We start from the raw sequence: 56,375 nt of genomic DNA, 5'->3' as shown, positions 1-56,375 counted from the left end.
CGCTGGCGCGTGACGTGGCGTCCAGCGGCAAACAGGTCGTACTCAGCACGCTGGCGCTGCTGCAATCCCCTTCTGAGCTGAAAGAGCTGCAGCGCTATGTAGAAAACGGCGAGTTCCTGATTGAAGCCAATGATATCGGCACGGTCAATATGGCCGCTGAGCGTCATCTGCCTTTTGTCGCCGGTCCGACGCTGAATGTCTATAACGCCGACACGCTGCAGCTGCTGGTCAAAGAGGGCATGACGCGCTGGTGTATGCCGGTGGAGATGTCGCGTGACTGGCTGCTACAGCTGCTGGCACAGTGCGAAACGCGGGGTATCCGTCAGCAGTTTGAGGTGGAGGTGATGGGCTACGGTCATCTGCCGCTGGCATTGTCAGCGCGCTGCTTCACCGCCCGCTCGGAAAACCGCGCGAAAGATGACTGCGAAACCTGCTGCATCAACTATCCGACAGGCCGCCGCGTCAATTCTCAGGAGGGACAGCAGGTGTTCGTCCTCAATGGCATTCAGACCATGAGTGGCTACTGCTATAACCTGGGTAACGATCTGGCGGAAATGCGTGGCCAGGTCGATTGCGTGAGACTCTCGCCGCAGGATACGTCGACGCTGGCTGAGATTGACCGTTTCCGCGCCAATGAAAATGGCCAGGCCCCGCTTATGGTTGCGAAAGGCTGCGATTGTAACGGTTACTGGCGCAAACTGGCGGGTATGACGCTGGCATCCTGAGTAAAAGCACATACCGGCTATATTCCTGCTGAGGTTAGCAGTTTTAATATAAGGAATGATGCGTAATACTAAATGGTGCAGGTTTTTACGCCTGCGCCATACAACGGGAGTAGTCATGTCTGATAAAAAACCTCTTCGCCTGTCCGTGCTGGATCTTGCGCCGATTCCACAGGGCGCGACCGCACGGGATGCGTTCCATAATTCACTGGCGCTGGCGCGTCAGGCTGAAAAACTGGGCTTCGAACGCTACTGGCTGGCTGAACATCACAACATGACAGGGATTGCCAGCGCTGCGACGTCGGTGTTGATCGGCTATCTGGCGGCGAACACCGAGACCCTGAAGCTGGGTTCCGGCGGCATTATGCTGCCTAACCATGCGCCACTGGTCATCGCCGAGCAGTTTGGCACCCTGGCCTCTCTCTATCCTGGCCGTATCGACCTCGGCTTAGGCCGTGCGCCCGGTTCTGACCAGCGCACCATGATGGCGCTGCGCCGTCACCAGGCCAGCATGCACGCTGACACCTTTCCCGAAGATGTGGCTGAGCTGATTCACTGGTTTGATGCTGACCCGGATGCGCAACTGCCGGTCCAGCCAGTGCCGGGTCTGGGCCTGAAGATCCCGGTCTGGCTGCTCGGTTCCAGCCTCTACAGCGCGCAGCTGTCAGCGAAAATGGGCCTGCCGTTTGCCTTTGCCTCCCATTTCGCGCCTGACCAGCTCTTCCAGGCGCTGCACGTGTATCGTGAGAACTTCCAGCCTTCAGCGCGTCTCGACAAGCCGTATGCCACCGTCTGTATTAACGTGGTTGCCGCTGATAATGAACGTGATGCGCGCTTCCTGTTTACCTCGCAGCAGCAGCAGTTTATTAACCTGCGCCGCGGCAAACCTGGCCCGTTGCCGGCACCGGTTGAGAACATGGATAACCTCTGGTCGCCGTCAGAGCAGTATGGCGTGCAGCAGGCGCTGAGCATGTCGCTGGTAGGCGATACCGACAAGGTGCGTCATGGCCTGGCCTCGCTGATGCGTGAAACGCAGGCGGATGAAATTATGGTTAATGGCCAGATTTTTGACAGCGAGGCACGTCTGCGCTCCTTTGCCATTGCGATGGAAGCGGCAAACAGCCTGTAATCAGTTTTGCGGTGGGCGCAGGGTATCCGGGTTCACCGCCAGCTGACGACTGTCCCTGGCCGGGGATTGCCCATACAGGCGGCGATACTCCCGGCTGAACTGTGATGCGCTCTGATAGCCTACCCGATAGCCTGCCGTACCGGCATCCAGCTTTTCCACCATCATCAGACGTCGCGCCTCATTGAGCCGTAGCTGTTTCTGGTATTGCATCGGCGTCATGGCCGTGACGGCTTTGAAGTGATGATGCAGCGAAGAGATACTCATGCCGACACTGCTGGCGAGCTGGTCTATCTTCAGCGGCTGATGAAAATTCTCCCGCAACCAGCGGGCAGCCTGCGCCACCCGGTTACCCGGCCGCTCAGCCAGCGCCATGTTCAGGATGCGCGATCCCTCCGGTCCGGTCAGCAGCCGGTAGAAAATCTCCTGCTCGATGAGCGGGGCCAGCGCTTCAATATCTTCCGGATGGTCAAGCAGACGCACTAGCCGGATGACCGCATCCACCAGCAAAGGTGAAACCTTATGCACGGTGACACCACGTTCATTGCCTGCGGTCGACAGCGGCAGCGCTGGCGGAAACTGTTCAAGGTAGCGCATAAGCCGGGATTCATTAATAGCGATACCTATCCCGAGATTCGGCTTTTCCGGCGTGGCGACAGTAACGCAGGCGCGCACTGGCATATCCAGCGTCACCAGCAGCAGATCTCCCGGTCCATAGTGCAGCACCTCATCACCCATATGCAGTGCTTTGCTGCCCTGCGCCACCAGCGCAAAACTGGCCCATTGAGCAAAGTGCATCGGCTCAGTGGGTGCTGAAACCCGGCCAAAAAACAGGCAATCGATGGCGCTGGAATGCCGGCCATCCTCCGGCGCATGACGGGCAATTAACTGTGCCAGCGCCTGCCACTTGTCACTCTCTGTCACTGCGTTCTCTCCTTCCGCTCTCTGTGCCGATATTACCTGACGTCAGGTGAAATACCTGTCCTGCTGCCACACTTTTGCAGGATCGTGCAAGAAGCTTGCAGGATTGCGCTACCCGTTTTTCGTCACCAGCGCGCATAGTCTTTCGACGCAATCATTACGGCGGAGAATGACATAATGAAAGCACTGCAGAACAAAATCGCACTGGTGACAGGCGCCTCAAAAGGCATTGGTGCAGCGATTGCCATCGCGTTCGCCGCAGCGGGCGCCAGGGTCGTGGTCAACTATCGTCAGGACGAGGTGGGAGCGGCAGACGTGGTCAACGATATCGTCACGCTGGGCAGTGAAGCCGTAGCGGTACAGGCTGATATTTCTCATCTGCGGGACGTGGAACGGCTGTTTGCCACCACCGCAGAGTGTTTTGGCGCACCCGATATTGTGGTGAATAATGCGGGCAGTTTTCATCATGGCGAGTTTGCGGCGCTGACGCCGGAGGAGATGCAGCAGCAGATTAACGTTAACCTGCTCGGCACGCTGATAGTCTGTCAGCAGGCGATTCGTCACTTTCCCGCGCACGGTGGCAGCATTATTAATCTCAGCGCCCTGAACAGTAAAAACAGTACGCCAGGTTCCGTGCTCTGGGCGGCCACCAAAGGTGCAGTGGATACGCTGACTCAGGGGCTGGCGCGCGAGCTGGGCGCAAAAAATATCCGGGTTAACGCACTGGCACCTGGCATGATTCTGACCGAAGGATTGCTGGCCGCGAAAAGGATGAGCCCGCAGCTCAAGGCACAGCTGCTGGCGGCTACCCCGCTGGGGCGTTTTGGTCTGCCGGAGGATGTGGCGCAGGTCGCACTGTTTCTGGCCTCTGAAGAGTCCGCTTATGTCAGCGGCGAGCGCGTTATGATCAGCGGCGGTGCCTGACAGGCATAAAAAAAGGGAAGCCAGCGGCTTCCCTTTTCGTTACGACGTTAAGTCGTTATGCATCACGACGACGTGGAGCGGCAGCTGCGCCTTCTTCACGACGTGGACCACGGCTACCTTCACGGTTGAAAGTACGTCCACCGCCTTCACGACCACCTTCACGGCGTTCAGAAGAGAAGCGACGACCACCTTCACGGTTGGCTGCGCCAGGACCGCTGCGACGCTCACCGCCAGCACCGGCTGGACGACGATCGCCACGGCCTTCGTTTGGCTGTGCATCACCCAGCAGCTGCATATTCATCGGTTTGTTCAGAATACGCGTACGGGTGAAGTGCTGCAGCACATCGCCTGGCATGCCTTTCGGCAGCTCGATAGTCGAGTGGTTACCGAACAGCTTGATGTTACCGATGTAACGGCTGCTGATGTCGCCTTCGTTAGCGATAGCGCCAACGATGTGACGAACTTCAACACCATCATCACGGCCCACTTCGATGCGGTACAGCTGCATTTCGCCAACGTCACGACGTTCGCGACGTGGACGATCGCCATCACGGCTGTCACGGCTTTCACGTGGGCCACGATCGCTACGCGCTTCACGGCTGTCACGACGGCCATCACGCTCGTCACGATCGCGGTATTCGCGACGTGCAGGACGTGGTGCTTCTGGTGGCAGAATCAGAGGACGTTCGCCCTGTGCCATCTTCAGCAGTGCGGCTGCCAGCGTTTCCAGATCCAGTTCATCTTCCGGCTGCATTTTAGTCAGCAGAGCACGGTACTGATCCAGATCGCTGCTTTCCAGCTGCTGCTGAACTTTAGCGGCAAACTTAGCCAGACGACGCTCACCCAGCAGTTCTGCGTTAGGCAGCTCGACTTCAGGAATAGTCAGCTTCATGGTACGTTCGATGTTGCGCAGCAGACGACGCTCGCGGTTCTCAACGAACAGCAGCGCACGGCCAGCACGACCGGCACGACCGGTACGGCCGATACGGTGAACGTATGATTCTGCATCCATCGGGATGTCGTAGTTTACAACCAGGCTGATACGCTCAACGTCCAGGCCACGGGCCGCAACGTCGGTTGCAATCAGGATGTCCAGACGACCATCTTTCAGGCGCTCCAGCGTCTGCTCACGCAGTGCCTGGTTCATATCACCGTTCAGCGCGGCGCTGTTATAGCCACTACGCTCCAGCGCTTCTGCCACTTCCAGCGTTGCGTTTTTAGTACGCACGAAGATGATGGCAGCATCAAAGTCTTCTGCTTCCAGGAAGCGAACCAGTGCGTCTGTTTTACGACCGTAAGCGGTCCAGTAACTCTGGCTGATGTCAGGACGCGTTGTCATGCTTGACTGAATACGCACTTCCTGTGGATCTTTCATGAAGCGTTTGGTGATGCGACGAATCGCTTCCGGCATGGTTGCAGAGAACAGCGCAGTCTGATGACCGGCTGGAATCTGAGCCATGATGGTTTCAACGTCTTCGATGAAGCCCATACGCAGCATTTCATCAGCTTCATCCAGCACCAGGCCGCGCAGGTTAGAGAGTTCTAACGTGCCGCGTTTCAGGTGGTCAAGCAGACGACCAGGGGTACCCACAACAACCTGTGGTCCCTGACGCAGAGCGCGCAGCTGCACGTCATAACGCTGGCCGCCGTAAAGGGCAACCACGTTCAGGCCACGCATGTGCTTAGAGAATTCAGTGATTGCTTCAGCAACCTGTACCGCCAGTTCGCGGGTCGGTGCCAGCACCAGAATCTGTGGTGCTTTAACAGTCGGGTCGATGTTGTTTAACAGCGGCAGAGAGAACGCCGCAGTTTTACCACTCCCGGTCTGCGCCATGCCTAACACGTCACGGCCCGCCAGCAGGTGAGGAATACACTCAGCCTGGATTGGGGATGGCTTTACGTAGCCCATGCCATTCAGTGATTCAAGGATGTCGGCGTTCAGGCCAAGGTCAGCAAAAGTGGTTTGAATATCAGTCATGTAGTACACGTGCCTCTTAGATTGCGGCGGCCAGTCTACATAACTCGTCGTGAAAACTTTCAGTCATTTTCATCAAAAAGTGTGAACCGGCTCAAATTAGAAGTTTTGACGAACAGAAAAGCCTTCATCCCTTAAGATGATGACTTAACAGGTTTTACAGGCATATTAAGTTCGTCAGCTATTGCTGGTCAGATTCTGATAAATCGTCTTGTGCCTGGCCGAGTTGCGCCAGTTCCAACAATGCGTATCGGTGTTCAACAAAGTTGTTAACGTTGTTGGCCACCGCCAGTTTGAACAACGCTTTCGCGTCGTCCTTCTCCCCCAGACTTAGGTAGTACTTACCTAAATAGAAGTTGGTTTCACTGAGATGTTCAGCGAGCGAGGTGTTATCCGTTGCGTCCGCCTTGAGACTTTCCATCAACGTTTTCTCGTTGATATCTCCAAGGTAGAACTCGACAATATTCCATCCCCATTGGTCTCTGACCGCTTTGTCGTGACGCTGTTGAAGCGCGACTTTTGCCTTGTCGACATCCATCTCACGTTCAACGAGATAGAGCCACAGACTGCGGAAAGGATCGTTAGGATCGTCTTGATAAAACGCCAGCAGATCATCTTGCGCTAACTTGTATCGACCGCCGTAATAGAGGGCGATACCACGGTTTAAATGCGCATAGTTGTAAGTTGGATCAAGCTCAAGTACAGAATCAAACGCTTCATAGGCGGCATCAAAGTTGCCCGCCTGCGTTAAATATATGCCTAAGTAGTTAAACACTTCGGGCATATCTGGTCTTATAGACAGCGCTTGCGAAAAATCGTTCCGCGCTAATGCCCGCAGACCTAAACTATCATACAACACTCCGCGCTCATATAACAGCTGTGCGCGTTCATCATCGGTGAGAGCGCGACTGGCAAGAATTTGTTCCATGCGCGCCAGTATCACTTCCTGCTGCAGTGTGGGCTGTAAAGGCACTGCAAGAACTTCGTTCTTACGCCAATTGGAGTTGCTGCATCCTGCCAGCGTCAAAGCTGTCGCAACAAAACACCAGCGCAGAAAAGGCTTCATTTCCCACTCCCGAATACAAACATTGGGATAACCATCCTGTCATCCGCCTGCTGTGCACAAGGATTCCCGCCCTCGCGATGATACAAACGCCCCTCTCTGCCAGGCAAAGAGGGGCAAATCAGCAACGACTTATTCAGCGTCAGGCGTGGTCACCGCTGCAGCTTCTTCAGTCTGCGGCTTAGTTTCTGTCGCTTCTTTGATGCTCAGGCGTACGCGACCCTGGCGATCAACTTCCATCACCTTAACCGGCACTTCCTGACCCATCTGCAGATAGTCAGTCACTTTTTCAACGCGCTTATCAGCGATTTGTGAAATGTGAACCAGACCTTCTTTACCGCCGCCGATAGCAACGAAGGCACCGAAGTCAACGATACGGGTCACTTTACCACTGTAAATGCGGCCCACTTCGATTTCTGCAGTGATCTCTTCGATACGACGAATCGCTTCTTTCGCTTTCAGACCATCGGTCGCAGCGATTTTCACGGTGCCGTCATCTTCGATTTCAATCGTCGTGCCGGTCTCTTCGGTCAGTGCACGAATCACTGAGCCGCCTTTACCGATCACATCTTTGATCTTGTCAGAGCTGATTTTGATGGTGTAGATGCGTGGAGCGAATTCAGAAATCTCAGTACGCGGTGTGCTGATAGCCTGTTCCATCACGCCCAGAATGTGCAGACGCGCACCCTTGGCCTGGTTCAGGGCTTCCTGCATGATTTCACGCGTGATGCCTTCGATTTTGATGTCCATCTGCAGCGCGGTGATACCTTCACGGCTACCGGCTACTTTGAAGTCCATGTCGCCCAGGTGATCTTCGTCGCCCAGGATGTCTGACAGAACTACAAACTTCTCATCTTCTTTTACCAGACCCATTGCGATACCGGCAACGGCGGCTTTAATTGGCACACCTGCATCCATCAGCGCCAGTGAGGCACCGCAGACAGAGGCCATCGAAGAAGAGCCGTTAGATTCAGTGATTTCAGACACCACACGCACGGTGTAAGGGAAATCTTCCGCTTTAGGCATTACCGCTAACACACCGCGCTTCGCCAGACGACCGTGACCAATTTCACGACGCTTCGGCGAACCGACCATGCCGGTTTCACCGACAGAGTATGGAGGGAAGTTGTAATGGAACAGGAAGCTGTCGGTACGTTCGCCCATCAGCTCATCCAGGTTCTGCGCATCACGGGTAGTACCCAGCGTTGCCGTAACCAGTGCCTGCGTCTCACCACGGGTAAACAGTGATGAACCGTGAGTACGTGGCAATACGCCAGTACGCACGTCCAGACCGCGGATCATATCTTTTTCACGGCCATCGATACGTGGCTCGCCATTCAGGATGCGGGTACGAACGACGGTTTTTTCGAGGCTATGCACGATGTCGCCGATTTCTGAACCATCCAGCGTTTCATCTTCAGCCAGCAGCGCAGCAATGGTTTCGTCTTTGATGACGCCAACCTGCGCGTAACGCTCCTGCTTGTCAGTGATGCGGTAAGCATCGCTGATGCGCGCTTCTGCCAGGGCAGCAACACGAGAAATCAACGGGGTGTTAGCCGCTTCTGGCTGCCAGTCCCAGCGTGGTTTGCCTGCTTCAGCCACCAGGGCATTGATGTTTTCGATAACGATCTGCTGCTGGTCATGGCCAAAGACCACGGCGCCCAGCATCTGCTCTTCTGACAGGATCTCAGCTTCAGATTCAACCATCAGAACGGCATTCTGCGTACCGGCAACGACCAGATCCAGACGAGACTGTTTCAGCTCATCTGCGGTTGGGTTCAGAACATATTGATCGTTAATGTAACCGACACGCGCAGCACCAATCGGGCCATTAAACGGCAGACCAGAAAGCGCCAGTGCAGCAGAGGCACCAATCATTGCAACGATGTCCGGATGAACCTGTGGGTTAACAGACACCACGGTGGCAATAACCTGGACTTCGTTAACAAAACCTTCCGGGAACAGCGGACGAATCGGGCGGTCAATCAGACGCGAAATCAGGGTTTCGCCTTCGCTTGGACGGCCTTCACGACGGAAGAAGCTGCCTGGGATACGACCAGCAGCGTAAGTACGCTCCTGATAGTTCACGGTCAGTGGGAAGAAGTCCTGACCTGGTTTAGATTTTTTCTGACCTACGACAGTGACGAACACTGCAGTATCGTCCATGCTCACCATCACAGCGGCTGTCGCCTGGCGAGCCATCATGCCGGTTTCCAGCGTGACGGTATGTTGACCATATTGGAATTTGCGTACGATCGGATTCAGCAAAATCAAAGTCCTTAACTTCGGGGCTGGGCTATCTGTAGCCCGCCATTGATTACCAATCTTCAGCTGCATCCTCGCGACTAATGACAACCCTCGACCGCCCCTGCGGTAAAGCCTCTCATTAGCCGCGCGAAATTCTGCAAACTAAAGATCACACTAAGCAACAATACATCAGTTTGGCCCGGATTGCTGCCGATTGCTCGAAAAAAGGGGCCATAAAGGCCCCCTCTTCACGAAACTCGCACAAATCTGATCGTAAGCTGCACACAGTGCAAAAGCTCGCATAATGCCCCGACGATCAGATTCTTCAGACTTAGCGACGCAGACCGAGACTTTCGATCAGGCTGCTGTAGCGTGCAACGTCTTTACGCTTCAGGTAGTCCAGCAGCTTACGACGCTGAGATACCATGCGCAGCAGACCGCGGCGGCTGTGATGGTCTTTTTTGTGCTCAGAGAAGTGACCCTGCAGATGGGTAATCTGCGCGGTCAACAGGGCAACCTGAACTTCAGTTGAACCGCTGTCGTTAGCACCACGGCCATATTTAGCAACGATCTCTGCTTTAGCTTCTACGCTTAGAGACATAATAAACTCCAGTAATATATGAATGTATGGGTGCCGATCTCTAATTCAGCATCCCGCTTTAAAGCCGCGCTATTCTACTCTGCGCCCGATAGCAACGCAAATGCCCCATCAGCGAAAAGTGAACGCCTGGCTTAATCCTGATACTCAACCACCAAACGACGTGGCGCGAGGCGGCCATCATCGGCAATTTCTGCCATACCGATAAACTTACGCGCTTCACCTTCCGATACCCTGACCAGCCCGTGCGCAGGCGCATTGCTGGCCTGCACCGGCTGTCCCTGGCGGAAAAAATCTGCCACGGCGGGCGGGATATTCACTTCAGGGAAATCAGAGGCGGGGCTGTCCATCGGCAATAACAGCGGATCGAGCTGCGTTTCCAGTGGGATGCCCGCTTCTGTGGCTTCGGCCAGCAGGGTATTGAGCTGTTCCAGCGTCACCATCCGTTCATACGGATAACGGGCAACCTGTACACGTCGCAGCATGATGACATGCGCACCGCATCCCAGCTTTTCGCCCAGATCATCGATGATGGTACGGATATAGGTGCCTTTGGAGCAGTGAATTTCCAGCTCCAGCTCATTATCCTGCCAGCGAATAAACTGCAGCTCATAGACCGTGATCGGGCGCGGTTCACGCTCAATCACAATGCCCTGACGCGCATATTCATACAGCGGACGACCCTGATGCTTCAGCGCTGAAAACATTGATGGCACCTGCAGCGTGTCGCCGCGGAAGCTCTCAAGGGCGCTATCCAGATCGGCCTGACTGAAGCTGACCGGACGAGTCTGCACGATGTTGCCATCGGCGTCTGACGTGTCAGTGCGCTCGCCCAGTCGGGCAATCACACGGTAGCGTTTGTCGGAATCGAGCAGATACTGCGAAAACTTGGTCGCTTCACCCAGGCAGATTGGCAACATGCCGGTGGCCAGTGGATCAAGCGCGCCGGTATGGCCTGCGCGATTGGCGTTGAAGATACGCTTCACTTTCTGCAGGACATCATTCGACGAAACGCCTTGTGGCTTATCCAGCAACAACACGCCATGGACGTCGCGACCGCGACGACGCGGACGACTCATTACGCCTCCTCGTCATCGCCGGTGGCATCCGGACCACGGCGCTCTGCATCGTTCTTCACGACGCTGGTGACGAGGTTAGACATGCGCATCCCTTCGACTAACGAGTTGTCGTAGAAGAACGTCAGCTCAGGCACGATACGCAGGCGCATCGCTTTGCCGAGCAGAATGCGAATGTAACCTGAGGCTTCTTTCAGCGCTTTCAGGCCATGCTTAATCGCATCTTCATCTTTGTCGTTGAGGAACGTTACGAACACTTTTGCGTAAGCAAGATCGCGTGACACTTCAACGCCGGATACGGTGACCATCATGCCAAGGCGCGGATCTTTAATCTCACGCTGCAGGATCATCGCAATCTCTTTTTGCAGCTCTTGTGACACGCGCTGCGGGCGACCAAATTCTTTCGCCATCATTATTTCTCCCAAATAATTCGGGAGGCCAGAGGCCTCCCAAATTGCCACACATCAGCAGTCTATTACTCGATGGTGCGTTTAATTTCGATGATTTCAAACACTTCGATCATATCGCCAACGCGAACGTCGTTGTAGTTCTTCACGCCGATACCGCACTCCATGCCGTTACGCACTTCGTTGACGTCATCTTTAAAGCGACGCAGAGATTCCAGCTCGCCTTCGTAAATCACCACGTTGTCACGCAGGACACGGATTGGATTGTGACGTTTGATGTTACCTTCCGTCACCATACAACCGGCAATCGCGCCAAACTTCGGTGATTTGAACACGTCGCGCACTGCAGCCAGACCAATGATCTGCTGTTTGTACTCTGGTGCCAGCATGCCGCTCATCGCCGCTTTAACTTCGTCAATCAGGTTATAGATGACAGAGTAGTAGCGCAGATCCAGGCTTTCTGCGTCAATGACGCGACGCGCAGAGGCATCGGCACGAACGTTGAAGCCAAGGAGGATGGCGTTAGAAGCAGCCGCCAGGGTTGCATCGGTTTCGGTAATCCCGCCTACGCCTGAACCCACAATCTTCACCTTCACTTCGTCGGTGGAGAGTTTTTGCAGGGAATCAGAGATGGCTTCCACAGAACCCTGAACGTCAGCTTTCAGAACGATGTTCAGTTCAGACACTTCGCCTTCGGTCATGTTAGCAAACATGTTCTCGAGCTTAGATTTCTGCTGGCGAGCCAGTTTAACTTCGCGGAATTTGCCCTGACGATAGAGCGCAACTTCACGTGCTTTCTTCTCGTCACGAACCACGGTCGCTTCATCACCCGCAGCCGGCACGCCGGACAGGCCCAGAATCTCAACCGGGATAGAAGGACCCGCTTCCAGAACTTCGCGACCCAGTTCGTCACGCATTGCACGAACACGGCCATATTCGAAACCACAAAGAACGATGTCGCCTTTGTTGAGCGTACCTTCACGAACCAGCACGGTAGCAACCGGACCACGACCTTTGTCGAGGAACGATTCAATCACTACGCCGCTCGCCATACCTTCACGGATAGCGGTCAGTTCCAGCACTTCCGCCTGCAGCAGGATAGCGTTTAACAGGTCATCAATGCCGGTACCCGCTTTCGCAGAGACATTCACGAACATGTTTTCGCCGCCCCACTCTTCCGGAATAATTCCGTACTGAGTCAGTTCGTTTTTAACACGATCCGGATCCGCTTCTGGCTTATCGCACTTGTTCACGGCAACCACAACCGGCACTTTAGCGGCTTTGGCGTGCTGAATAGCTTCGACAGTCTGTGGCATCACGCCATCGTCCGCTGCGACAACCAGGATAACGATATCGGTCGCCTGTGCACCACGTGCACGCATCGCGGTAAACGCGGCGTGGCCCGGGGTATCCAGGAAGGTGACCATACCGTTGTCGGTTTCAACGTGGTAAGCACCAATGTGCTGTGTAATACCGCCCGCTTCGCCAGAGGCGATTTTAGTGGAGCGGATATAGTCCAGCAGAGAGGTTTTACCGTGGTCGACGTGGCCCATGATGGTCACAACCGGCGCACGAGACTCCTGTGCCGCATCGGTATCACGATCGTCCATTACCGCTTCTTCCAGCTCGTTCTCACGACGCAGGGTCACTTTGTGGCCCATCTCTTCGGCTACGAGCTGTGCAGTTTCCTGATCGATGACCTGGTTGATAGTCGCCATGGCGCCCATCTTCATCATCGCTTTGATGACCAGAGAACCTTTCACCGCCATTTTGTTCGCCAGTTCGGCTACGGTGATGGTTTCGCCAATCACAACATCGCGGTTAACGGCCTGCGCTGGCTTGTTGAAGCCCTGCTGCAGTGCGCTAGGTTTGCGATGCTTACCGCCTTTACCGCCACGAACCTGCGCACGCGCTTCTTCACGGTCAGTTTTGGCTTCAGAATGTTTGTTGCCTTTTTTCGCCGGACGCGCAGCTTTAGCAGTCGTACGCGCACGCGCACGGCCTGCTTCAACCTGACGGTCGTTTTCGTCTTCTGCCTGACGGGCGTGGGTCGAAGTGGTGACGTGATAGTCGCCTTTATCCTCTTCTTCCGGTTTTTCCCATTCAGCTGATTTCTCTTCAGCCAGACGGCGGGCTTCTTCGGCTACGAGGCGGGCAGCCTCTTCAAGCTTACGGCGGGCTTCTTCTTCAGCTTTACGCTTCAGTTCAGCAGCTTCAGCTTCGCGACGGGCTTTGTCTGATTGCGCAGCCCTGGTCACTTCGTCGGTAGGTTGATTTGTCACTTTGTCATTTTCCGCTGCTGCACGTTTGGCCTTATCAGCGGCTTCGCGCCTTGCTTTATCTTCGGCTTCACGTTGCGCTTTCTGTTCAGCTTCGCGACGGGCTTTTTCTTCAGCCTCGCGTTGCGCCTGCTCTTCCGCTTCACGCTGCGCCTGGGCTTCAGCTTCTGCCTGAGCTTGCTCAGACTCTGCATCACCTTTCACATAGGTACGCTTTTTGCGGACTTCAATTTGCACCGACTTACTTTTACCCCCGGTGCCTGGAATATTCAAGGTGCTGCGCGTTTTACGCTGCAGCGTCAGCTTAGCTGAACCGACCTGACCGTGTTCACGGTTCAGATGAGATAGTAAGGTTTCTTTCTCTTGCTGGGTCACCGCGTCATTTTCAGACTTAGGGATCCCCGCATCAGCAAATTGCTGTACCAGGCGATCGACCGGAGTCTGAATTTCTGCGGCCAGCGATTTTACGGTTACATCTGTCATGCTGTTCCTTCCTGTTATTACGCGTCATCGCCGAACCAGCAGATATTACGTGCGGCCATAATCAGCGCGCCGGCTTGTTCATCAGACATGCCTTCAATATCCGTCAGATCGTCAACACCTTGCTCAGCGAGATCTTCCAGCGTGCAAACGCCTTTTGACGCCAGGCGGAACGCCAGCGCACGATCGAGGCCTTCAAGATTCAGAAGATCCGCTGCGGGCTCCTGATTTCCAAGACTCTCTTCTTTCGCCAGTGCCAGGGTGGTTAACGCATTTTTTGCTCGTTCACGCAGGGCTTCAATGGTCTCTTCATCAAGGCCGTCGACTTCCAGCAGCTCGTTGATTGGCACGTATGCCAGCTCTTCCAGCGAGGAGAAGCCCTCTTCCACCAGTACGGTGGCGAACTCTTCGTCGATGTCGAGATGTTTAGTGAACATATCGATCGCTGCATGCGCTTCAGCCTGATGCTTAGCCTGCAGATCATCGACGGTCATCACGTTCAGCTCCCAGCCACTCAGCTGCGAAGCGAGACGCACGTTTTGGCCGTTACGGCCGATCGCCTGAGCCAGATTGCCAGCTTCTACGGCGATATCCATGGTGTGATTATCTTCATCAACCACGATTGACGCCACATCGGCCGGAGCCATGGCGTTAATAACAAACTGCGCCGGGTTATCGTCCCACAACACGATATCGATACGCTCGCCGCCGAGTTCACTGGAAACAGCCTGAACACGTGCGCCGCGCATGCCCACACAGGCACCCACCGGATCGATACGTTTATCGTTGGTTTTGACTGCAATTTTAGCGCGCGAACCCGGATCGCGGGCAGCGGCTTTAATTTCAATCAGTTCTTCGCCAATTTCTGGCACCTCAATGCGGAACAGTTCAATCAGCATTTCCGGTTTGGAACGCGTCACGAACAGCTGCGCGCCACGCGCTTCCGGACGTACAGAGTAGAGTACGCCACGAATACGGTCGCCTGGACGGAAGTTTTCACGCGGCAGCATATCTTCGCGCAGAATGACCGCTTCGGCATTGCTGCCAAGGTCGAGGGAAATGTTGTCGCGGTTAACTTTTTTCACCACACCGGTGATGATTTCGCCTTCCTGCTCACGGAACTGATCAACCACCATCGCGCGCTCAGCTTCGCGCACTTTTTGCACGATAACCTGCTTAGCGGTCTGGGTAGTGATACGGTCAAAGGTGACCGATTCAATCTGATCTTCGACATATTCGCCCAGATTGAATGCTTCATCTTCGAAGCGGGCCGCATCCAGCGTGATCTCGCGCGTCGGCTGTGTCACCTCTTCTACGATTTCCCAGCGGCGGAAAGTATCGAAATCGCCACTGCGGCGATCAATGCTGACGCGTACTTCAATTTCCTGCTCGTACTTTTTCTTGGTCGCAGTCGCCAGCGCGCTCTCCAGCGCTTCGAAGATTTTCTCACGCGGCAGGGCTTTTTCGTTAGAAACGGCTTCTACAACAGCTAAGATCTCTTTGTTCATCCTGGTTAGCCTCAATCCGGACTTTTAAAAGTGGGGGACCAGGTTCGCTTTCTGAATATTACTCAGCGCGAACACTTCATCGCTACCCTCAACGTGCACCGTGATCATCTCGCCATCAACTGACTTGATGGTTCCCTGCCATTTACGGCGGTTCTGAACGGCCATACGCAACACCAGACTCACTTCTTCACCCATAAAACGGGTGTAGTGTTCTGCGGTGAACAGAGGACGATCGAGTCCCGGTGAAGAGACTTCAAGGTTGTAAGGTACCGTAATCGGATCTTCAACATCCATTACCGCACTTACCTGGTGGCTGACATCGGCGCAATCATCGACATTGATGCCATCTTCACTATCAATATAGATGCGCAGGATAGATGTGCGACTACGAACGAATTCAATTCCAACCAGTTCGTAACCCAGCGCTTCTACGGGAGCCGATACCAACTCTGTCAATTTTTGCTCTAATGTGGACAAGCCCACCCCCAAGACATAAAAAAAGGGCCTATAGCCCAGTATTACGATTCGCTAATAACAAAAAACCCCGAATATTCGGGGCTTTTAGTCACTGGACCCTGTATGCCGCAATGCGGCCCGGACTCCATCCAAAGAATTTTCTTTCAAAAAATAGCCGTGAATGCGTCCGTCGATGCATACAGTATATTTGAAAAAGAACTCAAAGGGAAAATTGGTTGCGGGGGCCGGATTTGAACCGACGACCTTCGGGTTATGAGCCCGACGAGCTACCAGGCTGCTCCACCCCGCGTCCGAAAACGTGGCGAATAATACGCCAGACCTGCATAAAATGCAAGAGATACTGCTATTTGGTACCGAGGACGGGACTTGAACCCGTAAGCCCAATCGGGCACTACCACCTCAAGGTAGCGTGTCTACCAATTCCACCACCACGGCACTGCACTGACCACAACGATTCGTTGTGCTGACGACCTTACTTAGGAATATCGCTGCCCGGTGTAACCGGTTGAGCTGGCTTTTCAGTCTGTTGAGAAGACTGCGCCGGCGCAGAAAGATTTTCCCACTCGCTTCCTTTCGAGGCTTTATTGCTGTTCAGATTACCCAGAACCAGGCTGATGATGAAGAACAGTGCCGCTAAGATGCCAGTGGTACGGGTCATGAAATTACCTGAACCCGAAGAACCAAACACCGTACCGGATGCGCCTGCACCGAATGAGGCTCCCATATCAGCGCCTTTGCCTTGCTGCAGCATGATCATACCCACGAGGGCGATAGCTACAATAAGGAAAACAACTAAAAGAGCTTCGTACATATTCAACCTGTTCCTTGCACGATAATCGTACAGTTAAAGCTTCAACCAGTATTGATGGGGCATCTCGTCATCACCCATCAGAAGCGGGTGTGAATACTAACCAAAGGCGCATATCTCTGCAAGTGCAATTTCTCTTACGCAAACTGATTGCAGAAAAAAGCGCCATCCCGGTGATTTTACAGGCGGTTCAGTATTCTGAAGACCGCCTTTAAGACGGTTAAACCGCCTTAACCTGATCGGCAATACGATTAGCCAGTTCGGTGACCTGCGCCTCATTTTCGCCTTCGACCATCACACGAATCAGCGGCTCAGTGCCTGACTTACGCAACAGAACGCGTCCGCGACCCGCCAGCGCTTTCTCCACTTCGGCGGTAACCATTTTCACGGCGTCGCTTTGCAGCGGGTCATGCTCGCCCGCGAAGCGTACGTTGACCAGAACCTGCGGCAGCATCTTCATGCCACTGCAGAGATCGTGCAGGCTCATGTGGTTACGCACCATCGCAGTAAGCACTTGCAAACTTGCAACGATACCGTCTCCGGTGGTGGTTTTATCCAGCAGGATCACATGACCGGAGTTCTCCGCGCCGAGACGCCAGCCCTTCTCCTGCATCTTTTCCAGCACATAGCGGTCACCGACTTTGGCACGGGTAAACGGAATGCCGAGCTGTTTCAGCGCTAATTCCAGGCCCATGTTGCTCATCAGCGTACCCACTACACCGCCACGTAACTGTCCCTGACGAAGCGCTTCACGTGCAATGATGTAAAGGATCTGGTCGCCGTCCACTTTGTCACCCAGATGGTCAATCATCATGATGCGGTCGCCGTCGCCATCATAGGCCAGACCGATATCTGCCTTCTCTGCCAGTACGCGCTGCTGCAGCAGTTTAAGATCGGTCGCGCCGCACTCTTTGTTGATGTTCATGCCGTCTGGCTGCACACCGATTGCGATGACGGTTGCGCCCAGCTCGCGCAGGACATTCGGCGCAATGTGGTAAGTGGCGCCATTGGCACAGTCGACCACAATTTTCAGGGCATTCAGATTGAGCTCGCTGGGGAAAGTCCCCTTACTGAACTCAATGTAACGCCCCGCTGCATCGACGATGCGGCTGGCGCGCCCTAACTGCGCGGACTCCACGCAGGTAATTGGCTTTTCCATTTCCAGCTCAATCGCTTCTTCCACGTCATCAGGCAGTTTGGTGCCTTCGGACGAGAAGAATTTAATGCCGTTGTCGTCAAACGGATTGTGCGACGCTGAAATAACGATGCCCGCCTCAGCGCGGAAAGTGCGGGTCAAATAGGCGATGGCGGGGGTCGGCATCGGACCGGTAAACGCAGCGGTCAGGCCTGCGGCGGCGAGACCCGCTTCCAGCGCAGACTCCAGCATATAGCCAGAGATACGGGTATCTTTGCCGATGATGATCTTTTTGGAACCGTGGCGCGCCAGTACTTTACCCGCGGCCCAGCCCAGCTTCAGGACGAAATCTGGCGTGATAGGTGTTTCACCGACTTTGCCGCGAATGCCGTCTGTACCGAAATATTTACGATTACTCATGATGTTCCTTTTGCTCTTTGGGTCGCTTCGACCACGCGCATCGCTTCGGCCGTCTCTTTTACGTCATGGGCGCGAATAATCTGCGCGCCCTGCATGGCAGCAATCACCGCGCAGCTCAGGCTGCCGGTTAAACGCTGTGATGGGCCGACATTTAACAACTGGCCAATCATCGATTTACGCGACATCCCCACCAGCAGTGGCAGACCAAAGTGGTGAAAATCGCTGAGATGAGCCAGCAATTCATAATTGTGGCTGAGATTTTTACCGAAACCGAAGCCCGGGTCGAGTATCAGCTGCTCTTTTTTCATTCCCGCCGCTTCGCAACGCGCAATCTGCTGAGCGAAGTAAGTGTCCACTTCGCTTAAGATGTTTTCGTAAACCGGTGCCTGCTGCATGGTGCGCGGTTCGCCCTGCATATGCATTAAACAGACAGGCAGTCCGGTTGCGGCAGCAGCTTCCAGTGCCCCCGGTTCGGAGAGTGAGCGGACATCGTTAATGATGTGAGCACCCACTCGCGCGGCTTCCCGGATCACGTCCGCTTTAGAGGTGTCTACTGAAATCCAGACTTCGAAACGCTGGGCAATGGCATCGATCACCGGAATGACCCGCTCCAGCTCCTCCTCCACACTGACCTCATCAGCGCCAGGACGGGTTGATTCGCCGCCTACATCGATAATGGTTGCGCCGGCATTAACCATCTCATTGGTATGCGTCAGCGCATCGACCAGCGCGTTATGTTTACCACCATCTGAAAAGGAGTCCGGCGTGACATTCAGAATGCCCATCACATGTGGAAACGATAAATCGAGATGGGAATCACGGGCAAACAACTTCATGGTGAAAACTCCTTGCTGATCAATATCTGGATGTAAAAAACCCCGGACCAGCCGGGGTTTTGTCTGACGATGATGCGTCTTATTTGTTGTACTGCTCTGACATAGTATTGCCTGGATTCGGCGTACGCGGTTCATCAACCGGACGTGGCGCTTTTGGCGTACCGTTGCTGTCTGAGTTGCTGCCTGGATCTTCCCAGCCCGCTGGCGGACGCACTTCGCGGCGTGCCATCAGGTCGTCGATCTGTGGTGCATCAATGGTTTCATACTTCATCAGCGCATCTTTCATCGCGTGAAGAATGTCCATGTTCTCACCCAGAATGCGACGGGCACGCTGGTAGTTGCTGTCGATCAGGTGCTTAACTTCCTGGTCGATGATGCGGGCCGTTTCATCGGACATATGTTTCGCTTTCGCGACAGAACGTCCAAGGAACACTTCACCCTCTTCTTCTGCATACAGCAACGGACCCAGTTTTTCAGAGAAGCCCCACTGCGTCACCATGTTACGTGCCAGATTCGTCGCGACTTTGATGTCGTTGGACGCACCGGTAGAAACATGTTCCACACCGTAGATGATCTCTTCTGCCAGGCGACCGCCATACAGCGTTGAGATCTGGCTTTCCAGTTTCTGACGACTGGCGCTAATCGCGTCGCCTTCAGGCAGGAAGAAGGTCACACCCAGCGCACGGCCGCGCGGGATAATCGTGACTTTATGCACCGGATCATGCTCTGGCACCAGGCGGCCAATAATGGCGTGGCCCGCTTCGTGATAGGCAGTGGATTCTTTCTGCGATTCCGTCATCACCATGGAGCGACGTTCCGCACCCATCATGATTTTGTCTTTCGCTTTCTCGAACTCAACCATCGACACGACACGCTTGTTTGAACGAGCGGCGAACAGCGCTGCTTCGTTCACCAGGTTGGCCAGATCGGCACCGGAGAAGCCTGGCGTACCACGTGCAATGATCGCAGCATCAATGTCGGTTGCCAGTGGCACACGACGCATATGCACTTTCAGGATCTGCTCACGACCACGTACGTCTGGCAAACCGACCACAACCTGACGGTCAAAGCGGCCTGGACGCAGCAGGGCAGGGTCCAGTACGTCAGGACGGTTAGTCGCGGCGATAACGATAATTCCTTCGTTACCTTCGAAACCATCCATCTCAACCAGCATCTGGTTCAGCGTCTGCTCACGTTCATCATGACCACCGCCTAAACCGGCGCCACGCTGACGACCGACGGCGTCGATCTCATCGATGAAGATGATGCACGGTGCGGCTTTCTTGGCCTGTTCGAACATGTCGCGCACACGGGATGCACCGACACCGACAAACATTTCTACAAAGTCAGAACCGGAAATAGTGAAGAAAGGCACTTTGGCTTCACCGGCAATCGCTTTTGCCAGCAGGGTTTTACCGGTACCCGGCGGCCCCACCATCAGAACGCCTTTTGGAATTTTACCGCCCAGCTTCTGGAAACGGCTCGGCTCACGCAGATATTCCACCAGCTCAGCCACTTCATCTTTCGCTTCATCACAACCCGCAACGTCGGCGAAAGTGGTTTTAATCTGGTCTTCTGTCAACATGCGGGCTTTGCTTTTGCCGAAGGACATCGCGCCCTTACCGCCGCCGCCCTGCATCTGACGCATAAAGAAGATCCACACACCGATCAGCAGCAGCATCGGGAACCACGAAATGAAGATCGAAGCCAGCAGGCTCGGTTCTTCCGGCGGTTCGCCAACCACTTTGACGTTTTTGGTCAAGAGGTTATCGAGCAACTTAGGATCATTGACAGGAATGTAGGTGGTATATTTATTGCTGTCTTTTTTGACAACGTTAATTTCACGCCCGTTAATACGTGCCTCGCGGACCTGATCCTGGTTCACTTCCGACAGGAAGGTTGAATAATCAACCCGACGGCCATTCGACTCGCTGGGCCCAAAGCTCTGGAATACTGACATCAGCACGACCGCGATGACTAACCAGAGAATCAGGTTTTTCGCCATGTCACTCAAGGGATTAACCTCATATTACATCGGTGTTAACAGATAGCGTAGGGTACTATAGTTCCTGCATACATGGAATCGCAGCAAAGCTGCGGACTTCTCCAGCAATTTGGTTATAGTTTGCGCCCAGTCGCCACAATGTACACTTCACGTGAACGTGAACGTGAAGCGTCCGGCTTACGAATTTTTACTTTCGTAAACAGGGAGCGAATTTCCCGCAGGTATTCATCGAAGCCATCTCCCTGAAACACTTTCACTACAAAACTGCCGCCAGGTGCCAGGATATCCCGACACATCTCCAGCGCCAGTTCCACTAAATACATCGACCGGGGAATATCTACGGCAGGTGTACCACTCATATTCGGCGCCATATCGGACATGACAACCTGAACTTTCTGATCGCCAACGCGCTCAAGCAACGCATTGATCACCGATTCTTCACGAAAATCGCCCTGAAGGAAATCGACACCGACTATCGGATCCATTGGCAGGATATCACAGGCAATGATGCGCCCTTTATTCCCGATTTGCTGAACCACATACTGCGACCAGCCACCAGGTGCAGCACCCAGATCTACCACGGTCATGCCGGGTTTGAAAAGCTTGTCACCCTGTTGTATTTCATCAAGTTTAAACCAGGCGCGCGAACGCAACCCTTTTTTCTGCGCCTGAAGCACATATTTATCGCTAAAGTGTTCCTGAAGCCAGCGGCTGGAGCTGGCCGAACGCTTTTTACCCGTCATAATAATTCCAGTTAAATCGTCATCGTAGCGATAAACCTGCACGCAATGGGTTGCGTCGATTTGGTGATATACCCGAGATGGCGGTAGAATGAACCGTTTTCAATCCCTGAGTAAGTAAAAAACTACGATGAATCTAAGTACCAAACAAAAACAGCACCTCAAGGGCCTCGCCCATCCGCTCAAGCCAGTGGTTATGCTGGGTGGCAATGGCCTGACTGAAGGCGTGCTGGCCGAAATTGAGCAGGCTCTGTCGCATCACGAACTGATTAAGGTAAAAATCGCCTCTGAAGATCGTGAAACGAAACAGCTGATCGTCGAGGCTATCGTGCGTGAGACCGGTGCCAGCAACGTACAGGTGATCGGCAAAACGCTGGTGCTGTATCGCCCCTCTAAAGAGAGCAAAATTTCTCTGCCACGCTAAGTGGGCAAAGAAAGTGACATGCTCTTACCTCAGATAAAAGGCCGCAATGCGGCCTTTTTCCTTTCTTTACATTGTGCTTGAACGCTTTTCAAAGCGTAGCAACATCTTAAAGGTATTCCACCTTCAGGATCTCATACTCAACGTCGCCGCCCGGGGTTTTTACGATAGCCACATCATCGGCCTCTTTACCCACCAGGCCACGCGCCATTGGCGAATTGACCGAAATCAGATTTTGCTTAAAGTCCGCTTCGTCATCGCCCACGATGCGATACGTGGCTTCTTCGTCGGTCTCGACGTTCAGCACGGTCACCGTGGCACCAAAGATCACGCGGCCGGTTTTCGGCATCTGCGTGACATCGATAACCTGCGCATTGGAGAGTTTGGCTTCAATCTCCTGGATACGGCCTTCACAAAAGCCCTGCTCTTCACGCGCAGCGTGATATTCCGCGTTCTCTTTTAAATCGCCATGTTCGCGTGCATCAGCGATAGAGGCGATAATGCGCGGGCGCTTCACGGTTTTCAGCTCGTTCAGCTCTTCGCGCAATCTTTCAGCGCCTCTTAACGTCATCGGAATCTGATTCATTTAAGCTCCTCGCCCTCTTTCCTGTTTAACGATGTCATCCTGACCGGTGACCGCAGAAAAAAGCGCTCTGCGGCGCATTAGCCCGTTTTTGCAAATAAAAGAATCCTGACCCAGAGATGCCTCCAGGCCAGAAAAGAGTTTTGCAATTTGATACGTATTTTACCCCAGAGTTCCCTGCGGGTCATCGTTTACTTTGCACCGCCCAGCGACGTAGTATTGACGCCCTCACCTGCCAGTTACCGCGAGATTATGCGATTTTCACGACTTGTTACCGGATTAAGCTGCGCATTTATGCTGCAGGCACACGCAGCGCCAGTTGATGAATACATGCAGTACCTGCCAGATGGCGCCAATCTGGCGCTGATGGTTCAGAAAGTGGGTGCATCAACACCGATCATTGATTACCACGGCAAACAGATGGCCCTGCCCGCCAGTACCATGAAAGTGGTGACGGCGCTGGCGGCACTACTGGAACTGGGTGGCGACTTCCGTTTTCAGACCACGTTTGAGACCCGGGGTGCCATTATAGATGGCACCCTGAACGGCGATTTAGTCGCACGTTTCGGCGGTGATCCGACGTTAAGCCGTCAGGATCTGCGCAACATGGTCGCGGCGATAAAGAAGCAGGGCATTAACCATATCAAAGGCAACCTGGTTATCGACACCTCGGTTTTTGCCAGTCATGACATGGCACCGGGCTGGCCGTGGAACGATATGACCCAGTGCTTCAGCGCCCCGCCGGGTGCCGCGATTGTGGATAAAAACTGCTTCTCGGTGTCGCTCTACAGCGCTAATACGCCGGGTGAAAATGCGTTTGTGCGCATCGCTTCCTATTATCCGGCGCATATGTACAGCCAGGTCCGCACCATCGGCCGTAACAGCGGTGAAGGGCAATATTGTGAACTGGATGTGGTTCCGGGTGAGCTGAACCGCTACACCCTGACAGGCTGTATGCGCCAGCGTGCCGAACCGCTGCCGCTGGCCTTTGCGGTGCAGGATGGCGCGGCGTGGGCGGGTGAAATCCTGAAGGCAGAGCTGCGGTCATCAGAGATTGACTACAGTGGTCATCTGGTACGCCAGACGCAGGTTACGGAGCCAGGTACCGTACTGGCATCGACCCAGTCTGCCCCGCTGCATACGCTGCTGCACACCATGCTGAAGAAGTCAGACAACATGATAGCCGACACGGTCTTCCGCACCATAGGTCATCACTACTTTAACGTGCCAGGTACCTTCCGCGCCGGACAGGATGCCGTTCGTCGTATTCTGAAAGCGAAAGCCAATGTGGATATGGGCAACAGCATTCAGGTCGATGGTTCCGGTCTGTCGCGCCACGATCTGATTTCGCCGCAAACCATGATGCAGGTGTTGCAGTTCATTGCGAAGAATGACAACACGCTGGATTATATTTCGATGCTGCCGCTGGCGGGCTATGACGGCACGCTACAGTATCGCGGCGGGCTGCATGAGGCGGGACTGGATGGTAAGGTCTCGGCGAAAACCGGTTCACTGCAGGGCGTCTATAATCTGGCGGGCTTTATTACCACCTCCAGTGGTGCCCGTGTCGCCTTTGTTCAGTTCCTTTCCGGTTATGCAGTGCCGCCGGAAGATCAACGTACCCGCCGTATTCCACTGGTACGTTTTGAGAGCCGGCTCTACCGCGATATCAATCAGAACAACTGATAAAGCAGAGATAAAAAACGCAGCGGGTGATCACCCTGCTGCGTTTTTTTATGGCTGAACCGATCAGAAGCGGGTGTTCACGCTCATATAAAATGTGCGGCCCGATTCGTTAAAGGTATTGGCTCCCGCGCCGTAGAGGTAAGCGCCGGTGGTGGCATTGCCGGTAGTCTGCGCATTGCCCTGACGGAAATGACGCTTGTCGAACAGGTTGTCGATACCGACCGTGACGCTGGCATACTGATTAACATCATAGGTGCCGCTCATCCCCACCACCGAATAGGGGCTGACCTGATCGGTCGCGCTGCCGGTGACGGCGTTACCCTTATAGTCATACTTCTTCGGCACCTGTTTACCGTACCAGGTCAGGGTGGTCTGGAGGGAGAGATCCTGCGTCGCCTGCCAGCTCAGCGTCGAATTGAGCGTATACGCCGGAATAATTGACAGGCGATCGCCGGTCTCTTTATTTTTGCTTTGCAGCATATACGTGAAGTTATTGTTCCACGTTACGCTGTCGGAGAACGGGACGTTAACCGTACCTTCCAGCCCCTCAACCACCGCTTTTGGCACATTTTCCCATTTGTAGATGTCGGTTTTGCCGTTAGACGCCGTGCCGGTGGGAGCCGTGCCTGCCTCAATCTTATTCCGGTAGTCGTTGCGGAACCAGGTCAGACCCGCCTGATAGCCGTCGCGCTTCCATTCAAGTCCAATCTCTTTATTGATGCTATTTTCCGCTTTCAGGTCATCATTACCCATCAGATAACAGGCACCGGCACTGGCCGCGCAGCCCTGACCATTGCTGTAAAGCAGATAGTTCGGGTTGGTCTGGTAGAGGCTCGGCGCTTTATAAGCGCGTGCAATGCCCATTTTCAGGGTGACCTCATCGCCTAATCCCTGTGAGAGGTTGAGCGATGGGCTCCAGTTATCGCCGACAATCGAATGGTGATCGAAGCGCAGGCCGGGCGTCAGCATGGTGCTGTCGGTCAGCTCAATATTGTCTTCCGCAAACAGTGAGAAAATCTCCGCCTGCGAATAGGGAGAGCGTCCAGTGGTGGCGATACCGGGAATCGAACCGTAGCTGGCGGCCTGCGTCGTCGAGGACGGATCCTTCATCCGCTGCTGATTCCATTCCGTGCCAAAGGTTGCGGTCTGATTCACCAGCCACTCAAACGGCACGCTGATCTCGCTGTGCAGCAACACATCATCCAGCTGGATAGTGTTGAAGTTGCTGTTGGAAAAGATACCTTCAGTGCCGCCCGCCAGCCCTTCATTCAGGCGCGAGTTGCGGGTGTTTTCATACTGCGCATAGGTATTGGTGCTGATGCCATTATCCCAGGCGCCGGTCCACTTAACCGAAAAGTTCTGCCGATAGAGCCGGTTGGTCTCGTCACCATATTTGCTTTTCACAAGCGCGTTGGTATTGGTGTTCTGGGTGTCGCCAGCATAGAGGTTGCCCTGACGGCTGTAACCGGCCCCCACTTCCAGCGCCTGCATTGGTGCAAACGCCCAGCGCAGCAGGCCATGAATATCTTTATTGACTGAACCTTCCCGGCCCGCCGGATAGGATCCTGCATAACTGCCGGTGCGGTCAGCGGCGTGACCTTCATTGATGTCGTAAGCGTCGGCCTGCGTTTTTGCCAGACCGCCATAGAGCCGGAAACTGACATCATCGCCCAGCGGTCCTTCAAGACTGAAGTTGCTACGCCGCGTCGCGCCCTCCTCCTTGTGTTGCGGCACGTTGTAATAGGCGCTCCACGAGCCGTGCCACTGATTATCCATCTCTTTTTTGGTGATGATATTCACCACGCCACCCGCCGCGCCATTGCCGTAACGGGCCGCTGCCGGACCACGGATGACGTCAATGCGGTCAATGATCTCTGGCGGTACCCAGTTCGTGTCGCCGCGTGTGTCGCGCTCACCGCGCCAGCCAAGCCGCACGGAATTACGGCTGGTTACCGGCAGCCCATCGATCAGGATCAGGGTATTTTCCGGGCCCATGCCACGGATATCGATCTGACGGTTGTTTCCACGCTGGCCGCTGGTGGAATTACCGGTCAGGTTGACACCGGGCATGGTGCGGATGATTTCGGCGACGTCGCGCGCAGGCGGATGTTTTTTGATTTCGCCGGCGGTAATCGTCGACACGCCTGGCGCCTGCAGCGTCTGCTCAGCGGCGGTGACCATCATGGTGTCGTCGTGGATCGTGTCTGACGTGTTGTTGATCGCCGGGTCGCTGTGGGCTTCGGCAGCCACTGCGCCAGCAGAAATGAGAGAGGCAGTAAAACCCAGTTCAATCATAATGGCTAACGAAAGCCGGGATAACTTTTTCATTTTTCTGTTCCTGGAGTGCCAGCGAGCGTGCCACTGCCGGCGTACCGGTAAAAAGGTCATAACCTTGCCTGCAACGCATTAACCCTCCCGCCACACCTGCTTCAGAACCGCGTTACTTACGTCTGAAATCCGATGCGACAGAGAGAATGCGCGCGCTCCCTGTCGAGCGGAAACACCCTATTGCAAATGCAAATAATTATCAATACTATTATCTGTAACATGCATGACCTTAAGCAAGTGTGATTGAATCATGGCGCGAATGGCGTGGTTAAACGAAGAGACCGGCAGCGAACGCTGGTGGCTGCAGCTGCAGCAACAGGGTATTCCCCTGATTGAACCTGGCGAAAAGGGCACCTGTCAGGTCACTTTTTTCTGGCGTGATCCGCAGGGTGACCCGCTGCACTCTGATACCCGGCGCGTCTGGATCAACATTACCGGTGTAACCGATCATCATCACACAGCTTCACCTTCCTCCTTAACACCTGTTCCTGATACCGATGTCTGGTGGTGGCAAACCACCCTGCCCGCTGACTGGCGCGGCAGCTACTGCCTGATCCCTGACAACCAGACAGAGACGTTTACCGGGCAGGCTGATATGCAGGCGCTGCGCCAGTGGTGGAGTCAGAAATTCCGGCAGGCACAAAGCGATCTGCTCAATCCGCTGCGGAGCTGGTCGGCCGGGCGCGGCATGAGCGTCTCACCGCTGCATCTGCCGCTTGCGCCTGAGCAGCAGGTCTGGCGTGCAGTTGATGAAGATCGCGCCGCCAGGATTCCGCTGCAGCAGCATCTGTGGCGCAGCCAGCGGCTGGGCAATCAGCGTCAGGTCTGGCTTTATGTCACCGGCGAGGCAGACGCTGCCGATCGTCCGCTGGCGCTGCTGCTGGATGGTCAGTTCTGGGCGCACAGCATGCCGGTTGCCGGTCCGCTTCAGCAACTCACTGAGGCAGGCGAACTGCCTCCTGCGGTCTATGTCATGATCGACATCATTGACCGCGAACACCGCACGCGTGAGCTCACCTGTAATCCCGATTTCTGGCTGGCGATTCAGCATGAGCTGTTACCACAAATTCAGCAGTGGGCACCGTTCCGGGCCGACAGTACGCTGGTGGCCGGACAGAGTTTTGGCGGCCTTTCTGCCGCTTACGCCACCCTGACCTGGCCGGAAACCTTTGCGGGTGCCGTCAGTCTTTCCGGTTCGTTCTGGTGGCCCGCGCGCGGCGACCCGAATGGCTGGCTGCCGCAGCAGTTACAGCAGGGTTTGCTGCAGGCGCCCTCTCGCCGCTTTTATCTGGAGGCGGGACGGCGCGAACGACTGATTCTGGCGGCAAACGAGCAGTTTCAGCGCGATCTGACTGTGGCAGGACATCAGGTCAGCTATCACCCGGTTGAAGGGGGTCACGATGCGCTGTGCTGGCGCGGCGGGCTGCTGGCGGGCCTTAAAGCTATGTGGCAATCGTCATAACCCGCTGAACTCCCGCCGCCCATGCGCCATTAAAAGAAAAAGGATACGCAGGAGAGCGGCGTTAACGCGCCCGACGACTTCGGACAGGAGACCAACATGCAACAACGCAATCCTTTCGACGATCCCCAGCAGGATTGTCAGGTGCTGAAAAACGATCAGCAGCAATACAGCTTATGGCCCGCCTTTTGTGCGGTTCCGCCAGGATGGCAGCCTGTTTATGGGCCCGAACCACAGGTTCGCTGCCTGAGCTGGCTGAATGAAAATTGGCACGATGTCCGTCCGGTTATGACGCAGGATAGTGGGAGCCGCAATGTCTGAGACCATTCTGAACCCGCTGACAGAGCAAAACACATTGCCGCTGGTGGCCGCTCAGCCCGGTATCTGGATCGCTGACCAATTATCTCCCTATTCCAATGCCTACGCCGTGGCGCATTTCGTTGAACTGCGTGGTGCGCTGAACAGCGTGCTGCTGTCTCGCGCCATCGTTGCCGGCATGCAGGAAGCGGACACGCTGAATATGGCTTTTGGCGAGCAGGAGGGTGAACCGCTGCAGTGGCCTGCCCCCCAGCATTTTCGCGAGCCTGAAATAATCGATCTGCGCGATGCCGCCGATCCGGCGGCGGCCGCACGGGCGCTGATTCAGCAGGATATGTCCGGCGATCTGCGGGTGCTGAGCGGTGCGCCGCTCTATCATCACAGCCTGCTACGGCTGGGCGAGGATCACTGGTACTGGTATCAGCGCTACCATCATCTGGTGGTCGATGGTTTCAGCTTCACCGCCCTGACCCGCCGCATCGCCCATCTCTACAGCGCCTGGCAGCACGGCGACACGCCGGAGCCGAGCCCCTTTGTCCCGTTCAGCGAGGTCGTCGACGAGTATCAGCGCTATCAGCACTCTTCGACCTGGCAGCGCGATCGTCAGTTCTGGCTGGAAAAAGGGGCGCATTTACCTGCGCCCGCCTCGTTATCCACGCTGCCGCTGGCGGGGCAAAGTGCCAGCACCAACCTGCTGCGACACACATTTGCCGTGGAGCGACACATCTTTCAGGCGTTGCTGGCGCATACTCAGCAGCAGAATCTCAGCGCGGCGGACACCGCCTTTGCGCTGGTGGCGCTGTGGCTGGCTCGCCTCACCGGTCAGAACGACTTTGCCGCCGGTTTCATCTTTATGCGCCGCATCGGCTCGGCCGCGCTCTGCGCCACCGGTCCGGTGATCAACGTATTGCCTATGGCGATCCATTACGATCCGGCACAGCCGCTGACGGCACTGGCCGCGCAGCTGGCGGGCGAGGTCAGAAAAATGCGCCGTCATCAGCGTTACGACGCTGAGCAGGTGCAGCGCGATCTGGGGCGATTGGGTGACAGTGCTCCGCTCTATGGGCCGGTAATTAACCTGAAGATGTTCGACTATCAGCTCGATTTCGCCGGCATTGAAGGCATCACTCATCAGCTGGCATCAGGCCCGGTTCGCGATCTGGAGATTGCTATCTACCTCAGCGAACAGGGCGACCTGACGCTGGAACTACTGGCTAATGCAGCGCGCTACAGCGAAACCGTGCTGAAGCAACATGCCAGCCGCTTTGGTCTGCTGCTTCAGCAGCTTGCCGTCCGGCCAGCGTGCGCCTGTGGCGAGCTGGATATGCTGATGCCGGAAGAACATCAGCAGCTGGCAGCGATCAATCAGACCGCCGTGATGCTGCCTGCAGAGACGCTAAGCAGCCTGCTGCTGCTGCAGGCGCAGCGTACGCCGCACGCCGTGGCGCTGGCGGATGAGGCGCATCAGCTTAATTATCAGCAGATGCAGCAGCAGGTCGCCGCGCTGGGACAACAGCTGATTGCGCAGGGTGTGACACGGGGTGACATCGTCGCCGTGGCGCTGCCGCGCTCGGTCTTTTTATCGCTGGCGCTGCAGGCGATTGTCAGCACAGGCGCAACCTGGCTGCCGCTTGATACCGGCTACCCGGACGATCGGCTGAAGATGATGCTGGAAGATGCCGCGCCGAAAACGCTGATCACCTGCCGCGAACTGGCAGACCGGCTGGCGGCTCTCTCACCGGTTGCGCCGCTGTTTTACGACGCGCTGTTAACCCCGGTTGATCGCGTGCTGACACAGGCTCCGCGTCCGCATGATGGCGCTTACCTTATCTATACCTCTGGTTCGACCGGTCGGCCAAAAGGCGTGCTGGTCAGTCATGAGGCAATCGTCAACCGGCTGCTGTGGATGCAGGATCGTTATCCGCTCGGCGGTGATGATGTGGTGCTGCAGAAAACGCCGAGCAGCTTTGATGTCTCGGTGTGGGAGTTCTTCTGGCCCTTGATCGCTGGCGCACAGCTGGTGATGGCACCGCCTGATACCCACCGCGACCCGGAAGCCCTGCAGCAGCTGTTTGCCCGCTACCGCGTGACCACCACCCATTTTGTTCCCTCGATGCTGGCGGCCTTTGTTGCCTCGCTGCAGGATGACAACGCGATAGCAAGGTGTACCACCCTGCGGCAGGTGTTCTGCAGTGGCGAAGCGCTGCCCGCTGAGCTGTCGCGCCAGTGGCAGACGCTGACCCGGGTACCCTTGCATAACCTGTATGGCCCGACCGAAGCGGCAGTGGATGTCAGCTTCTACCCGGCTTTCGGACCTGAGCTGGCGGCCGTCGACGGTGCCAGCGTGCCGATTGGCTTCCCGGTCTGGAACACCGGCTTACGGATTCTGGATGCGCGCCTGCAGCCGGTGCCGCCTGGCGTGGCGGGCGATCTCTGGCTGACCGGCGTGCAGCTGGCACAGGGTTATCTGGATCGTCCCGACCTCACGGCCAGCCGGTTTGTGGCAGATCCATGGGGCCACGGCTCCCGAATGTACCGCACCGGCGATGTGGCGCGCTGGCTGCTGAATGGTGCGGTGGAGTATCTGGGTCGCAGCGACGATCAGCTTAAAATCCGCGGACAGCGCATCGAGCTGAATGAGATCGATCATGCCATGGCTGCGCTGCCTGGCATTGTGCAGGCCGTGACGCATGCGGTCGTGCTGGGCAGCAGCAGCGACCAGCAGGGTGATGCCCGCCAGCTGGTCGGCTATGTAGTGGCAGATGGCCCGATTGATGCCGACATCATGCGCCAGACGCTGGCGACACAGTTGCCCGCGCATATGGTACCAGTGGCGATTGTTCAGCTGGCGGCATTACCGCTCAGCAGCAACGGCAAGCTGGATCGTAAAGCGCTGCCGCTGCCACAGACCCGGACAGCTGCTGCCGGTCGTGCGCCGCACCCTGGTCTGGAAACCACGCTGGCGCAGGCGTTCGCCACGCTGCTGGAACGTGAGTCCATCAGCGCACAGGATGATTTTTTTGCGCTGGGTGGCCATTCGCTGCTAGCGATGCGGCTGGCGGCGCAGCTGCGGCGGACGCTGAATCAGCCGGTGTCAGTGGGCCAGATTATGGTGGCAGCTACGGCAGAAAAGCTGGCCGCCCTGCTCAGTAGCGAATCCGCGGAGACAGCCCGCACCGGATTTGAGGCGGTCTTGCCGCTGCGGCGCAGTAACGGCCCGACCCTGTTCTGCTTCCATCCCGCCTCCGGTTTTGCCTGGCAGTTCAGCGTGTTGCAGCGCTATCTGGATGCCCGCTGGTCGCTGCTCGGTATTCAGTCACCCGACATTACCAGCCCGCTGAATCAGGCGCAGCACCTTGATGCGGTGTGTGACGCACATCTGGCGACGGTGCGCCAGCAGCAGCCAGAGGGGCCCTACTATTTCCTGGGCTATTCACTGGGCGGCACGCTGGCACAGGGTATCGCCGCGCGGCTGGAAGCGGAGGGTGAAACGGTCGCCTTCCTCGGGCTGCTGGATACCTGGCCGCCAGAGACGCAGAATTGGGATGAACGGCGCGGCGAGAACGTGCTGGACCCGGCGGTGCTGGCAGAGGTGAATCGTGAGCGCGAGCAGTTTATCGCAGCACAGCGCGAGCAGGCCGGTGAAGGGATGGCGGCGCTGTTCACCACCATTGAAGCCAACTACGCCAGTTCGGTGCGCCTGCTGGCGACGGCACGCAGTGCCCGCTTCGGGGGACACGCCACGCTATTCCTGGCGCAACAGACGCAGCAGCCCGGTCAGGATGTGCGTCGCGCCTGGGCGCCCTGGGTCGGTGAACTGACCGTCTGGCCGCTGGACTGTGCGCACGTCGAAATCATCTCACCGCGCATGTTCGAGCAGATTGGCCCACGACTGCAGCAGTTTCTGGCGGCGCTGATTCCCTGAGCCATCCTGACCTCGCGCTTTCTTCACAGGAGAAGGCGCGGGTCAGCCACTGCCCAGCGGCACAATCATTGGCGTACCGGCCACCGGATCGTTAATGATGATGCAGCGCAGGCCGTAGATCGCTTCTATCAGTTCCGGCGTCACAATCTCCGCCGGTTTCCCTTCGGCAATGATTTTCCCGTCGCGCATCGCTATCAGGTGGCTGGCGTAGCGGCACGCCTGATTAAGATCGTGCAGCACCACCACCAGCGTTCGTCCATGCTGCTGATTGAGATCCTGCATTAATTCCAGCAGTTCAATCTGATGGGCGATATCCAGCCAGGTGGTCGGTTCATCCAGCAGCAATAGCGGTGTCTGCTGAGCCAGCACCATCGCAATCCACACCCGCTGTCGCTGACCGCCAGAGAGCGTATCAACCTGCTGCTGCGCTAAATCGGCCACGCCGGTGGCCTGCATGGCCTGCTGCACCGCTGCCTCATCTTCCTGTCGCCAGCGTCCGAACAGCGACTGGTGCGGATAACGCCCGCGCGCCACCAGTTCGCTGACGCTGATACCCGCAGGCGCGTTCGAGCTTTGCGGCAGCAGCCCCAGCCGGCGTGCCACCTCTTTGGTAGCGTAGTGAGCAATCGTATTGCCATCCAGCAGCACCTCGCCCTGCAGCGGCGAAACCAGACGGCTTAAGGTACGCAGCAGCGTCGATTTTCCGCAGGCGTTGGGACCGATGATCACGGTCAGCTCACCGTCAGGAATCGCTACAGAGAGATTCTCCGCCACGATTTTTTTGTCATAGCCCAGCGTCAGCGCGTCGCCCTGCAAACGTGTTGTCACTTTCATTGACGTCGTGCCTCCCGCACCAGTAGCGCAATCAGATAGAGTCCGCCCAGGCTGACCGTGATTACGCCAACCGGCAGCTGATAAGGCAGGAAAAAGTGCTGCGCGGCGTAATCTGCGGCGATTAACAGCAGCGCGCCACACAAGGCCGCCAGCGGCAGCGCGCCTTTAGTACCACCACTGAGACGTCGCGCAATCTGCGGTGCCAGCAGCGCAATAAAGGAGATCGGACCGACCAGCGCCGTCGAGGCGGCGGTGAGGATAACACCCGTCAGCATCAGCATGACGCGGCTGCGCTCAACCGGGACGCCCAGCGCGCAGGCCGTGTCGTCACCCATCTCCAGCAGTCGCATGCGGCGGGCCAGCATGCCTGTTGCCAGCAGCGCCAGCAGCAGCACGGCGATCACCGCCGTGGTTTTCGCCCAGGTAATGCCGTTAAGTGAACCGGCGCTCCAGAGCCCGGCGCTCAGTGCCGCCTCCAGTGAAGCACTGATAATCAGCCAGCTGTTCAGCGCCATCAGCAGTGCCCGCACGCTGATGCCCACAATAATCAGCCGGAAGGTCTCCACGCCGTTGCGCCAGCTGAACAGCCAGACCACACCCGCCGTAAGCAGCCCGCCTGCCAGCGCCGCCAGCGTCATCCCTTCCATGTTTTGCTGGAACAGCACCAGCGCCACCAGCACACCGCTGTAAGCGCCAGTGTTAAAACCCAGAATATCGGGACTGCCCAGCGGGTTGCGCAGCAGCGACTGGAAAATCGCCCCGCTGACGCCGAGCGCCGCACCAATCAGCAGCGCCATCATGACGCGCGGCAGACGCCACTCCAGTACAATCAGCTGAACATTGCGCGCTGCCTCGCCGTTGAGAAGTGCCCATAACTGGCTGGCGGAGATCGGTAAGGTGCCGCGCGTGACGCCCAGAAAAGCCAGCGCCCCGCAGGCCATCAGCAGCAGTAGCGCATTGATCATCGTCCGTGTCATATCTGCCCTCTTCCCAGCTTACGGCGTACCAGCACAATCAGCATCGGCGCACCGAGAATGGCCGTGACAATTGACACGCGCAGTTCACCCGGCACCAGCAGCCGTCCCAGAATATCAGCCGCCAGCAGCAGACAGGGAGTGATCACCAGGGTTCCCGGCAGCATCCAGCGATGATCGTTGCCCAGCAGCCAGCGGGCCAGATGCGGTGTCATTAATCCGACAAAGGCGATGGGGCCGACTGCCGCCGTCGCCGCACCGCTCAGCAGTGCAATCGCCAGCAATCCCACCAGTTGAGTACGCATCACACGGGTGCCCAGCGCGGTTGCCATATCTCCGCCCATACTCAGGCTGTTGAGCGAACGTGCCAGCAGCAACGCCAGCAGGCTCCCGGCTACGACCGCCGGAAAGACAGTGCGCAGAATGGCGAAATTGCGGATATCCAGCGAACCGCTGTGCCAGAAACGCAGATGATCGTAAATATCGGGATTAAGCAGCGACAGGCCAGACGTTAAGCCCTCCAGCACCGCACCCAGCGCCACACCTGCCAGCGTCAGACGCAGCGGATTGACGCGGCCGCCGCCGATCGCACCCGTCATGGCCACCAGCAGCGACGCCAGCAGTGCACCCGTAAAAGCAAAACCCAGCCATTCCGCAGGAGAATCGGCGCCAGAGAGGGCGATGCCGAGCACCACCGCAAAACCCGCTCCGGCATTCACACCAAGAATGCCTGGGTCAGCCAGTGGATTGCGCGTCAGGCTCTGCATCAGTGCGCCCGCCAGACCTAAACTGATCCCGGCCAGCAGTCCCGCCAGGGTTCGCGGCAGCCGGGCATCGCGCACGATCACGCAATCAATGCGGCTGCAGTCGGAGAGTAAGGCATGTGTGACATCATGAAAGGGGACAGGTCTGGCACCCAGCATCAGGCTGAGCGCGATAAGCAACAATAGCAGCATCCCTGAACCGGCTATTGCACGGAGTTGACGCATAACGTTTAAACCTTCACGAATTCAACATGGCCCGCAATTGCGAGTGTTTATGATAATGATACTTGTTATCGTTATTAACTATTTTTTGTATGTTACCATGACTCCCGGAATGAATGATGAGGAAAATGGGTGCAAAAAAGCGACGTTATGAACAAACCTTCCCATTTTATCGATCTCACTCTGCTGAGAACCCATCCCGCCTTTCGCGCCCTGTTTATCGCCCGCTTTATCTCGATTGTCGCTCTCGGCATGCTGGCGGTGGCGGTCCCGGTTCAGATTCAGCAGCTGACGCAATCACCATTGCTGGTAGGACTGGCGGTAACGCTGGCCGGAGCCGGTATGTTTATCGGCCTGCTGACCGGCGGCGTGCTGGCCGATCGCTATGCACGTCGTCGCCTGATCCTGTTTGCCCGCTCCACCTGTGGTCTGGGTTTTGCCGCGTTGTGCATTAATGCCCTGCTCCCTTCGCCGTCGGTCATCGCCGTCTTTGTGCTGGGTCTCTGGGATGGCTTTTTCGGCGCGATAGGCGTCACGGCGCTGCTGGCAGCCACTCCGGCGCTGGTCGGGCGTGAGAATCTGATGAAGGCGGGTGCCATCACTATGCTGACGGTGCGCTTTGGCGCGATTCTGTCACCCGCGATTGCGGGTATGGTGATTGCTCAGGGCGGTGTGGCGTGGAACTACGGGCTGGCCGCGTTCGGCACGCTGCTGACGGTGTTAACCCTGTTGCGGTTGCCGCCGCTTGCGCCACCGCCGCAGCCGCGTGAACATCCCATAAAGGCACTAAGCAGCGGCGTCCGCTTCCTGTTCGATACGCCGATTGTAGGTATGGCGGCGCTGACTGGCGCGCTGGTGACGTTAGCCAGCGCGGTGCGCGTGCTCTATCCGGCGCTGGCCCCTCACTGGCAGGTCGGTCTGACGGAGCTGGGGCTGATGTACGCCGCCGTGCCGTTGGGTGCTGCGACAGGCGCGCTGACCAGCGGACGGCTGGCGCAGTCGCCACAGCCGGGCCGCCTGATTCTGGTCAGTGCCATCGCGGCATTCGTCGCACTGGCTCTGTTCAGCCTGATGCCGTGGTTCAGCCTGAGTCTGATCTGCCTCGTAGCCTTTGGTTATTTCAGTGCCATCAGCAGCCTGGTGCAGTACGCGCTAATTCAGACACTGACGCCCGATGCGCTGCTTGGCAGGATCAACAGCCTCTGGACAGCGCAGAATGTCACCGGCGATGCGATAGGTGCAGCAATAATTGGCGCGATAGGTTCACTGCTGTTGCCGCAGCAGGCAGCCGCCCTCTGTGGCCTGGCAGCCACCGTGCTGGGTCTCATCATGTGGCTGCTGATGGCCCGCCTGCGACGCTATCAACGGCCTGCCCCCGACGAAGCCACATCATGATTCCACGAACAGCGCTTCCAGCCGCGTCAGTAAATGACTGGCACTGTAGTAGTCGAGACGAAAGCTATCCAGCCCCAGCGCATAGACCGCTTTAGCGCGCACCGCTGGGGTCTGCGCCAGGAAAGCATTGCTCATTACCTGCTCAGCAGTGTTATCTTCGGCGGCAAATAGCAGATAAGTCTGTCCATTCAGGCATTCCGCCAGATTTTCGCCTGACAGCTGAAGAATATCTTTACGCTGTCCCATGCTGTGAGCGGACTGAAGCGTCGACGGTGGCGTTGCCAGCGTGAAGCCCAGCGCCTGCAGTAACTTCCCCTGTGCCGATGCCTCCGTCCAGAGATTCACAGCCCGGCCATCTCCGTTCCATACCATTGCAGAAACCGGCTGCGGAGGCAGGGTCAGCTTTGCCTTCAGCGCCTTTTCACGCGCGTCGAACTCGCTTATCCGCGCAGCAGCATCCGCCTCATGCCCGGTCGCCTCACCCAGCAGTGTCACCAGCTGCTGCCAGCTTTTATCGTCATAGTTAACGACCAGTACCGGCGCAATCGCCGAGAGCTGATCGGCCAGTTTGATCGCTGAATCATTACCGGTGGCGCTGACCACAATCAGGTCTGGCGCTTCCGCAGCGATCGCTTCCGCATTGGGTTCACCAATATAGAGCCGCTTTACGCCACGCTGTTTCGCCACACGCCCCCACTGCCGGAAGAATCCCTGCTCATCAGCCAGCCGGCTGCCGGGTGCGGTTGCGCCACTGGCAATTACCGGTGCATCGATCGCCAGCAGCGATCCGGTCAGGGTGACACTGGTCGAAACAATGCGAGTCGGTGCCTGAGCCAGGGTGACCTGACCTTTTGCCCCGGCGAGGGTTCGTGGCCAGCCGGTCTGTGCAATAGCGGTCACGCTGAACAGAGTGATACTCAGGAAAAACAGCGCTAACGCCGACCTTACTGCCTGTTTAGTCATTTGTTTCCATCCTTTATCTCCCAGGTAATCCGGACGACAACTTGTGCTGATTTAACCAACAAAACCAGCTGGATCACCGCGTATTTATTGACACCTTCGGCTATTCGACGTAGGTTACTGCAACATAATACAAATGATAATCATTATTAGTTATCTTATCATTTATAGGTGAAATTATGGTGGAATCGCTGGCATTTGAACATCCCCTGCTGCAGGATTTTCCGGCACTCTGCCGTGGCTTCCTGTTTACTTCTCCCTGGCGAAGCCTGACGACTCAGGGCTGTTTTACGACACTCACTGCTCCGGTAAACCAGGGCGAGCAGCTGACCGGAGAGTTTCAACAACAACTGCAGCATCATTTTGCCTCGGCCAGAAAACAGGGCATAGCCCATCCCATTCTGGTGGGTGCGATCCCGTTCGATGTGGATCAGCCCGCTGCACTGTTTATCCCTGAGTCGTATCAGACCTTTCAACGAGACGATCTGAAAGCCCACGCCTCATCGGCTGAAAGCGATTTGCCAAAAGTTCGTCGCCGTATGGCGCTGCCGGATCATGACACCTTCACTGATATGGTTGCGCAGGCCGTGGCGGCCACGCAGCGCGGCGATCCGGATAAAGTGGTGCTGTCGCGGCTGATGGAGATCGTGGCGGAACAGCCGGTCGATACGGCCGCCCTGATGCAGCGCATCCTGGCGCAGAACCCTGACAGCTATCACTTTCATCTGCCGCTGCCCGATGGCGGCGCGCTGGTGGGTGCCAGCCCTGAACTGATGATCCGTAAGCAGGGCCGCCAGTTCAACTCCTGTCCGCTGGCCGGTTCAGCGCCGCGCAACAGCGATCCACAGCGTGACCAGGCCTCAGGTGACAGCCTGATGCGGTCAGCCAAAGACCGGCATGAACATAAACTGGTGACGGATGCGATGCGCACAACGCTGCAGCCGCGCAGTCGCCTGCTGTCAGTCCCGGAAATCCCTTCCCTGCTGACCACCCCGACACTGTGGCACCTCGCCACGCAGATTCGGGGCGAAGTGCTGGACGACCGCGAAAATGCGCTGTCACTGGCCTGCCTGCTGCATCCGACACCGGCGCTCAGCGGCTTTCCGCATCAGCGTGCTCAGGCGCTGATTCAGCAGCTTGAACCGTTTGAGCGTCAGCTGTTTGGCGGCATCGTCGGCTGGTGTGACGATCAGGGCAACGGCGAATGGGTCGTCACCATCCGCTGCGGCACGGTGAATGGTCCGCGGGTCCGGCTGTTTGCTGGCGCGGGCATCGTGGCGGACTCACAACCTGAATCCGAGTGGCGCGAAACCGGCGTCAAGCTCGACACCATGCTTCGCGCTTTTGGATTGCACTAAAGGAACCTGTATGACGATTTCTTACAGCCGCTGGCCGGACGATCTGGCCGCACGTTACCGTGCAAAAGGGTACTGGCTGGATCTGCCGATGACCGACATCCTGGAACGTCACCGCGACAGCGAATGCGTGGCGGTGATTGATGGCGACCGGCAGTTTACCTATCGCCAGCTGGCCTTACTGAGCGACAATCTGGCAGCGGCCCTGCAGCGTCGTGGCCTGAAACCCGGTGATACGGCGCTGGTACAGCTTGGCAACGTGGCGGAATTTTACCTGACGCTGTTTGCGCTGTTCAAAATCGGCGTCGCCCCGGTTAACGCCCTGTTCAGCCATCAGCGTACCGAACTGGCTGCCTATGCCAGTCAGATCGCGCCGCGCCTGTTAATTGCCGATCGCAGCCATCTCCTGTTCGCCGATGACGCCTTTATCACGCAGCTTCGCCGGGAACAGCATTCACTGCAGCAGGTGATCCTGCGTAATGACGCTCATGCGGAAAACAGTCTCGACGCCCTGCTGGCAGAACCCGCAGGTGACTTCAGGGCAACCCCGACCGCAGGCGATGACGTCGCTTTTTTCCAGCTGTCGGGCGGCAGTACCGGCACCCCGAAACTGATCCCGCGTACCCACAATGATTACTACTACAGCATCCGGGAAAGTGACGTGATCTGCGGGGTCAACGCAGATACCCGTTACCTGATTGCTCTGCCCGCTGCGCATAATTTCCCGATGAGTTCTCCGGGCGCGCTGGGCGTCTTTTACGCGGGCGGACAGGTAATTTTAGCCGCCGATCCCAGCGCGACCCTCTGTTTCCCGCTGATTGAAAAACATCAGGTTACTGATACCGGCCTGGTTCCACCCGCGGCCAGTCTCTGGCTCCAGGCGATTCAGGAATGGGGCAGCAATGCCGCGCTGGCCTCACTGCAACGCATTCAGGTCGGTGGCGCAAAGCTGGGTGAAACGCTGGCTGCGCGCATCCAGAACGAGATGGGCTGTACCCTTCAGCAGGTGTTTGGGATGGCGGAAGGTCTGGTGAACTACACCCGGCTGGATGACGATGAACAGACCATTCTCACCACGCAGGGACGCCCTATTTCTCCAGATGACGAGGTGTGGGTTGCAGACGAACAGGGGCAACCGCTGCCGGTCGGTGCCATTGGGCGCCTGATGACGCGCGGTCCTTATACGTTCCGTGGCTACTACAACAGCCCGGGACATAACGCCGCCAGCTTTGATGACCAGGGCTTTTACTGCTCTGGCGATCTGGTTGAGATCACCCCTGCTGGCAACATCATTGTGCAGGGTCGTGAGAAAGATCAGATCAACCGGGGCGGCGAAAAGATCGCAGCTGAAGAGATTGAAAACCTGCTGCAGCGCCATGCGGATGTGATCCACGCGGCGCTGGTCTCTATGAGCGACGAACTGATGGGTGAAAAGAGCTGTGCGTTTATTGTCACCCGTCAGCCGGTGAAACCGGTGGCGCTGCGTCGTCACCTGCGTGAACTGGGCGTCGCCGAATTTAAGCTGCCCGACCGTATTACCTGCGTAGATGCCCTGCCGCTGACCGCGGTCGGCAAGGTGGACAAAAAACGTCTGCGCCAACAACTTGCCGATCAGCGTGCGCAAGCCTGATCTGTCCGGAGAATTTTAATGGCTATTCCACAACTGACCTCTTATCCGCTACCTGACGCCACTGAGTTGCCGAACAACAAGGTGAAATGGACGCTGGAGCCTTGCCGTGCTGCCCTGCTGATCCACGATATGCAGCGCTACTTCCTTAACTTCTGGGGCGATAACAGCCCGCTGGTTGAGCAGGTCGTTGACAATATTGTCCGCCTGCGACGCTACTGCAAAGCGCAGGGCATTCCGGTGTTTTACACCGCTCAGCCTAACGCGCAGAGCGATGAAGATCGTGCGCTGCTCAACGATATGTGGGGACCCGGCCTGAATAAACATCCCGATCAGCAGAAGATCGTGGAGGCGCTGGCACCGGATGAGCACGATCAGGTCCTGACTAAGTGGCGCTACAGTGCGTTTCACCGCTCGCCGCTGGAGGCGATCCTGCAGGAGATGGGCCGCGATCAGCTGATTATCACTGGCGTCTATGCCCATATCGGCTGCCTGACCACCGCCACGGATGCGTTTATGCGTAATATCCAGCCGTTTATGGTGGCCGATGCGCTGGCTGACTTCAGCCGTGAGGAACATATGATGGCGCTGACCTACACCGCGGGTCGCAGCGGAAAAGTGGTGATGATCGCCGATCTGATGCCTGTACCGCTCAGCAAAGATGAACTACGCGCGCTGATCCTGCCGCTGCTGGAAGATGATGAGGTACCGGACGATGATGAAAACCTGATCGACTACGGGCTGGATTCGGTCCGCGTGATGGCGCTGGCGGCACGCTGGCGTCAGTTACATCGTGATATCGATTTTGTCAGCCTGGCCAAAAACCCGAGCATCGACGGCTGGTGGGCGCTGCTGTCGCGGGAGCCCGCTGAATGAGCCATGTATCCGATTTCAGCGGTAAAATCGTCTGGGTGACCGGTGCCGGTCAGGGCATTGGCTACCACATAGCGCTGGCCTTTCACCAGGCGGGCGCGCAGGTAGAGGCCTTTGATCTGCGGTTCCAGGGTCATGACTATCCGTTTACCTGTCACATCATGGATGTAGCCGATCCGGCGCAGGTAAAATCAGTGTGTCAGCGGGTGCTGGCCGCCCAGCCGCGCATCGATGTGCTGGTCAACGCAGCCGGTATTCTGCGTACTGGTACCACCGATGCGCTCTCATTTGCTGACTGGCAGGCCTGTCTTAACGTCAATGCGGGTGGTGCGTTTAATCTGTTCCAGCAGACGCTGCCGCGCTTTCGTGAACAGCGCGCCGGTGCCATCGTTACTGTCGCATCGAATTCAGCGCATGCACCGCGTATTGGTATGTCCGCTTATGGTGCGTCAAAAGCCGCGCTGCGCAGCCTCTGTCTGACTGTAGGTCTGGAAATGGCGCCTTACGGTGTGCGCTGTAATATTGTTTCGCCTGGTTCCACTGACACCGCTATGCAGCGCAGCCTGTGGCACACACCGACCGGCGAGCAGGAGATGATTGCGGGCTTCCCGGATCAGTTCAAGCTGGGTATTCCGCTGGGCAAGATCGCGCAGCCGCAGGAAATTGCGGCCACCGTTCTGTTTCTCGCGTCGGATCTTGCCAGCCATGTGACGCTGCAGGATATTGTGGTCGATGGTGGCGCAACCCTGGGAGCCTGATGATGACAGCAATCTGGAAACGATCCCTTGATCTTCCTGCACTGAACGCGCTGGGTGAGCACTCACTGGTGGCGCATCTGGGGATCGTTTTTACCGCGATAGGTGACGATTATCTGGAGGCGACGATGCCGGTCGATGCCCGGACGCACCAGCCGTTCGGGTTGCTGCATGGCGGCGCCTCCGTGGTGCTGGCGGAGTCGATGGGTTCAATTGCCGGGTATATGGCGGTTGAAGAAGGCAGCAGCGTGGTCGGTGTTGAAGTTAACGCCAGCCATCATCGCGCGGTGTCAGCGGGACGGGTACGGGGCACCTGCCGTCCATTGCATCTGGGTAAACGCAGTCAGAGCTGGCAGATTGAGATTCGGAACAGTCGGGATCAGCTGTGCTGCAGTGCGCGACTGAGCGTAGCGGTCATGAGCTAGCGGCAGAAAGAACGATGCCCCCTTTCATACTGAAAGAGGGCATCACATATTACGCTGTAGCAGGCGTTCTGTTAACGCTGATAGATAATTTCAACGCCTTCGTCGTCTTCATCATCCCAGTCGTCATCCCACTCTTCATCTTCCACTTCGACCGTGTTTTCAATGGTTTCTTTGTGGTAATCATCCCACATGAACTCCACTTTCTCCGGCTGCTTCTCTTCAAGCTCCGCTTCTTTCGGGTTAGCGTTGATGAAGCTCATCACGTCCCAGCAGAGTTCTTTGACGCCGGTCTGGCTTGCGGCAGAGATCAGGTAATACTTATCTTTCCAGCCCAGCGCTTCAGCAACCGCTTTCGCCCGTGACTGCGCTTCTTCTTCACCGATCAGATCAATTTTGTTGAAGACCAGCCAGCGTGGTTTGTTGAACAGCTTCTCGCTGTATTTTTCCAGTTCGCCGAGGATGATACGGGCATTTTCAACTGGATCGCTTTCATCAATAGGGTCGATGTCGATCAGATGAAGCAGCACGCGGCAGCGTTCCAGATGCTTCAGGAAGCGAATGCCAAGGCCTGCGCCCTCTGCTGCGCCTTCAATCAGACCCGGGATATCGGCCACGACGAAGCTCTGCTCACTGTCCATACGCACCACGCCCAGGCTTGGCACCAGGGTGGTAAACGGATAGTCCGCTACTTTAGGTTTGGCTGCCGAGACCGCACGAATAAAGGTCGATTTACCGGCATTCGGTAAGCCCAGCATCCCGACGTCCGCCAGCAGCATCAGCTCCAGCTGCAGGTCACGCTTTTCACCTGGGGTACCCATGGTTTTCTGGCGCGGACTGCGGTTCACTGACGATTTGAAACGGGTGTTGCCCAGGCCATGCCAGCCGCCTTTACCGACCATCAGTTTCTGACCGTGGCGCGTCATGTCGCCGAGCGTCTCACCGGTACCCTGGTCGATTACCCGGGTGCCGACCGGCACTTTAACTTCGATATCCTTACCGCGTTTACCGGTACAGTCGCGGCTCTGGCCGTTCTGCCCACGTTCGGCGCGGAAAGATTTTTCGAAACGATAATCGATAAGGGTATTGAGGTTTTCATCAGCGATCAGATAAACGTCACCGCCGTCACCACCATCACCCCCATCAGGGCCGCCTCTCGGGATATATTTTTCGCGGCGGAAGCTGACGCAACCATTACCGCCATCACCGGCGACGACCAGAATTGTCGCTTCATCAACAAACTTCATTTTTAAATCTCCGTCACACAATCGCCTGCAGCACTCTGCAGACGGGTCCGCCAGGGTCTTCTGCGCTGACCAGCGGCGGATAAATCAGGATTGGCTTTCGCCAGTGCGTACACAAAGTGTACAGCAAACTTTTGTGATGCGTCGCTTTTACCGCGACAGACCGCAGAATGTAAAAAGCCCCGCAGGAGCTGCGGGGCCTTCAATTCGTGCGTTCAGACGTCAGACGTCTGCGTCACGACAACCTTACTCAGCAACGATGCTGATGTATTTACGGTTGTTCGGACCTTTAACTTCGAACTGTACTTTACCGTCTGCGGTAGCAAACAGGGTGTGGTCACGACCACAACCTACATTGGTACCGGCGTGGAATTTGGTGCCACGCTGACGAACGATGATGCTACCTGCCAGAACAGATTCGCCACCGAAACGTTTTACACCCAGACGTTTTGCATTGGAGTCACGACCATTTCGAGTCGAACCACCAGCCTTTTTATGTGCCATTTGTCAGATCTCCTCTTACGCCGTGATACCAGTGATTTTCACATCAGTGAACCACTGGCGATGGCCTGCTTGCTTACGGTAGTGCTTACGACGACGAAACTTAACAATCTTAATTTTCTCGCCACGACCGTGAGCAACAACTTCTGCCTTGATCATTCCGCCTGAAACCAGTGGCGCGCCGATTTTCACGTCTTCGCCATTAGCAATCATCAGAACCTGGTCAAACTCAATCGTTTCACCGGTTGCGATGTCCAGCTTTTCCAGGCGAACGGTCTGACCTTCGCTTACTCGGTGTTGTTTACCACCACTTTGGAAAACCGCGTACATATAAAACTCCGCTTCTGCGCTTGCCTTTTAGTTCATCAGGCGGCGCGCTAAATATTCACAATAGGGCGCGAATTCTACGCAAAACTCCAGAAGAAGACAAGAGCACTTTGCACACTCTTGCAGAAAAAAAACACAGGCTGAATGCAACCGTTTCTCAGGCACAAAATTCAAGTACAATCAGTAACAGATTACCTGAACGCTGGCTGGGTAAACCACTTACCATGGCAGAGATAACGAGTCATAGCTGAAAAGACGAATGAACTTAGAACAGATTAATGAATTAACCGCACAGGATATGGCTGCCGTTAACCAGACCATCCTCGACCAGCTGAATTCGGATGTCTCGCTCATCAACCAGTTGGGCTACTACATCATCAGTGGCGGGGGCAAGCGTATCCGTCCCATGATTGCCGTGCTATCCGCACGTGCCATGGGCTACAAGGGCGACCTGCACGTGACCAATGCGGCGCTGATCGAATTTATCCACACCGCCACGCTGCTGCATGACGATGTCGTGGATGAATCCGATATGCGTCGTGGCAAAGCGACCGCGAATGCGGCGTTTGGCAATGCGGCAAGCGTACTGGTCGGTGATTTTATTTACACCCGCGCCTTCCAGATGATGACCAGCATGGGGTCGCTGCGTATCCTGGCGCTGATGTCAGAGGCGGTAAACGTGATTGCTGAGGGCGAAGTCCTGCAGCTGATGAACGTCAACGACCCGGACATCACCGAAGAGAGCTACATGCGCGTGATTTACAGTAAGACCGCGCGCCTGTTTGAAGCGGCCTCACAGGCCTCGGCGATACTGGCTGAAGCGACGCCTGAAGAGGAAAAAGCGCTGCAGGATTATGGGCGCTATCTGGGTACCGCTTTCCAGTTAATTGACGATTTGCTGGATTACAGTGCTGACGGCGAGACGCTGGGTAAAAATACCGGCGATGACCTGAGCGAAGGCAAACCGACGCTGCCGCTGCTGCATGCCATGCAGCACGGCTCGCCTGAACAGGCGAAGATGATCCGTGAAGCCATCGAGCAGGGAAATGGCCGCCATCTGCTGGAGCCGGTGCTGGAAGCGATGAATCAGTGTGGTTCGCTGGAATGGACGCGCAGCCGCGCGGAACAGGAAGCGGATAAAGCGATTGAAGCCTTGCGGATTCTGCCTGAATCCCCCTGGCGCAGCGCGCTGGAGTCGCTGGCACACATGTCAGTTCAGCGCGACTTCTGATCCCTCACGGAGCCTGCCGGGCTCCGTTTTTACGACCCTGCTCTCACTTCTTTTTGTTCCCTCTTAGCTATTGCACTCCTGTTGCGTGCCACCACACAGACCAGACGCGGGATCCAAATATTACTGGAAATTAACAGGAAACATTTGCTATAAAATTCTGACTATTTCCAGATAATGGTAAAAGGAAAGCCAGCGTCTCGCTGGATGATGCAATGACAAGGAAAAGGAGAACAGGTTATGCAAAAAATAAAGGAAGACTGGCACCCGGCTGACATTATCGCGGCGCTGCATAAGCGTGGTATGACGCTGGCAGCGCTGTCACGCTCAGCAGGCCTGAGTTCATCCACGCTGGCGAATGCACTGACGCGTCCATGGCCCAAAGGTGAATGGCTGATCGCCGACGCGATTAAGGTTCATCCCAGTGAGATCTGGCCCAGCCGCTATTACGATCCCGATACAAACTGCCTGCTGGATCGCAGAAAACGTATCCGGACGCCTGGCGATCAGACGGATAACGCCTGAGATCTCTGGCGATCCTCAGGCGAAAAAAAACCAGCCCCCGCGGGGGCTGGCTATTTCAGCGCATCTGCAGGATTACTCTTCGCTGACGCGCTCGATGTTCGCGCCCATCGCTTTCAGCTTATCTTCGATGTGCTCATAGCCACGATCGATGTGATAAATGCGATCAACGAGCGTCGTTCCTTCCGCAATGCAACCTGCCAGAACCAGACTGGCAGACGCACGCAAATCCGTCGCCATCACCTGCGCACCTGACAGGGTTTCAACCCCGTGACAGATCGCCGTGTTGCTCTCAATCTCAGCATGTCCGCCCATACGAATCAGTTCCGGGATATGCATGAAACGGTTTTCAAAGATGGTTTCGGTAATCACGCCCGTGCCTTCCGCAACCATGTTTAACAGAGTGAACTGCGCCTGCATATCGGTCGGGAAACCCGGATGTGGTGCGGTGCGCACGTTAACCGCTTTTGGCCGCTTGCCGTGCATATCCAGACTGATCCAGTCTTCACCGGTTTCGATATCGGCACCCGCATCACGCAGCTTTGCCAGCACAGCGTCCAGCGTATCGGGCTGAGTTTTATGACACATCACTTTGCCGCCCGAAATCGCGGCAGCCACCAGGAAGGTACCGGTTTCGATACGATCGGGCAGGACGGTATAGACACCGCCACCCAGACGCTCTACGCCTTCGATGGTGATTTTGTCGCTGCCTGCGCCACTGATTTTAGCGCCCAGGGTGTTAAGGAAGTTGGCGGTATCCACAATTTCCGGCTCGCGGGCCGCATTTTCAATCACGGTAGTACCGGTCGCCAGCGTCGCAGCACTCATGATGGTCACGGTTGCGCCAACGCTGATTTTGTCCATGACAATCAGCGCGCCTTTCAGGCGACCATTAACTGAGGCTTTCACGTAGCCCTCTTCCAGCTTGATCTCGGCACCCAGCTGTTCCAGACCGGTAATGTGCAGGTCAACCGGACGCGCGCCAATCGCGCAGCCACCCGGCAGCGAAACCTGACCCTGACCAAAACGTGCCACCAGCGGGCCCAGCGCCCAGATTGAGGCACGCATGGTTTTAACCAGATCGTAAGGCGCACAAAAGACATCTACCGCGCTGGCATCGACATGCACAGAACCGTTGCGTTCCACCTTCGCACCCAGCTGGCTCAGCAGCTTCATGGTGGTATCAATGTCGCGTAGCTTTGGCACATTCTGGATCTCTACCGGCTCTTCAGCCAGCAGGGCAGCAAACAGAATAGGAAGTGCGGCGTTCTTCGCCCCGGAAATGGTGACTTCACCACTTAAGCGGGTGGGGCCTTGCACACGAAATTTTTCCATTAACACGGCTCTCAATTAACTAGCTAAAATTGGACTCGCCCACGGCGAGTTCACTACGCTGCGGGATCAGAAACCGTTGAGTTTACGGTCACGCGCCCATTCAGCGGGAGTATAGGTTTTGATAGAGACAGCATGCATGCGGTTATCCGCGATGAATTCCATCAGCGGCGCGTAGACAGCCTGCTGTTTTTTGACACGGCTCAGTTCGCCAAACAGTTCGCCTACGGCGATCACCTGAAAATGGCTGCCATCGTTGCTCATCACATGAACTTCGTCTAAAGGCAATGCGGCCATCAGCACGGCCTGAATTTCACTGTTTTCCATTGGGCTTAACTTCACTTAATAATAATAAGGCTGACATAGTAGAGGAAAGCGGCTGACTCTTAAATACGCAAAAGCCCCTGTTGAAAACAGGGGCTTAGGATAACAACCGGAAATCAGGCGCTTTTATCCGCAGAAACAATAATCTGTTGCAGATTGTAAAGCGTAATCAGCGAGTGCAGTTTGTCGCTGATACCCGTAAAGCGTGGCGTAATGCCCTGTGCCCGGGCGATTTCCCGCAGGTGCACCAGCAGGGCGAGACCGGAAGAATCAACACGCTCCAGCGCTGCAACGTCGATGGTATCGACATCTTTAATCAGCGTTTCACGTTGCTGCCACAGGCTCATTAACGTGTCGCGATCCAGTTCGCCTTTCAACAATAGCGTGCTGGCTTCCCGCTCCCAGCGTAACGATTCGTGCATTATTTTTGTTTATCCAGCGTAATTGGCTGTGCCGCAGAGGATTTCAGTTGCGCTGTCAGACCGTCAATACCTTTAGTACGTAACAGATCGCTCCACTCATTTTGTTTGGTGGTGATCATGCTGACGCCTTCGGCGATCATGTCATAAGCCTGCCAGTTACCGGTCTGGCTGTTTTTACGCCACTGGAAGTCGAGACGAACCGGTGGACGGCCATTAGGATCGACGATGGAGACCCGAATAGCGACAATCTGAGCATCGCCCAACGGCTGCTCAGGCTGAATCTGGTAGCTCTGCCCGTTATAGAGTGCCAGTGCCTGACCATAAGCCTGTGCCAGATAGTCACCAAAGGCGCTGAAGTAAGCTTCACGCTGCGCCGGGGTCGAATCACGATAGTAGCGGCCCAGCACTAACGCGCCCGCGTATTTGATCTGTACATAGGGCAGCAGCTCCTGACGCACAATCTGACGAAGGTAGTTTGGGTCCTGCTTGATTTTCGGCTGCTCATTTTTAAGACGGGTAAACGTCTTTTCCGCCGCTTCATTCATCAGCTTGTAGGGATTGCTCTGATCGGCTGCTGTCGCCGTCAGCGGTACGGCAACCACCAGCATGGCAATCATCAGTAAACGTTTAAACATGGTATACCCTCTTCTTTAAGGTTGAGCCGGTGCCGCAGGCGCAGCACTGTCGCCTTCCTGCGCATCCTTGTTGTCACTGTTTTGCTTGTTATCGCCGCTCTTATAAAGGAACTGGCCAATCAGGTCTTCAAGCACCATCGCTGACTTGGTATCGCGCAGCGTATCGCCATCTTTCAGCATCGCCGAACCGAGTTCAGGATCGTCAAAGCCTAAGTTGAGCGCCAGGAACTGCTCACCCAGCAGTCCCTGCGTGCGAATCGCCAGCGAGCTGGTGTCTGAAATTTTATTCGCATACTGATCGCTGATCTCCATCGTGACACGTGGCAGCAGCGTTTTCGGTTCAAGCTCAATGTCCGTTACCCGGCCAATCACCACACCGCCGATTTTGACCGGCGAACTGGCTTTCAGGCCGCCGATATTGTCAAACGTGGCGTAGAGTTTCCATGTTGGCTCTGTGCCCATCGACTTTAAATCGGCGACGCGGAGACAGAGAAACAATGCGGCGATCAACGCCATAATCATAAAAATGCCAACCCAGATTTCGCTTTTTTTACTTTGCATTGCATCAATTCCCAAACATCAGTGCTGTCAGCACAAAATCCAACCCGAGCACCGCCAGTGAAGCATGTACTACGGTACGCGTTGTCGCGCGACTGATCCCTTCAGAAGTGGGAATCGCGTCATAGCCATTAAAAAGAGCAATCCAGGTAACCGTCACGGCAAAGACGGCGCTTTTGATGATGCAGTTAACAACGTCGGTGCGGAAATCGACCGCGTTCTGCATGGCTGACCAGAAGAAACCAGGATCGATTCCCTTCCAGCTCACGCCAACCAGGGCACCGCCAGCAATGCCTACCGCGGTAAAGATCAGTGCGAGTAGCGGCATACTGATAAAACCGGCCCAGAAGCGCGGCGAAACGACGCGACGCAACGGATCCACCGCCATCATCTCCATGCTGGAGAGCTGTTCAGTGGCTTTCATCAGACCGATTTCAGCCGTGAGGGCCGAGCCTGCCCGTCCGGCAAACAGCAGCGCGGTCACGACCGGCCCCAGCTCACGCAGTAACGACAGCGCCACCAGCATGCCCAGACTGGTTTCAGCACCGTAAGTGGTCAGTACCAGATAACCCTGCAGTCCCAGTACCATGCCGATAAACAGGCCCGACACCACAATAATCAGTAACGACAACACGCCAACACTATAGAGCTGTTTAATCAGTAGCGGCGAGTGTCTGCGGAACGCGGGTTTTCCTACCAGCGCGTGAAACAGCATTAATCCTGCGCGTCCAAAACTGGCGCACGTTTCAATTCCCTGACGACCGAATGACGCCAGCGCCTTCAAGACCATCTGTTTAGTTACTCCCTGAGCCGGTTAAATCAGCGAGATAGTCGCCGGCAGGAAAACGGAAGGGAACCGGACCATCCGCATCGCCATCAATAAACTGGCGGACGCGCGGGTCGTTATTCTCTCGCAGTTCCGGCGTGGTGCCGTGTGCGATAATTTTTTGTCCGGCCACGATATAGGCATAGTCCGCAATACTCAGTACTTCCGGTACGTCGTGCGAGACCACAATACAGGTCAGGCCCAGAGAATGGTTCAGTTCATCAATGAGTTTGACCAGCACACCCATGGTAATAGGATCCTGACCGACAAAAGGCTCATCGAACATGATCAGCTCCGGCTCAAGCGCAATCGCGCGCGCCAGCGCCACACGACGCGCCATTCCGCCCGACAGCTCAGCCGGTTTCAGTTGAGCTGCGCCACGCAGCCCCACGGCTTCCAGCTTCATTAATACCGTGCTGTGCAGAATAGGTGCGGGAAGACGGGTATGTTCACGCAGCGGCCAGGCGACATTTTCATAGACCGTTAAGTCAGTAAATAGCGCGCCAGACTGGAACAGCATGCTCATCTTCTTGCGCGCTTCATACAATTTAGCGCGCGACAATGACGGAATGTTTTCGCCACGGAAAAAGATGTCACCGCGGGTCGGCTGAAGTTGCCCCCCAATCAAGCGTAGCAGAGTGGTTTTCCCTATCCCCGACGGTCCCATTATCGCCGTCACTTTGCCTTTCGGCACGGTCAGCGAAATGTCGTCGAAGATGGTGCGATCTCCGCGCGAAAAACTCACGCCACGAACCTCAACCAGATTCGTTTGCTGCTGGATCATTATTACCTCTTGTAAGGATCGGGCGTAAACATGGGGTACGATGGTAGCCTGTTCGGTCCTGATTCACGATAGCTTTACAGAAACTTACCGCTAAGATTTGGCGAAAATGGTCATTAAATTTACTTTTGCCGTTCAGACGGTCAAAATCAGCGGCTGTCTCGCCAAACAGAACCTTAAACCGGTCGGTAAAGGCATTGCCGGCCCGGGTTTTTACGCAAGGATTTTTCATGTTCGTAGCTTCTGCACTGCTGATTATCGGTTTGCTTTTACTGGCATATGGTGCCGATCGTCTGGTGTTTAGCGCCTCTATATTGTGTCGATCCTTTGGCATTCCGCCGCTGATCATTGGCATGACCGTTGTCAGCATCGGCACCTCGCTGCCAGAAATGATCCTCTCCTTTTCCGCGGCCCAGCATGGCCAGATGGATCTGGCAGTTGGCACCGCGCTCGGCTCGAATATTACCAACATTTTACTCATTCTGGGTGCCGCTGCGCTAATGCATCCACTCAGCGTTCATTCTAATCTGATACGCCGTGAACTGCCGTTGATGCTGCTGGTTACCCTGCTCAGCGGATTCATGCTGTTTGACAATCAGCTTAGTCGACTGGACGGAATTGGCCTGATCGCCATCGCCGCTATTTATCTGATGGTGGTGATTCGCATTGCGCGTAAAGCAGAACGGGACAACAACGACACCCTGACCCGCGAGCAGCTGGCCGAGCTGCCCCGTGAAGAGAGCGGAAACACGGTGGCCTTTCTCTGGCTGGCCGTCGCGCTGATAATTCTGCCGATGTCCACCCGCATGGTGATCGACAATGCCACCGCCTTTGCCGACTACTTTGGCGTCAGCGAACTGGTGATGGGCCTGACGCTCATCGCCGTGGGCACCAGCCTGCCTGAGCTGGCGACGGTGATTGCCGGGGCGCTGAAAGGTGAAGATGATATCGCGATCGGCAATCTGATCGGTGCCAACATTTATAATATTGCCATCGTGCTGGGCCTGCCGGCGCTGATTCACCCCGGCAGTATCGACTATCACGCCTTTGCTCGTGATTACTGGGTGATGCTGGGCGTCAGCGTGCTATTTGCCCTGCTCTGCCTGCTGCGTCGCCGACGCGTTGGCCGCATCAATGGCCTGATTTTACTCTGTGGTTTCTTCGTCTGGGTGACGCTGCTGTGGATGCAGCCGGCATTCATGGACGGCTAACAAGGACAGACTCACTATGTCATATCAGCAACCAACAGCATTTGATTTTCAGCAGGCGGGGAAAACCGTCCTGCGCATCGAGCGTGAAGGACTGGAACAGCTCGATCAATATATTAATGACGATTTCGCCCGCGCCTGCGCCCTGATCTACGCCTGTCAGGGTAAAGTGGTCGTGATGGGCATGGGTAAGTCTGGTCATATCGGCAAAAAAATGGCGGCGACCTTTGCCAGTACCGGTACGCCAGCCTTTTTTGTTCATCCGGCCGAAGCCAGCCATGGCGACCTGGGCATGGTGAGCAAAAATGATGTGGTGATCGCCATCTCCAACAGCGGTGAGTCGAATGAAATCCTCGCGCTGATTCCGGTGTTAAAACGTCAGCACATTGCGCTGATCTGCATGACAGGACGGCCTGACAGCGCGATGGGCCGGGTTGCCGATGTGCATCTGTGTGTCCATGTTCCGCAGGAAGCCTGCCCGTTAGGCCTTGCGCCAACCACCAGTACCACAGCCACACTGGTGATGGGCGATGCGCTGGCGGTTTCGCTGCTGGAAGCACGTGGATTCACGGCGGAAGATTTCGCCCTCTCCCACCCTGGCGGTGCGCTGGGCCGCAAACTGCTGCTGCATGTAGCGGATATCATGCACAGCGGCGATGAGCTGCCGCACGTCACCCGTGACGCCTCACTGCGTGATGCGCTGCTGGAGATTACCCGCAAAAATCTGGGCCTGACGGTCATCGTCGACGGTCTGATGAAAATTGAAGGTATCTTTACCGATGGTGACCTGCGCCGCATCTTTGATATGGGCATCGATTTTCAGCGCGCCACCATCGGGGAAGTGATGACGCCAGGTGGCATCCGCGTCCGGCCAAATATGCTGGCGGTTGAAGCCCTGAACCTGATGCAGACCAAAAACATTACCTCGATTCTGGTGGCCGATGACGACCATCTGCTCGGTGTGGTACATATGCATGACATGCTGCGCGCTGGCGTAGTCTGAACAGGAAAAGAAAATGCAACAGGTAACGCCCACGATTGACACCTGCTATGGACCGGTCAGTGCTGACGTCATGGCGCGCGCCAGCAACATTCGTCTGCTGATCTGCGACGTCGATGGCGTCATGTCCGACGGGGTGATCTACATGGGAAACAATGGTGAAGAGCTGAAAGCCTTCAACGTACGGGATGGTTACGGTGTACGCTGTTTGCTGACCGCCAATGTGGAGGTGGCTATTATTACTGGCCGCAATGCCCGTCTGATGGAAGATCGCTGCAAAACACTCGGCATCCGTCATCTTTATCAGGGGCAATCGGATAAGCTTTTGGCCTATCGTGAACTTCTGGATAAACTGTCTCTCTCTGATGATCAGGTCGCCTACATCGGTGACGACCTGATCGACTGGCCGGTGATGGCGAAAGTGGGATTAAGCGTGGCGGTAGCGGATGCACATCCGATACTGTTGCCGCGCGCGCAGTATGTTACGCGGATTGCGGGTGGACGCGGCGCGGTACGCGAAGTATGTGACCTGATCTTAATGGCGCAGAACAAATTTGAGGATGCCAAAGGGCAATCAGTATGAGTAAAAGCAGGCGTTGGATAACGCTGATTCTGACCTTGATTGCACTGGTTTTGATCGGCTGGAATCTTACCAACCAGGATGGCGATGGCACGCCAGTCGGGACGGATAGTCAGTCGCCGACCTATACCAGTGATGATTCTCACACTGTGGTGTATAACCCGCAGGGCGCGCTGTCATATAAACTGGTCTCTGACAAAGTGACCTATTTCTCGGATGACGAGCTGAGCTGGTTCGACAATCCGGTAATGACTACCTTTGATGAGAACAAAATTCCCACCTGGACGTTACGCGCAGATAAAGCAAAGCTCACCAAAGATCGTATGCTTTATCTGTATGGCCATGTTGAGCTGAATACGCTGACGCAGGATTCTCAGCTTGAGCGGATCAAAACCGATAATGCACAGATTAACCTTGTTACTCAGGACGTTACCTCTGATGACCAGGTGACATTGTATGGCCGCAGCTTTAACTCCACCGGCATGAAAATGCGCGGCAATTTACGGACAAAAAACGCCGAGTTAATCGAAAAGGTCAAAACCTCTTATGAAATTCAAAATGAACAAAAATAGCCTGAAGATTTTACTGGCCAGCATGTTACTGGCAACCAGCGTTCCGGCGCTGGCCCTGACCGGTGACTCGGACAAACCCGTCAATATTGACTCGCAGAATCAGGCGCTGGATTTGCAGGGCAATGTCGCGACCTTTACCGGCAATGTCATCGTGACGCAGGGCTCTATCAAAATCACGGCCGATAAAGTCGTGGTGACCCGTCCGGGCGGCGACAGCAAGAAAACCATCGTTGACGCCTACGGTAATCCCGCAACTTTCTATCAGATGCAGGACAGCGGCAAGCCGGTTCAGGGCCATGCCTCTAAACTGCACTACGAACTGGCCAACGATTTCGTTGAACTGACCGGCAATGCGTTCATTGAGCAGCAGGACAGCAACATCAAAGGCGATCGTATTACCTATCTGGTAAAAGAGCAGAAAATGCAGGCTTACAGCCAGGGCCAGAACAAGCGCGTCACGACCGTACTGGTGCCGTCGCAACTTCAGGATAAAGGTTCGTCCAACAGCGGAAAGAAGAGTAACTGATAGCTATGGCCACATTAATCGCAGAAAACCTGGCGAAGGCATATAAAGGCCGTCGCGTGGTAGAAGATGTCAGTCTGCAGGTAAAATCCGGCGAGATTGTCGGCCTGCTGGGTCCGAACGGGGCCGGTAAAACCACCACCTTTTACATGGTGGTGGGCATTGTGCCGCGTGACGCTGGCCGCATTGTCATTGATGATGAAGACATCAGCATCCTGCCGCTGCATGCGCGTGCGCGTCGCGGCATCGGTTATCTGCCGCAGGAGGCATCGATTTTCCGTCGCCTCAGCGTCTACGATAACCTGATGGCGGTACTGCAGATCCGTGATGACCTCACCGAAGAGCAACGTCAGGATCGCGCCCGTGAACTGATGGAAGAGTTCCACATCGAGCACCTGCGTGACAGCATGGGTCAGGCGCTGTCGGGTGGTGAACGACGTCGTGTTGAGATTGCCCGCGCGCTGGCTGCCAATCCTAAGTTTATTCTGCTGGATGAACCTTTTGCCGGTGTTGACCCTATTTCCGTTATCGACATCAAGAAGATCATTGAGCATCTGCGTGACAGCGGCCTCGGCGTTTTGATTACCGATCACAACGTGCGCGAAACGTTAGCGGTCTGTGAGCGGGCCTATATCGTCAGCCAGGGCCATCTGATTGCGCATGGTACACCCAATGAAATTCTTGCGGATGAGCAGGTTAAGCGGGTTTATTTGGGTGAAGAGTTCAGACTCTGATAAGGTGTCGTTAATACCGATGTTTACCTGGGAACTACCATCCTGTCTATGAAGCAAGGTTTACAACTCAGGTTCAGCCAACAGCTGGCAATGACTCCACAATTGCAGCAGGCGATTCGTCTGCTGCAACTCTCCACGCTTGAACTCCAGCAGGAGTTACAGCTTGCACTGGAAAGTAATCCTCTGCTTGAGCAGACCGATCTGCATGACGAGATTGACTCCCGGGAATCGTCAGAAGCCGAAGCGCTGGATACCCGTGAAGCGCTTGAGCAGAAAGAGATGCCTGATGAGCTGCCGCTGGATGCCACCTGGGATGAAATCTACACCGCTGGTACCCCTTCCGGCACCGGTACCGATTATCAGGATGATGAGTTGCCGGTCTATCAGGGCGAAACCACGCAGTCACTGCA

At 55.9% G+C, this 56,375-nt stretch carries 56 protein-coding genes and 2 tRNA genes (2 of these 58 only partly in view); 23 read left to right on the top strand and 35 right to left on the bottom strand.

Annotated features, from left to right (window positions below; genetic code table 11):
• Positions 1-725, top strand: partial view of a U32 family peptidase gene (locus tag AC6I8C_RS02290; RefSeq protein ID WP_497823297.1) — the 3' portion only. The gene continues 154 nt to the left of window position 1, outside the view; the window shows 725 of its 879 coding nt (coding positions 155-879); its start codon lies off the left edge, out of view; the stop codon is at positions 723-725.
• 115 nt (positions 726-840) lie between these two features.
• Positions 841-1,851 carry a luciferase-like monooxygenase gene (locus AC6I8C_RS02285; protein WP_033781665.1) on the top strand — a complete coding sequence of 337 codons (1,011 nt, stop codon included), beginning with the start codon at positions 841-843 and terminating at the stop codon, positions 1,849-1,851.
• Here AC6I8C_RS02285 and AC6I8C_RS02280 read toward each other — a convergent pair whose 3' ends face one another.
• Positions 1,852-2,772 (bottom strand): AraC family transcriptional regulator, encoded by a 921-nt coding sequence (locus AC6I8C_RS02280; protein WP_497821486.1) that lies wholly within the window; start codon positions 2,770-2,772, stop codon positions 1,852-1,854.
• A gap of 174 nt (positions 2,773-2,946) precedes the next feature.
• Here AC6I8C_RS02280 and AC6I8C_RS02275 point away from each other — a divergent pair, with 174 nt between their 5' ends.
• The gene (locus tag AC6I8C_RS02275) at positions 2,947-3,693 is read left to right on the top strand and encodes an SDR family NAD(P)-dependent oxidoreductase (RefSeq protein ID WP_497821485.1); all 747 of its coding nucleotides are present in this window, start codon (positions 2,947-2,949) and stop codon (positions 3,691-3,693) included.
• Between the two features lie 55 nt (positions 3,694-3,748).
• Here the strand turns inward: AC6I8C_RS02275 and AC6I8C_RS02270 are convergent, their stop codons facing one another.
• From AC6I8C_RS02270 to rlmE, 17 genes are all read right to left on the bottom strand, one after another.
• A complete protein-coding gene (locus tag AC6I8C_RS02270; protein ID WP_013359913.1) occupies positions 3,749-5,671 on the bottom strand; it encodes a DEAD/DEAH family ATP-dependent RNA helicase in 1,923 nt (640 codons plus the stop codon).
• A 16-nt stretch (positions 5,672-5,687) separates the two neighbouring features.
• On the bottom strand, positions 5,688-5,744 hold the full coding sequence (gene yrbN / locus AC6I8C_RS02265; protein WP_098053093.1) for a protein YrbN: 57 nt from the start codon (positions 5,742-5,744) through the stop codon (positions 5,688-5,690).
• 105 nt (positions 5,745-5,849) lie between these two features.
• Positions 5,850-6,734, bottom strand: a complete 885-nt coding sequence (nlpI, locus tag AC6I8C_RS02260) for a lipoprotein NlpI (protein WP_010251765.1) — start codon at positions 6,732-6,734, stop codon at positions 5,850-5,852.
• A 129-nt stretch (positions 6,735-6,863) separates the two neighbouring features.
• The gene (pnp, locus tag AC6I8C_RS02255) at positions 6,864-8,999 is read right to left on the bottom strand and encodes a polyribonucleotide nucleotidyltransferase (RefSeq protein WP_497821484.1); all 2,136 of its coding nucleotides are present in this window, start codon (positions 8,997-8,999) and stop codon (positions 6,864-6,866) included.
• A gap of 310 nt (positions 9,000-9,309) precedes the next feature.
• Positions 9,310-9,579: a 30S ribosomal protein S15 gene (gene rpsO, locus AC6I8C_RS02250; RefSeq protein WP_003851063.1), complete on the bottom strand. Its 270-nt coding sequence runs from the start codon at positions 9,577-9,579 to the stop codon at positions 9,310-9,312.
• Positions 9,580-9,710: 131 nt separating this feature from the next.
• Positions 9,711-10,655: a tRNA pseudouridine(55) synthase TruB gene (gene truB / locus AC6I8C_RS02245; RefSeq protein WP_033781661.1), complete on the bottom strand. Its 945-nt coding sequence runs from the start codon at positions 10,653-10,655 to the stop codon at positions 9,711-9,713.
• Complete coding sequence (gene rbfA, locus AC6I8C_RS02240) at positions 10,655-11,062, bottom strand: 30S ribosome-binding factor RbfA (protein ID WP_033731320.1); 408 nt, start codon at positions 11,060-11,062, stop codon at positions 10,655-10,657. The genes truB and rbfA overlap by 1 nt, the downstream gene beginning before the upstream one ends.
• Positions 11,063-11,127: 65 nt before the next feature.
• On the bottom strand, positions 11,128-13,821 hold the full coding sequence (infB, locus tag AC6I8C_RS02235) for a translation initiation factor IF-2 (protein WP_013359910.1): 2,694 nt from the start codon (positions 13,819-13,821) through the stop codon (positions 11,128-11,130).
• A gap of 17 nt (positions 13,822-13,838) precedes the next feature.
• Positions 13,839-15,326 carry a transcription termination factor NusA gene (gene nusA, locus AC6I8C_RS02230; RefSeq protein ID WP_061061455.1) on the bottom strand — a complete coding sequence of 496 codons (1,488 nt, stop codon included), beginning with the start codon at positions 15,324-15,326 and terminating at the stop codon, positions 13,839-13,841.
• Between the two features lie 24 nt (positions 15,327-15,350).
• Complete coding sequence (gene rimP, locus AC6I8C_RS02225) at positions 15,351-15,803, bottom strand: ribosome maturation factor RimP (RefSeq protein WP_010251795.1); 453 nt, start codon at positions 15,801-15,803, stop codon at positions 15,351-15,353.
• Between the two features lie 212 nt (positions 15,804-16,015).
• Positions 16,016-16,092: transfer RNA gene (locus AC6I8C_RS02220), tRNA-Met, on the bottom strand.
• Positions 16,093-16,151: 59 nt separating this feature from the next.
• Positions 16,152-16,238: transfer RNA gene (locus AC6I8C_RS02215), tRNA-Leu, on the bottom strand.
• 37 nt (positions 16,239-16,275) lie between these two features.
• Entirely contained in the window at positions 16,276-16,614 is a 339-nt protein-coding gene (gene secG, locus AC6I8C_RS02210) for a preprotein translocase subunit SecG (protein WP_003851074.1), read from the bottom strand.
• Between the two features lie 217 nt (positions 16,615-16,831).
• Entirely contained in the window at positions 16,832-18,166 is a 1,335-nt protein-coding gene (gene glmM, locus AC6I8C_RS02205; RefSeq protein ID WP_497821483.1) for a phosphoglucosamine mutase, read from the bottom strand.
• Complete coding sequence (folP, locus tag AC6I8C_RS02200) at positions 18,163-19,002, bottom strand: dihydropteroate synthase (RefSeq protein ID WP_497821482.1); 840 nt, start codon at positions 19,000-19,002, stop codon at positions 18,163-18,165. Before folP ends, glmM begins: the two co-directional genes overlap by 4 nt.
• Before the next feature lie 79 nt (positions 19,003-19,081).
• Positions 19,082-21,007, bottom strand: coding sequence for an ATP-dependent zinc metalloprotease FtsH (gene ftsH, locus AC6I8C_RS02195; protein WP_033731314.1), 1,926 nt, complete (start codon positions 21,005-21,007; stop codon positions 19,082-19,084).
• A 113-nt stretch (positions 21,008-21,120) separates the two neighbouring features.
• Positions 21,121-21,750 (bottom strand): 23S rRNA (uridine(2552)-2'-O)-methyltransferase RlmE, encoded by a 630-nt coding sequence (gene rlmE, locus AC6I8C_RS02190; RefSeq protein WP_013359905.1) that lies wholly within the window; start codon positions 21,748-21,750, stop codon positions 21,121-21,123.
• Between the two features lie 127 nt (positions 21,751-21,877).
• Here rlmE and yhbY point away from each other — a divergent pair, with 127 nt between their 5' ends.
• Positions 21,878-22,171: a ribosome assembly RNA-binding protein YhbY gene (yhbY, locus tag AC6I8C_RS02185; protein ID WP_010251809.1), complete on the top strand. Its 294-nt coding sequence runs from the start codon at positions 21,878-21,880 to the stop codon at positions 22,169-22,171.
• 106 nt (positions 22,172-22,277) lie between these two features.
• On the opposite strand, the gene greA is transcribed toward yhbY, so the two are convergent.
• A complete protein-coding gene (gene greA, locus AC6I8C_RS02180) occupies positions 22,278-22,754 on the bottom strand; it encodes a transcription elongation factor GreA (protein ID WP_010251811.1) in 477 nt (158 codons plus the stop codon).
• Between the two features lie 249 nt (positions 22,755-23,003).
• Here greA and dacB point away from each other — a divergent pair, with 249 nt between their 5' ends.
• On the top strand, positions 23,004-24,437 hold the full coding sequence (gene dacB / locus AC6I8C_RS02175) for a serine-type D-Ala-D-Ala carboxypeptidase (RefSeq protein ID WP_010251813.1): 1,434 nt from the start codon (positions 23,004-23,006) through the stop codon (positions 24,435-24,437).
• Positions 24,438-24,500: 63 nt separating this feature from the next.
• On the opposite strand, the gene AC6I8C_RS02170 is transcribed toward dacB, so the two are convergent.
• Positions 24,501-26,765: a TonB-dependent siderophore receptor gene (locus AC6I8C_RS02170; RefSeq protein ID WP_497821481.1), complete on the bottom strand. Its 2,265-nt coding sequence runs from the start codon at positions 26,763-26,765 to the stop codon at positions 24,501-24,503.
• 250 nt (positions 26,766-27,015) lie between these two features.
• On the opposite strand from AC6I8C_RS02170, the gene fes reads away from it, so the two are divergent.
• The 3 genes from fes to AC6I8C_RS02155 all read left to right on the top strand — a co-directional run bounded on the left by fes (position 27,016) and on the right by AC6I8C_RS02155 (position 32,467).
• Entirely contained in the window at positions 27,016-28,227 is a 1,212-nt protein-coding gene (fes, locus tag AC6I8C_RS02165; RefSeq protein WP_497821480.1) for an enterochelin esterase, read from the top strand.
• A gap of 96 nt (positions 28,228-28,323) precedes the next feature.
• Positions 28,324-28,545, top strand: coding sequence for an MbtH family protein (locus AC6I8C_RS02160; RefSeq protein ID WP_497821479.1), 222 nt, complete (start codon positions 28,324-28,326; stop codon positions 28,543-28,545).
• Complete coding sequence (locus AC6I8C_RS02155; protein ID WP_497821478.1) at positions 28,538-32,467, top strand: enterobactin synthase subunit F; 3,930 nt, start codon at positions 28,538-28,540, stop codon at positions 32,465-32,467. Before AC6I8C_RS02160 ends, AC6I8C_RS02155 begins: the two co-directional genes overlap by 8 nt.
• A gap of 42 nt (positions 32,468-32,509) precedes the next feature.
• Here the strand turns inward: AC6I8C_RS02155 and AC6I8C_RS02150 are convergent, their stop codons facing one another.
• From AC6I8C_RS02150 to fepD, 3 genes are read right to left on the bottom strand one after another with little or no spacing between them, the layout of a single operon-like run.
• Entirely contained in the window at positions 32,510-33,301 is a 792-nt protein-coding gene (locus AC6I8C_RS02150) for an ATP-binding cassette domain-containing protein (RefSeq protein WP_497821477.1), read from the bottom strand.
• The gene (fepG, locus tag AC6I8C_RS02145; protein ID WP_497821476.1) at positions 33,298-34,278 is read right to left on the bottom strand and encodes an iron-enterobactin ABC transporter permease; all 981 of its coding nucleotides are present in this window, start codon (positions 34,276-34,278) and stop codon (positions 33,298-33,300) included. The genes AC6I8C_RS02150 and fepG overlap by 4 nt, the downstream gene beginning before the upstream one ends.
• Positions 34,275-35,264: a Fe(3+)-siderophore ABC transporter permease gene (fepD, locus tag AC6I8C_RS02140; RefSeq protein WP_013359898.1), complete on the bottom strand. Its 990-nt coding sequence runs from the start codon at positions 35,262-35,264 to the stop codon at positions 34,275-34,277. Before fepD ends, fepG begins: the two co-directional genes overlap by 4 nt.
• 147 nt (positions 35,265-35,411) lie before the next feature.
• Here fepD and entS point away from each other — a divergent pair, with 147 nt between their 5' ends.
• Positions 35,412-36,656 carry an enterobactin transporter EntS gene (gene entS, locus AC6I8C_RS02135; protein ID WP_497821475.1) on the top strand — a complete coding sequence of 415 codons (1,245 nt, stop codon included), beginning with the start codon at positions 35,412-35,414 and terminating at the stop codon, positions 36,654-36,656.
• On the opposite strand, the gene fepB is transcribed toward entS, so the two are convergent.
• Positions 36,651-37,619 (bottom strand): Fe2+-enterobactin ABC transporter substrate-binding protein, encoded by a 969-nt coding sequence (gene fepB / locus AC6I8C_RS02130; protein WP_497821474.1) that lies wholly within the window; start codon positions 37,617-37,619, stop codon positions 36,651-36,653. The two genes, entS and fepB, sit on opposite strands and share 6 nt — an antisense overlap.
• 176 nt (positions 37,620-37,795) lie before the next feature.
• Here fepB and AC6I8C_RS02125 point away from each other — a divergent pair, with 176 nt between their 5' ends.
• The 5 genes from AC6I8C_RS02125 to AC6I8C_RS02105 are packed head-to-tail and all read left to right on the top strand — an operon-like array spanning position 37,796 to position 42,651.
• Positions 37,796-38,974 (top strand): isochorismate synthase, encoded by a 1,179-nt coding sequence (locus AC6I8C_RS02125; protein ID WP_497821473.1) that lies wholly within the window; start codon positions 37,796-37,798, stop codon positions 38,972-38,974.
• 10 nt (positions 38,975-38,984) lie between these two features.
• Positions 38,985-40,601: a (2,3-dihydroxybenzoyl)adenylate synthase gene (locus tag AC6I8C_RS02120; RefSeq protein ID WP_497821472.1), complete on the top strand. Its 1,617-nt coding sequence runs from the start codon at positions 38,985-38,987 to the stop codon at positions 40,599-40,601.
• Positions 40,602-40,619: 18 nt separating this feature from the next.
• Positions 40,620-41,474 (top strand): isochorismatase family protein, encoded by an 855-nt coding sequence (locus AC6I8C_RS02115; protein WP_497821471.1) that lies wholly within the window; start codon positions 40,620-40,622, stop codon positions 41,472-41,474.
• Complete coding sequence (gene dhbA, locus AC6I8C_RS02110) at positions 41,471-42,229, top strand: 2,3-dihydro-2,3-dihydroxybenzoate dehydrogenase (RefSeq protein WP_497821470.1); 759 nt, start codon at positions 41,471-41,473, stop codon at positions 42,227-42,229. Before AC6I8C_RS02115 ends, dhbA begins: the two co-directional genes overlap by 4 nt.
• 2 nt (positions 42,230-42,231) lie before the next feature.
• On the top strand, positions 42,232-42,651 hold the full coding sequence (locus AC6I8C_RS02105; RefSeq protein WP_497823296.1) for a hotdog fold thioesterase: 420 nt from the start codon (positions 42,232-42,234) through the stop codon (positions 42,649-42,651).
• Positions 42,652-42,722: 71 nt separating this feature from the next.
• Here AC6I8C_RS02105 and cgtA read toward each other — a convergent pair whose 3' ends face one another.
• The 3 genes from cgtA to rplU form a co-directional block, all read right to left on the bottom strand.
• On the bottom strand, positions 42,723-43,895 hold the full coding sequence (gene cgtA, locus AC6I8C_RS02100; protein WP_497821469.1) for an Obg family GTPase CgtA: 1,173 nt from the start codon (positions 43,893-43,895) through the stop codon (positions 42,723-42,725).
• Positions 43,896-44,138: 243 nt separating this feature from the next.
• Positions 44,139-44,396 (bottom strand): 50S ribosomal protein L27, encoded by a 258-nt coding sequence (rpmA, locus tag AC6I8C_RS02095; RefSeq protein WP_003851093.1) that lies wholly within the window; start codon positions 44,394-44,396, stop codon positions 44,139-44,141.
• A gap of 15 nt (positions 44,397-44,411) precedes the next feature.
• Positions 44,412-44,723: a 50S ribosomal protein L21 gene (gene rplU / locus AC6I8C_RS02090; protein ID WP_008925416.1), complete on the bottom strand. Its 312-nt coding sequence runs from the start codon at positions 44,721-44,723 to the stop codon at positions 44,412-44,414.
• 256 nt (positions 44,724-44,979) lie between these two features.
• Between rplU and ispB the strand changes: the two genes are divergently transcribed.
• Positions 44,980-45,951 (top strand): octaprenyl diphosphate synthase, encoded by a 972-nt coding sequence (gene ispB / locus AC6I8C_RS02085; protein WP_008925415.1) that lies wholly within the window; start codon positions 44,980-44,982, stop codon positions 45,949-45,951.
• 237 nt (positions 45,952-46,188) lie between these two features.
• The gene (locus tag AC6I8C_RS02080; protein WP_497821468.1) at positions 46,189-46,473 is read left to right on the top strand and encodes a helix-turn-helix domain-containing protein; all 285 of its coding nucleotides are present in this window, start codon (positions 46,189-46,191) and stop codon (positions 46,471-46,473) included.
• A gap of 72 nt (positions 46,474-46,545) precedes the next feature.
• Here AC6I8C_RS02080 and murA read toward each other — a convergent pair whose 3' ends face one another.
• The 8 genes from murA to AC6I8C_RS02040 form a co-directional block, all read right to left on the bottom strand.
• Positions 46,546-47,805, bottom strand: a complete 1,260-nt coding sequence (gene murA / locus AC6I8C_RS02075; RefSeq protein ID WP_497821467.1) for a UDP-N-acetylglucosamine 1-carboxyvinyltransferase — start codon at positions 47,803-47,805, stop codon at positions 46,546-46,548.
• A 66-nt stretch (positions 47,806-47,871) separates the two neighbouring features.
• Entirely contained in the window at positions 47,872-48,129 is a 258-nt protein-coding gene (gene ibaG / locus AC6I8C_RS02070) for a BolA family iron metabolism protein IbaG (protein ID WP_003851098.1), read from the bottom strand.
• Positions 48,130-48,242: 113 nt separating this feature from the next.
• Complete coding sequence (gene mlaB / locus AC6I8C_RS02065; RefSeq protein ID WP_010251883.1) at positions 48,243-48,548, bottom strand: lipid asymmetry maintenance protein MlaB; 306 nt, start codon at positions 48,546-48,548, stop codon at positions 48,243-48,245.
• Positions 48,548-49,183, bottom strand: coding sequence for a phospholipid-binding protein MlaC (gene mlaC, locus AC6I8C_RS02060; protein ID WP_497821466.1), 636 nt, complete (start codon positions 49,181-49,183; stop codon positions 48,548-48,550). The genes mlaB and mlaC overlap by 1 nt, the downstream gene beginning before the upstream one ends.
• A gap of 15 nt (positions 49,184-49,198) precedes the next feature.
• Complete coding sequence (mlaD, locus tag AC6I8C_RS02055; protein ID WP_033731989.1) at positions 49,199-49,744, bottom strand: outer membrane lipid asymmetry maintenance protein MlaD; 546 nt, start codon at positions 49,742-49,744, stop codon at positions 49,199-49,201.
• A gap of 4 nt (positions 49,745-49,748) precedes the next feature.
• Positions 49,749-50,531: a lipid asymmetry maintenance ABC transporter permease subunit MlaE gene (mlaE, locus tag AC6I8C_RS02050; protein WP_033731283.1), complete on the bottom strand. Its 783-nt coding sequence runs from the start codon at positions 50,529-50,531 to the stop codon at positions 49,749-49,751.
• 4 nt (positions 50,532-50,535) lie between these two features.
• Positions 50,536-51,351 (bottom strand): phospholipid ABC transporter ATP-binding protein MlaF, encoded by an 816-nt coding sequence (gene mlaF, locus AC6I8C_RS02045; protein WP_497821465.1) that lies wholly within the window; start codon positions 51,349-51,351, stop codon positions 50,536-50,538.
• Positions 51,323-51,580 (bottom strand): hypothetical protein, encoded by a 258-nt coding sequence (locus tag AC6I8C_RS02040; RefSeq protein ID WP_148707093.1) that lies wholly within the window; start codon positions 51,578-51,580, stop codon positions 51,323-51,325. The genes mlaF and AC6I8C_RS02040 overlap by 29 nt, the downstream gene beginning before the upstream one ends.
• On the opposite strand from AC6I8C_RS02040, the gene AC6I8C_RS02035 reads away from it, so the two are divergent.
• The 7 genes in view from AC6I8C_RS02035 to rpoN are tightly spaced (at most 48 nt apart) and all read left to right on the top strand, a layout consistent with a single transcriptional unit that may run on beyond the window.
• Positions 51,579-52,559 carry a calcium/sodium antiporter gene (locus AC6I8C_RS02035; protein WP_098051693.1) on the top strand — a complete coding sequence of 327 codons (981 nt, stop codon included), beginning with the start codon at positions 51,579-51,581 and terminating at the stop codon, positions 52,557-52,559. The two genes, AC6I8C_RS02040 and AC6I8C_RS02035, sit on opposite strands and share 2 nt — an antisense overlap.
• A 16-nt stretch (positions 52,560-52,575) precedes the next feature.
• Positions 52,576-53,559: an arabinose-5-phosphate isomerase KdsD gene (kdsD, locus tag AC6I8C_RS02030; RefSeq protein ID WP_013359882.1), complete on the top strand. Its 984-nt coding sequence runs from the start codon at positions 52,576-52,578 to the stop codon at positions 53,557-53,559.
• A 13-nt stretch (positions 53,560-53,572) separates the two neighbouring features.
• Positions 53,573-54,139: a 3-deoxy-manno-octulosonate-8-phosphatase KdsC gene (gene kdsC, locus AC6I8C_RS02025; RefSeq protein WP_497821464.1), complete on the top strand. Its 567-nt coding sequence runs from the start codon at positions 53,573-53,575 to the stop codon at positions 54,137-54,139.
• Entirely contained in the window at positions 54,136-54,708 is a 573-nt protein-coding gene (lptC, locus tag AC6I8C_RS02020) for an LPS export ABC transporter periplasmic protein LptC (RefSeq protein WP_013359880.1), read from the top strand. The genes kdsC and lptC overlap by 4 nt, the downstream gene beginning before the upstream one ends.
• Entirely contained in the window at positions 54,683-55,234 is a 552-nt protein-coding gene (gene lptA / locus AC6I8C_RS02015) for a lipopolysaccharide ABC transporter substrate-binding protein LptA (RefSeq protein WP_033731276.1), read from the top strand. Before lptC ends, lptA begins: the two co-directional genes overlap by 26 nt.
• 5 nt (positions 55,235-55,239) lie before the next feature.
• A complete protein-coding gene (lptB, locus tag AC6I8C_RS02010) occupies positions 55,240-55,965 on the top strand; it encodes an LPS export ABC transporter ATP-binding protein (RefSeq protein ID WP_009092467.1) in 726 nt (241 codons plus the stop codon).
• A gap of 48 nt (positions 55,966-56,013) precedes the next feature.
• On the top strand, positions 56,014-56,375 hold the 5' end (the start) of the coding sequence (rpoN, locus tag AC6I8C_RS02005; RefSeq protein ID WP_442798808.1) for an RNA polymerase factor sigma-54. 1,072 nt of this gene lie beyond the right edge of the window; 362 of the gene's 1,434 nt are visible here — the first part of the coding sequence; it begins with the start codon at positions 56,014-56,016; its stop codon lies off the right edge, out of view.

The organism is Pantoea sp. X-Soil-YNGN-844, from assembly GCF_059730595.1.
Note: the sequence above shows the minus strand (reverse complement) of the source record. Positions and strands in the feature narration are given on the sequence as shown.

Coding starts and splice junctions, on each gene's coding strand:
- rbfA (WP_033731320.1), bottom strand. CDS start 11,062: ATGGCGAAAGAATTTGGTCGCCCGCAGCGCGTGTCACAAGAGCTGCAA.
- folP (WP_497821482.1), bottom strand. CDS start 19,002: ATGAAGTTGTTTGCCCGTGATTCCCATCTCGATTTATCGTTTCCACAT.
- mlaB (WP_010251883.1), bottom strand. CDS start 48,548: ATGCACGAATCGTTACGCTGGGAGCGGGAAGCCAGCACGCTATTGTTG.
- dacB (WP_010251813.1), top strand. CDS start 23,004: ATGCGATTTTCACGACTTGTTACCGGATTAAGCTGCGCATTTATGCTG.
- truB (WP_033781661.1), bottom strand. CDS start 10,655: ATGAGTCGTCCGCGTCGTCGCGGTCGCGACGTCCATGGCGTGTTGTTG.
- AC6I8C_RS02160 (WP_497821479.1), top strand. CDS start 28,324: ATGCAACAACGCAATCCTTTCGACGATCCCCAGCAGGATTGTCAGGTG.
- yhbY (WP_010251809.1), top strand. CDS start 21,878: ATGAATCTAAGTACCAAACAAAAACAGCACCTCAAGGGCCTCGCCCAT.
- glmM (WP_497821483.1), bottom strand. CDS start 18,166: ATGAGTAATCGTAAATATTTCGGTACAGACGGCATTCGCGGCAAAGTC.
- mlaE (WP_033731283.1), bottom strand. CDS start 50,531: ATGGTCTTGAAGGCGCTGGCGTCATTCGGTCGTCAGGGAATTGAAACG.
- greA (WP_010251811.1), bottom strand. CDS start 22,754: ATGAATCAGATTCCGATGACGTTAAGAGGCGCTGAAAGATTGCGCGAA.
- fepB (WP_497821474.1), bottom strand. CDS start 37,619: ATGACTAAACAGGCAGTAAGGTCGGCGTTAGCGCTGTTTTTCCTGAGT.
- nusA (WP_061061455.1), bottom strand. CDS start 15,326: ATGAACAAAGAGATCTTAGCTGTTGTAGAAGCCGTTTCTAACGAAAAA.
- cgtA (WP_497821469.1), bottom strand. CDS start 43,895: ATGAAGTTTGTTGATGAAGCGACAATTCTGGTCGTCGCCGGTGATGGC.
- ftsH (WP_033731314.1), bottom strand. CDS start 21,007: ATGGCGAAAAACCTGATTCTCTGGTTAGTCATCGCGGTCGTGCTGATG.
- AC6I8C_RS02040 (WP_148707093.1), bottom strand. CDS start 51,580: ATGAAAAATCCTTGCGTAAAAACCCGGGCCGGCAATGCCTTTACCGAC.
- AC6I8C_RS02150 (WP_497821477.1), bottom strand. CDS start 33,301: ATGAAAGTGACAACACGTTTGCAGGGCGACGCGCTGACGCTGGGCTAT.
- mlaF (WP_497821465.1), bottom strand. CDS start 51,351: ATGATCCAGCAGCAAACGAATCTGGTTGAGGTTCGTGGCGTGAGTTTT.
- fepD (WP_013359898.1), bottom strand. CDS start 35,264: ATGCGTCAACTCCGTGCAATAGCCGGTTCAGGGATGCTGCTATTGTTG.
- ibaG (WP_003851098.1), bottom strand. CDS start 48,129: ATGGAAAACAGTGAAATTCAGGCCGTGCTGATGGCCGCATTGCCTTTA.
- AC6I8C_RS02120 (WP_497821472.1), top strand. CDS start 38,985: ATGACGATTTCTTACAGCCGCTGGCCGGACGATCTGGCCGCACGTTAC.
- rlmE (WP_013359905.1), bottom strand. CDS start 21,750: ATGACGGGTAAAAAGCGTTCGGCCAGCTCCAGCCGCTGGCTTCAGGAA.
- secG (WP_003851074.1), bottom strand. CDS start 16,614: ATGTACGAAGCTCTTTTAGTTGTTTTCCTTATTGTAGCTATCGCCCTC.
- mlaD (WP_033731989.1), bottom strand. CDS start 49,744: ATGCAAAGTAAAAAAAGCGAAATCTGGGTTGGCATTTTTATGATTATG.
- murA (WP_497821467.1), bottom strand. CDS start 47,805: ATGGAAAAATTTCGTGTGCAAGGCCCCACCCGCTTAAGTGGTGAAGTC.
- fepG (WP_497821476.1), bottom strand. CDS start 34,278: ATGACACGGACGATGATCAATGCGCTACTGCTGCTGATGGCCTGCGGG.
- lptA (WP_033731276.1), top strand. CDS start 54,683: ATGAAATTCAAAATGAACAAAAATAGCCTGAAGATTTTACTGGCCAGC.
- entS (WP_497821475.1), top strand. CDS start 35,412: ATGAACAAACCTTCCCATTTTATCGATCTCACTCTGCTGAGAACCCAT.
- lptB (WP_009092467.1), top strand. CDS start 55,240: ATGGCCACATTAATCGCAGAAAACCTGGCGAAGGCATATAAAGGCCGT.
- rpmA (WP_003851093.1), bottom strand. CDS start 44,396: ATGGCACATAAAAAGGCTGGTGGTTCGACTCGAAATGGTCGTGACTCC.
- AC6I8C_RS02285 (WP_033781665.1), top strand. CDS start 841: ATGTCTGATAAAAAACCTCTTCGCCTGTCCGTGCTGGATCTTGCGCCG.
- infB (WP_013359910.1), bottom strand. CDS start 13,821: ATGACAGATGTAACCGTAAAATCGCTGGCCGCAGAAATTCAGACTCCG.
- AC6I8C_RS02275 (WP_497821485.1), top strand. CDS start 2,947: ATGAAAGCACTGCAGAACAAAATCGCACTGGTGACAGGCGCCTCAAAA.
- kdsD (WP_013359882.1), top strand. CDS start 52,576: ATGTCATATCAGCAACCAACAGCATTTGATTTTCAGCAGGCGGGGAAA.
- AC6I8C_RS02035 (WP_098051693.1), top strand. CDS start 51,579: ATGTTCGTAGCTTCTGCACTGCTGATTATCGGTTTGCTTTTACTGGCA.
- dhbA (WP_497821470.1), top strand. CDS start 41,471: ATGAGCCATGTATCCGATTTCAGCGGTAAAATCGTCTGGGTGACCGGT.
- rplU (WP_008925416.1), bottom strand. CDS start 44,723: ATGTACGCGGTTTTCCAAAGTGGTGGTAAACAACACCGAGTAAGCGAA.
- mlaC (WP_497821466.1), bottom strand. CDS start 49,183: ATGTTTAAACGTTTACTGATGATTGCCATGCTGGTGGTTGCCGTACCG.
- kdsC (WP_497821464.1), top strand. CDS start 53,573: ATGCAACAGGTAACGCCCACGATTGACACCTGCTATGGACCGGTCAGT.
- AC6I8C_RS02270 (WP_013359913.1), bottom strand. CDS start 5,671: ATGACTGATATTCAAACCACTTTTGCTGACCTTGGCCTGAACGCCGAC.
- AC6I8C_RS02170 (WP_497821481.1), bottom strand. CDS start 26,765: ATGAAAAAGTTATCCCGGCTTTCGTTAGCCATTATGATTGAACTGGGT.
- AC6I8C_RS02115 (WP_497821471.1), top strand. CDS start 40,620: ATGGCTATTCCACAACTGACCTCTTATCCGCTACCTGACGCCACTGAG.
- rpsO (WP_003851063.1), bottom strand. CDS start 9,579: ATGTCTCTAAGCGTAGAAGCTAAAGCAGAGATCGTTGCTAAATATGGC.
- nlpI (WP_010251765.1), bottom strand. CDS start 6,734: ATGAAGCCTTTTCTGCGCTGGTGTTTTGTTGCGACAGCTTTGACGCTG.
- ispB (WP_008925415.1), top strand. CDS start 44,980: ATGAACTTAGAACAGATTAATGAATTAACCGCACAGGATATGGCTGCC.
- AC6I8C_RS02080 (WP_497821468.1), top strand. CDS start 46,189: ATGCAAAAAATAAAGGAAGACTGGCACCCGGCTGACATTATCGCGGCG.
- AC6I8C_RS02105 (WP_497823296.1), top strand. CDS start 42,232: ATGACAGCAATCTGGAAACGATCCCTTGATCTTCCTGCACTGAACGCG.
- AC6I8C_RS02155 (WP_497821478.1), top strand. CDS start 28,538: ATGTCTGAGACCATTCTGAACCCGCTGACAGAGCAAAACACATTGCCG.
- lptC (WP_013359880.1), top strand. CDS start 54,136: ATGAGTAAAAGCAGGCGTTGGATAACGCTGATTCTGACCTTGATTGCA.
- AC6I8C_RS02125 (WP_497821473.1), top strand. CDS start 37,796: ATGGTGGAATCGCTGGCATTTGAACATCCCCTGCTGCAGGATTTTCCG.
- fes (WP_497821480.1), top strand. CDS start 27,016: ATGGCGCGAATGGCGTGGTTAAACGAAGAGACCGGCAGCGAACGCTGG.